The organism is Micromonospora sp. NPDC057141 (assembly GCF_042670805.1).
Lineage (GTDB): Bacteria > Actinomycetota > Actinomycetes > Mycobacteriales > Micromonosporaceae > Micromonospora.
Genome location: NZ_JBHUVA010000010.1, coordinates 55953 through 113115 on the forward strand (window position 1 = coordinate 55953; position 57163 = coordinate 113115).

The 57163-nt window shown below is 73.0% G+C and carries 49 protein-coding genes and 1 pseudogene (2 of these 50 only partly in view); 20 read left to right on the plus strand and 30 right to left on the minus strand.

What is annotated here, in order from left to right; all coding sequences use genetic code 11:
• Together ACFT41_RS09190 and ACFT41_RS09195 are read left to right on the plus strand one after the other, a co-directional pair.
• On the plus strand, positions 1-1657 hold the 3' portion of the coding sequence (locus ACFT41_RS09190) for an ABC transporter ATP-binding protein (protein WP_377585990.1). The gene continues 182 nt to the left of window position 1, outside the view; 1657 of the gene's 1839 nt are visible here — the last part of the coding sequence; the start codon falls outside the window, past its left edge; it ends in the stop codon at positions 1655-1657.
• 71 nt (positions 1658-1728) lie between these two features.
• Positions 1729-2070, plus strand: a complete 342-nt coding sequence (locus tag ACFT41_RS09195; RefSeq protein WP_377585863.1) for a YciI family protein — start codon at positions 1729-1731, stop codon at positions 2068-2070.
• 113 nt (positions 2071-2183) lie between these two features.
• On the opposite strand, the gene ACFT41_RS09200 is transcribed toward ACFT41_RS09195, so the two are convergent.
• The 5 genes from ACFT41_RS09200 to ACFT41_RS09220 all read right to left on the minus strand — a co-directional run bounded on the left by ACFT41_RS09200 (position 2184) and on the right by ACFT41_RS09220 (position 6695).
• Positions 2184-2498, minus strand: a complete 315-nt coding sequence (locus ACFT41_RS09200; RefSeq protein WP_377585860.1) for a hypothetical protein — start codon at positions 2496-2498, stop codon at positions 2184-2186.
• Positions 2499-2644: 146 nt separating this feature from the next.
• Positions 2645-3292 carry a hypothetical protein gene (locus tag ACFT41_RS09205; protein WP_377585858.1) on the minus strand — a complete coding sequence of 216 codons (648 nt, stop codon included), beginning with the start codon at positions 3290-3292 and terminating at the stop codon, positions 2645-2647.
• 127 nt (positions 3293-3419) lie between these two features.
• Positions 3420-5087 (minus strand): CotH kinase family protein, encoded by a 1668-nt coding sequence (locus ACFT41_RS09210; RefSeq protein WP_377585855.1) that lies wholly within the window; start codon positions 5085-5087, stop codon positions 3420-3422.
• On the minus strand, positions 5087-5764 hold the full coding sequence (locus tag ACFT41_RS09215; RefSeq protein WP_377585852.1) for a DUF4956 domain-containing protein: 678 nt from the start codon (positions 5762-5764) through the stop codon (positions 5087-5089). The genes ACFT41_RS09210 and ACFT41_RS09215 overlap by 1 nt, the downstream gene beginning before the upstream one ends.
• A 13-nt stretch (positions 5765-5777) precedes the next feature.
• Positions 5778-6695, minus strand: a complete 918-nt coding sequence (locus ACFT41_RS09220) for a polyphosphate polymerase domain-containing protein (protein ID WP_377585850.1) — start codon at positions 6693-6695, stop codon at positions 5778-5780.
• Positions 6696-6909: 214 nt separating this feature from the next.
• Here ACFT41_RS09220 and ACFT41_RS09225 point away from each other — a divergent pair, with 214 nt between their 5' ends.
• The 4 genes from ACFT41_RS09225 to galT all read left to right on the plus strand — a co-directional run bounded on the left by ACFT41_RS09225 (position 6910) and on the right by galT (position 11291).
• Positions 6910-7506: a DM13 domain-containing protein gene (locus ACFT41_RS09225; RefSeq protein WP_377613784.1), complete on the plus strand. Its 597-nt coding sequence runs from the start codon at positions 6910-6912 to the stop codon at positions 7504-7506.
• A gap of 98 nt (positions 7507-7604) precedes the next feature.
• A complete protein-coding gene (cysC, locus tag ACFT41_RS09230; RefSeq protein WP_377581809.1) occupies positions 7605-9134 on the plus strand; it encodes an adenylyl-sulfate kinase in 1530 nt (509 codons plus the stop codon).
• Positions 9135-9336: 202 nt separating this feature from the next.
• The gene (locus ACFT41_RS09235; RefSeq protein ID WP_377581807.1) at positions 9337-10209 is read left to right on the plus strand and encodes a DeoR/GlpR family DNA-binding transcription regulator; all 873 of its coding nucleotides are present in this window, start codon (positions 9337-9339) and stop codon (positions 10207-10209) included.
• Positions 10206-11291, plus strand: a complete 1086-nt coding sequence (gene galT / locus ACFT41_RS09240) for a galactose-1-phosphate uridylyltransferase (RefSeq protein ID WP_377581805.1) — start codon at positions 10206-10208, stop codon at positions 11289-11291. Before ACFT41_RS09235 ends, galT begins: the two co-directional genes overlap by 4 nt.
• A 361-nt stretch (positions 11292-11652) precedes the next feature.
• Here galT and ACFT41_RS09245 read toward each other — a convergent pair whose 3' ends face one another.
• On the minus strand, positions 11653-12870 hold the full coding sequence (locus ACFT41_RS09245; RefSeq protein ID WP_377581803.1) for an NADP-dependent isocitrate dehydrogenase: 1218 nt from the start codon (positions 12868-12870) through the stop codon (positions 11653-11655).
• A gap of 138 nt (positions 12871-13008) precedes the next feature.
• Between ACFT41_RS09245 and ACFT41_RS09250 the strand changes: the two genes are divergently transcribed.
• Positions 13009-13806 carry an MBL fold metallo-hydrolase gene (locus ACFT41_RS09250; RefSeq protein ID WP_377581833.1) on the plus strand — a complete coding sequence of 266 codons (798 nt, stop codon included), beginning with the start codon at positions 13009-13011 and terminating at the stop codon, positions 13804-13806.
• Between the two features lie 130 nt (positions 13807-13936).
• On the opposite strand, the gene mdh is transcribed toward ACFT41_RS09250, so the two are convergent.
• From mdh to purN, 4 genes are all read right to left on the minus strand, one after another.
• Entirely contained in the window at positions 13937-14887 is a 951-nt protein-coding gene (mdh, locus tag ACFT41_RS09255; RefSeq protein WP_377581801.1) for a malate dehydrogenase, read from the minus strand.
• A gap of 155 nt (positions 14888-15042) precedes the next feature.
• The gene (locus ACFT41_RS09260; protein WP_377581798.1) at positions 15043-15903 is read right to left on the minus strand and encodes a bifunctional methylenetetrahydrofolate dehydrogenase/methenyltetrahydrofolate cyclohydrolase; all 861 of its coding nucleotides are present in this window, start codon (positions 15901-15903) and stop codon (positions 15043-15045) included.
• 108 nt (positions 15904-16011) lie between these two features.
• Positions 16012-17583, minus strand: coding sequence for a bifunctional phosphoribosylaminoimidazolecarboxamide formyltransferase/IMP cyclohydrolase (purH, locus tag ACFT41_RS09265; protein ID WP_377581796.1), 1572 nt, complete (start codon positions 17581-17583; stop codon positions 16012-16014).
• Positions 17580-18197, minus strand: coding sequence for a phosphoribosylglycinamide formyltransferase (gene purN / locus ACFT41_RS09270; protein ID WP_377581793.1), 618 nt, complete (start codon positions 18195-18197; stop codon positions 17580-17582). Before purN ends, purH begins: the two co-directional genes overlap by 4 nt.
• Positions 18198-18466: 269 nt before the next feature.
• Here purN and ACFT41_RS09275 point away from each other — a divergent pair, with 269 nt between their 5' ends.
• Both ACFT41_RS09275 and ACFT41_RS09280 read left to right on the plus strand, forming a co-directional pair.
• On the plus strand, positions 18467-18769 hold the full coding sequence (locus ACFT41_RS09275) for a CD225/dispanin family protein (protein ID WP_377581791.1): 303 nt from the start codon (positions 18467-18469) through the stop codon (positions 18767-18769).
• Positions 18770-18798: 29 nt separating this feature from the next.
• A complete protein-coding gene (locus tag ACFT41_RS09280) occupies positions 18799-19266 on the plus strand; it encodes a DUF4190 domain-containing protein (RefSeq protein WP_377581789.1) in 468 nt (155 codons plus the stop codon).
• Between the two features lie 186 nt (positions 19267-19452).
• On the opposite strand, the gene ACFT41_RS09285 is transcribed toward ACFT41_RS09280, so the two are convergent.
• The gene (locus ACFT41_RS09285) at positions 19453-20745 is read right to left on the minus strand and encodes a DUF6350 family protein (RefSeq protein WP_377581786.1); all 1293 of its coding nucleotides are present in this window, start codon (positions 20743-20745) and stop codon (positions 19453-19455) included.
• A gap of 161 nt (positions 20746-20906) precedes the next feature.
• On the opposite strand from ACFT41_RS09285, the gene ACFT41_RS09290 reads away from it, so the two are divergent.
• Positions 20907-21170, plus strand: a complete 264-nt coding sequence (locus ACFT41_RS09290; RefSeq protein ID WP_278129351.1) for a DUF4190 domain-containing protein — start codon at positions 20907-20909, stop codon at positions 21168-21170.
• An 85-nt stretch (positions 21171-21255) separates the two neighbouring features.
• Here the strand turns inward: ACFT41_RS09290 and sucD are convergent, their stop codons facing one another.
• The 3 genes from sucD to ACFT41_RS09305 form a co-directional block, all read right to left on the minus strand.
• On the minus strand, positions 21256-22143 hold the full coding sequence (sucD, locus tag ACFT41_RS09295) for a succinate--CoA ligase subunit alpha (RefSeq protein WP_377581783.1): 888 nt from the start codon (positions 22141-22143) through the stop codon (positions 21256-21258).
• A 3-nt stretch (positions 22144-22146) separates the two neighbouring features.
• On the minus strand, positions 22147-23340 hold the full coding sequence (gene sucC / locus ACFT41_RS09300; protein ID WP_377581780.1) for an ADP-forming succinate--CoA ligase subunit beta: 1194 nt from the start codon (positions 23338-23340) through the stop codon (positions 22147-22149).
• 474 nt (positions 23341-23814) lie between these two features.
• Complete coding sequence (locus ACFT41_RS09305) at positions 23815-24219, minus strand: cobalamin B12-binding domain-containing protein (RefSeq protein WP_377581777.1); 405 nt, start codon at positions 24217-24219, stop codon at positions 23815-23817.
• A gap of 389 nt (positions 24220-24608) precedes the next feature.
• On the opposite strand from ACFT41_RS09305, the gene ACFT41_RS09310 reads away from it, so the two are divergent.
• On the plus strand, positions 24609-25322 hold the full coding sequence (locus tag ACFT41_RS09310; RefSeq protein WP_377581775.1) for a M23 family metallopeptidase: 714 nt from the start codon (positions 24609-24611) through the stop codon (positions 25320-25322).
• Positions 25323-25651: 329 nt separating this feature from the next.
• A complete protein-coding gene (locus ACFT41_RS09315; RefSeq protein WP_377581831.1) occupies positions 25652-26389 on the plus strand; it encodes a M23 family metallopeptidase in 738 nt (245 codons plus the stop codon).
• Between the two features lie 59 nt (positions 26390-26448).
• Here the strand turns inward: ACFT41_RS09315 and pcrA are convergent, their stop codons facing one another.
• Positions 26449-28848, minus strand: a complete 2400-nt coding sequence (gene pcrA / locus ACFT41_RS09320) for a DNA helicase PcrA (protein WP_377581772.1) — start codon at positions 28846-28848, stop codon at positions 26449-26451.
• A gap of 206 nt (positions 28849-29054) precedes the next feature.
• Here pcrA and ACFT41_RS09325 point away from each other — a divergent pair, with 206 nt between their 5' ends.
• Together ACFT41_RS09325 and ACFT41_RS09330 are read left to right on the plus strand one after the other, a co-directional pair.
• Entirely contained in the window at positions 29055-30905 is a 1851-nt protein-coding gene (locus ACFT41_RS09325) for a bifunctional metallophosphatase/5'-nucleotidase (protein WP_377581770.1), read from the plus strand.
• A 287-nt stretch (positions 30906-31192) separates the two neighbouring features.
• Positions 31193-31606, plus strand: coding sequence for a chorismate mutase (locus tag ACFT41_RS09330; protein WP_377581768.1), 414 nt, complete (start codon positions 31193-31195; stop codon positions 31604-31606).
• Between the two features lie 69 nt (positions 31607-31675).
• Here ACFT41_RS09330 and ACFT41_RS09335 read toward each other — a convergent pair whose 3' ends face one another.
• From ACFT41_RS09335 to ACFT41_RS09365, 7 genes are all read right to left on the minus strand, one after another.
• Positions 31676-32689, minus strand: a complete 1014-nt coding sequence (locus ACFT41_RS09335) for an ABC transporter ATP-binding protein (protein ID WP_377581765.1) — start codon at positions 32687-32689, stop codon at positions 31676-31678.
• Complete coding sequence (locus tag ACFT41_RS09340; protein WP_377581828.1) at positions 32682-33710, minus strand: ABC transporter ATP-binding protein; 1029 nt, start codon at positions 33708-33710, stop codon at positions 32682-32684. The genes ACFT41_RS09335 and ACFT41_RS09340 overlap by 8 nt, the downstream gene beginning before the upstream one ends.
• A gap of 26 nt (positions 33711-33736) precedes the next feature.
• Entirely contained in the window at positions 33737-34720 is a 984-nt protein-coding gene (locus ACFT41_RS09345; protein WP_377581762.1) for an ABC transporter permease, read from the minus strand.
• Between the two features lie 75 nt (positions 34721-34795).
• A complete protein-coding gene (locus tag ACFT41_RS09350) occupies positions 34796-35722 on the minus strand; it encodes an ABC transporter permease (RefSeq protein WP_377581759.1) in 927 nt (308 codons plus the stop codon).
• 148 nt (positions 35723-35870) lie between these two features.
• A complete protein-coding gene (locus tag ACFT41_RS09355; protein WP_377581757.1) occupies positions 35871-37511 on the minus strand; it encodes an ABC transporter substrate-binding protein in 1641 nt (546 codons plus the stop codon).
• A 640-nt stretch (positions 37512-38151) separates the two neighbouring features.
• Positions 38152-38847 carry a response regulator gene (locus tag ACFT41_RS09360; RefSeq protein ID WP_377581826.1) on the minus strand — a complete coding sequence of 232 codons (696 nt, stop codon included), beginning with the start codon at positions 38845-38847 and terminating at the stop codon, positions 38152-38154.
• Between the two features lie 2 nt (positions 38848-38849).
• On the minus strand, positions 38850-40088 hold the full coding sequence (locus tag ACFT41_RS09365; RefSeq protein WP_377581754.1) for a PspC domain-containing protein: 1239 nt from the start codon (positions 40086-40088) through the stop codon (positions 38850-38852).
• A 222-nt stretch (positions 40089-40310) separates the two neighbouring features.
• Between ACFT41_RS09365 and ACFT41_RS09370 the strand changes: the two genes are divergently transcribed.
• The 3 genes and pseudogenes from ACFT41_RS09370 to ACFT41_RS09380 all read left to right on the plus strand — a co-directional run bounded on the left by ACFT41_RS09370 (position 40311) and on the right by ACFT41_RS09380 (position 44018).
• The gene (locus ACFT41_RS09370) at positions 40311-42101 is read left to right on the plus strand and encodes a PspC domain-containing protein (RefSeq protein WP_377581751.1); all 1791 of its coding nucleotides are present in this window, start codon (positions 40311-40313) and stop codon (positions 42099-42101) included.
• Positions 42098-42322 (plus strand): annotated as a pseudogene (locus ACFT41_RS09375) (hypothetical protein); the annotation flags it as partial. The gene ACFT41_RS09370 and the pseudogene ACFT41_RS09375, both read left to right, overlap by 4 nt.
• Positions 42323-42764: 442 nt before the next feature.
• The gene (locus tag ACFT41_RS09380; protein ID WP_377581748.1) at positions 42765-44018 is read left to right on the plus strand and encodes a phosphatidylserine decarboxylase; all 1254 of its coding nucleotides are present in this window, start codon (positions 42765-42767) and stop codon (positions 44016-44018) included.
• A 58-nt stretch (positions 44019-44076) separates the two neighbouring features.
• Here ACFT41_RS09380 and ACFT41_RS09385 read toward each other — a convergent pair whose 3' ends face one another.
• The 3 genes from ACFT41_RS09385 to ACFT41_RS09395 all read right to left on the minus strand — a co-directional run bounded on the left by ACFT41_RS09385 (position 44077) and on the right by ACFT41_RS09395 (position 47318).
• Positions 44077-44997 (minus strand): CDP-alcohol phosphatidyltransferase family protein, encoded by a 921-nt coding sequence (locus ACFT41_RS09385; RefSeq protein WP_377581746.1) that lies wholly within the window; start codon positions 44995-44997, stop codon positions 44077-44079.
• 345 nt (positions 44998-45342) lie between these two features.
• On the minus strand, positions 45343-46251 hold the full coding sequence (locus tag ACFT41_RS09390; RefSeq protein WP_377581824.1) for an NUDIX hydrolase: 909 nt from the start codon (positions 46249-46251) through the stop codon (positions 45343-45345).
• A gap of 119 nt (positions 46252-46370) precedes the next feature.
• On the minus strand, positions 46371-47318 hold the full coding sequence (locus ACFT41_RS09395) for an NUDIX domain-containing protein (protein ID WP_377581744.1): 948 nt from the start codon (positions 47316-47318) through the stop codon (positions 46371-46373).
• Between the two features lie 144 nt (positions 47319-47462).
• Between ACFT41_RS09395 and ACFT41_RS09400 the strand changes: the two genes are divergently transcribed.
• Positions 47463-47729, plus strand: a complete 267-nt coding sequence (locus ACFT41_RS09400; RefSeq protein WP_377581742.1) for a PspC domain-containing protein — start codon at positions 47463-47465, stop codon at positions 47727-47729.
• A gap of 52 nt (positions 47730-47781) precedes the next feature.
• Here ACFT41_RS09400 and guaA read toward each other — a convergent pair whose 3' ends face one another.
• Together guaA and ACFT41_RS09410 are read right to left on the minus strand one after the other, a co-directional pair.
• Complete coding sequence (guaA, locus tag ACFT41_RS09405; RefSeq protein WP_377581740.1) at positions 47782-49338, minus strand: glutamine-hydrolyzing GMP synthase; 1557 nt, start codon at positions 49336-49338, stop codon at positions 47782-47784.
• A gap of 11 nt (positions 49339-49349) precedes the next feature.
• Positions 49350-51077: an FAD-dependent oxidoreductase gene (locus ACFT41_RS09410; protein ID WP_377581738.1), complete on the minus strand. Its 1728-nt coding sequence runs from the start codon at positions 51075-51077 to the stop codon at positions 49350-49352.
• 135 nt (positions 51078-51212) lie between these two features.
• Here ACFT41_RS09410 and ACFT41_RS09415 point away from each other — a divergent pair, with 135 nt between their 5' ends.
• Complete coding sequence (locus ACFT41_RS09415; RefSeq protein WP_377581736.1) at positions 51213-52334, plus strand: LCP family protein; 1122 nt, start codon at positions 51213-51215, stop codon at positions 52332-52334.
• 10 nt (positions 52335-52344) lie between these two features.
• Here the strand turns inward: ACFT41_RS09415 and ACFT41_RS09420 are convergent, their stop codons facing one another.
• Positions 52345-53805: a M1 family metallopeptidase gene (locus tag ACFT41_RS09420; protein WP_377581734.1), complete on the minus strand. Its 1461-nt coding sequence runs from the start codon at positions 53803-53805 to the stop codon at positions 52345-52347.
• Between the two features lie 165 nt (positions 53806-53970).
• Positions 53971-55386, minus strand: coding sequence for a M1 family metallopeptidase (locus tag ACFT41_RS09425; RefSeq protein WP_377581732.1), 1416 nt, complete (start codon positions 55384-55386; stop codon positions 53971-53973).
• Between the two features lie 255 nt (positions 55387-55641).
• Here ACFT41_RS09425 and ACFT41_RS09430 point away from each other — a divergent pair, with 255 nt between their 5' ends.
• On the plus strand, positions 55642-56781 hold the full coding sequence (locus ACFT41_RS09430; protein WP_377581729.1) for a sugar phosphate isomerase/epimerase family protein: 1140 nt from the start codon (positions 55642-55644) through the stop codon (positions 56779-56781).
• Positions 56782-56900: 119 nt separating this feature from the next.
• On the opposite strand, the gene ACFT41_RS09435 is transcribed toward ACFT41_RS09430, so the two are convergent.
• Positions 56901-57163, minus strand: the 3' end of a protein-coding gene (locus ACFT41_RS09435; protein ID WP_377581727.1) for a GuaB3 family IMP dehydrogenase-related protein. 856 nt of this gene lie beyond the right edge of the window; only the last 263 of its 1119 coding nucleotides appear in the window; the start codon falls outside the window, past its right edge; the stop codon is at positions 56901-56903.

Consider the following 57163-nt stretch of genomic DNA (forward strand, 5'->3'; position numbering starts at 1 on the left):
CGCCGCCGCCATGTCCGGGCCGTACCTGGTGATGCTCGGCATCGACCGGGCCATCGGGCCGCTGCGGGCCGGGGACAACGGGCCCCTGGTCGCGATCGCCGGCGCGTTCGCCGCCGCCACGCTGATCGAGTACGCGGCCCGGCGCGGCTTCCTCACCCTCTCCGCCCGGATCGGCCAGGCCGTCCTGCTGGAGCTGCGCCAGCGGGTGTACGGCCACTTCCTGCGGCTGTCCGTCGGCTTCCACGAGCGCTACACGTCGGGCCGGATGATCTCCCGGCTCACCAGCGACCTGGACTCCATCGCCGAACTGCTCGACGGGGGCGTCGACAACCTGGTCCTCGCCGCGCTGTCGATCCTGTCGGTGGCCGGCATCCTGCTCTGGCTGGACCTGCCGCTGGCCTCGGTGACGCTGCTGGCGTTCCCGTTCCTGTTCTGGCTGTCCCGCTGGTTCGCCCGCGCCTCGGCCGGCGCGTACCGGCGGACCAGGGAGGCGGTGTCGCTGGTCATCGTCCACTTCGTCGAGTCGCTGCGCGGGATCCGGGCGGTGCAGGCATACCGGCGGGAGCCGCGCAACCAGCGGATCTTCGCGGCCGTGAACGACGACTACCGGCAGGCCAGCCTGCACGCGTTCCGGCTGATCGCCACGTACTCGCCGGGGATCAAGGTGATCGGAAACGTGACCGTGGCGGTGGTGCTCGGCTACGGCGGGGCCCGGGTGCTCGGCGGCGGGACGGAGGTGGGGGTGCTCGCCGCGTTCCTGCTCTACCTGCGCCGGTTCTTCGAGCCGATGCAGGAGCTGAGCCAGTTCTACAACTCGCTCCAGTCGGCCACGGCGGCGCTGGAGAAGCTCGCCGGGGTGCTCGACGAGCAGCCGGGGGTCGCCGAGCCGGTGCACCCCGTGCCGCTGCCCGGAGGCGGCGCGCGGGGTGCGGTGGAGTTCCGGTCGGTCTCCTTCGGCTACCGGGCCGGCGCTCCGATCCTGTCCGGTCTGGACCTGACCGTGCCGGCCGGGCAGGCCGTCGCGCTGGTCGGAGCCACCGGGGCGGGCAAGTCCACCATCGCGAAGCTGCTGGCCCGGTTCCACGACCCGGACGCCGGCACGGTCGCCCTGGACGGGGTCGACCTGCGGGACCTGGCCGACGCCGAGCTGCGCCGGGCGGTGGTGCTGGTGACCCAGGAGAACCACCTGTTCAGCGGCTCGGTGGCGGAGAACATCCGGTTCGGCCGGCCGGGCGCGGACGACGCGGCGGTGCAGGCGGCGGCCCGCGCCATCGGCGCACACGACTTCATCGCCGCCCTGCCCGACGGGTACGCCACGGAGGTGCGCCGCCGCGGCGGGCGGCTCTCCGCCGGGCAGCGGCAGCTCGTGGCGTTCGCCCGCGCGTTCCTCGCCGACCCCCGGGTGCTGATCCTCGACGAGGCGACGTCGTCGCTCGACGTGCCCACGGAACGGCTGGTGCAGCGGGCGCTCGCCACCGTGCTGCGGGACCGGACGGCGCTGGTGATCGCGCACCGGCTCTCCACCGTCGAGACGGCCGACCGGGTGCTCGTCCTCGACGGCGGCCGGGTCGTGGAGGACGGCCCACCGGAGCGGCTCACCACCATCGGCGGCCGGTACGCGGCACTACGCCGCCAGTGGCACGACTCCCTGGTCTGACCGCCGGTAAGGAACCCGGCGGTCGGCGAGGATGGGGGCGATCCCTGACGGGCGAAGAAGGAGCCGACGCGATGACGAAGTACCTGATCTCGTTCCCGAGCGACGCCATGGTCCTTCCCGACGGGGATCTCCAGGCGGTCTCGGATGCGTCGCACGCGGTGGTGCAGGAGGCGAGGGATGCCGGCGTCTGGGTGTTCGGCGGCGGCATCGACGAGAGCGTCCCGCCCGTCCTGGTGGCCGGGGACGGCACCGTGACCGAGGGGACTTACCCGCAGACGCGGCAGCTCGACGGCGGCTACGCGGTGCTGGAGCTGCCGTCCCGCGAGGCGGCACTGGAGTGGGCCGCGAAGATGGCGGCCGCCTGCCGATGCGCGCAGGAACTCCGCGCGTTCCACTACGACCCGGCCAGCTGACGCCCCTGCCCACCCGGTCCCCGCCCGCTCCTTCCTCGGTGATCAAGAGGAAAGCGTCAGGATTGATCTCGGCGGTGACGCAAACTTCTTGATCACCAGGCCGGGAAGGCCTGTCAGGGCCGGGTGGAGGAGGTGGGCTCCGCGAGTAGGTCGCGGCGGAGCCGGTCGACCGCGCGGCCGGAGCCGAAGAGCAGCACCAGCAGCAGGGCGGCCAGGCCAGCGAACACCGGGACGGTCAGCGACGGGCCGTGGAAAGGGCTGTCGAACTGGGACCGCACCGCGATCGGCGCGAGCGCCTGCGCGGAGAGCACCAGCGCGGCCGGCCCCAGCACGAGCAGTGCGAGCCGCCGCCCGAGGTCCGGGCGGGCGTCCGCGGTCGGTGCCGCCGGATCCTCCGGGGCGTCCTGCGCCGCGCCGGGCGGAGCCATGCCGCGGCTTCGTCTGCGACCCGGACGTGCTGGACACCCGGGCCACGTCGTCGCTGACCCCGCAGATTGGGCGGAGGCGCTCGGCCCGGCCGACGTGCTCGACCGGCTGACGCTGGTCGCCTGCGCCGTGTGAGCTGTGTGTGGTTTCACCAGCCGCGCAGCATGCGTACGCCGAGCAGGGCGGCGACCACGGCCGGCCCGAGCAGCAGGGTGACCGCCTGGAGCCGGTACGGCATCCGGTGTCGGGCCAGCTCGGCCGCGTTCCCGCCGATGATCACGCCCGCGAGCAGCACGAAGCCGCCCCACCAGTGCGTCTCCCCCGGGTCGACCACCCGGTTGCGGATCAACATCAGGGTCGCCCCGACCCCCGTGCCGGCCAGGGCGAGCAGGGCGACCGTCCGGTGCAGCCCGCGCGCCAGCGGGTCGCCCGGCCGCCACAGGTAGGTGCCGGCGACCGCCAGGCAGGGCAGCACGACCAGCGCGGGCCAGCCCCGGCCCGTCGTGCCGGTCATCAGCAGCGCCCCGACCGTGCAGACGAGCAGGCCGACGCAGCCGACGACGTACCCGGCGAAGGCCCGGCCGCCGCCGCGGGCCAGCAGCGCCCCGCCGACCGCGCCGATCAGCGCGCCGGGGATCAGCACGAAGCCCGCCCACCAGTGGAACCGGCCGGTCGCCTGGGCGACCGAGGTGGTCGCCGCCACGGCCACGCCGGCGGCCGCCAGGCTGGTCGCCCAGTGCGGGAAGCTCTTCGGGTACGTCCGCCGGGGCGCCGCCCGGCCCGTGTCCGCCACCATGCTTCCAGCCTGCCGGCTGGCGGGGGCGGGAGCCATCCGGCAGGCCCTACCTTCTCCGTTCCGGCGGCCGGGCCCGCCCCGCACCGCGCCGGTTCCTCGACGGGCGGCGCGGGGCGGGCCCGCCAGGTCAGCTCCGGGTGATCACCTCGTTGCTCTTGAGGCTCTCGGTGCGCTGCTGGACGAGGGTGCGCAGCTGCGCGGCGTCGGAGTCCACCACCGTCGCGTCCACCCCGTCCACGGTCTTCAGCACGCCGGTGATCGCGTCGAGCGCCTCGGTCGCCCGGCCGCTGGCGTAGACCTGCTGGTAGAGCTCGCGGTACGCGTTCTCGTAGACCTCCTTGAACGCATCGCTGGCCAGGAACCGCTCCTTGAGCTTGTGGCCGGTCATCATGCCGCCGCCGACCCGGCCGCCCCGGCCGGCGTCGCCGTCCTCCTGCTCCGTGGCCCCGTCACCCGGCGGCTGCATGCCCTCGGGAAGCTCCATGCCCTCCGGTGGCTGCATGCCCTCGGGAAGCTCCATCCCCTCGGGGAGCTGCATGCCGCCCCGCATGCCGAAGCTGCCGCTCTCGTGCGGGCCCTGGGCGGCGTTGCCGCTGAAGGTCAGGTTGTGGTCCCAGCTGAGCACGCTGAACTTCTTGGTCTCCAGGTCGTACCAGAGGTAGTAGTTCTTCCCCGGCCCGGACATGTCGTCGAAGTTGAGCAGCAGGTTCTGTAGAGCGACGTAGCGGGCGAACGACTCCACGTCGACCCGGTCGGCCAGCTTCGCGTCGAACTCCTCGTCGCTGGCCGAGTTGACCCACCTGATCAGGTTGATCACGGGTTGCAGGTCCTGGCTGCCCTTCATCGTGATCTGCTTGAAGTCGTCCTGGTAGTCGGTCTGGTCGTCACCCTGGTCGGTGAAGCTGCTGCTGGCCAGGGACTTGTAGAGCACGCCGGAGCCGCCCACCTGCTCGGCGAAGTGCTCGTCGGGGTGCTCGACCAGCAGCCGGGCGGTGGTGGGCCGGTCGTTGACCGTGAACGACGAGTACGCGTACCGCTGGGCGGTCTCGCCGGTGCTGTCCAGCAGGGACAACGCGAGCGCCTCGTTGAGCACGGTGGAGCCGCCGCCCATGCCGGCGACGCGGACGGCCACCTCGCGGTGCCCCTGGTACCGGCGGCCGTCGACGAACTCGTCGAAGCTGATCAGCCAGGGCAGCGTCTCGGGCTCCTCGGCCTTCAGGCTGGTGCGGGTCATCCCGCCACCGGGAAACCCGCCACCGGCCTGCTGCCGGCCGTTCTGCTGCTGACCACCGCCCTGCTGGCCGTTCTGCCGGCCGACGCCGGCGGGGCGCTGGCCGCCGCCGGCCGGGCCGCCGCCGTTACCGCGCGGCTTGGACTCGCCCTTCCAGGTCAGGCTCTGCAGGGTGGAGTTGCCCTTGAGCCGGATGCCCACGCTGGGAATCGTGGTGCCGTCGACGGTCAGGTCCGCCTCGACGTACCCCTTCTCCCCCTCCTTCCAGTAGGCCTCCAGCATCCGCTGGTAGTCGGTGTCCCGGAAGGTCAGCGAAATGGAGTGCGCGACGGTGGCGTCGAACAGGCTCGTCGTGCCGGCGATGTCCACCGTCACCGTGTCCGCGGCGGTGTCGCCGGCGCTGGTCACGTACGGGCGGATCCGCTCGGTGCCGAGGACCAGGGTCAGCACGGCGAGGAACGCCGCGCAGGTGGTGAGCAGCTTCCAGTTCTGCCGCACCCGGGCGGGCAGCCGGCGGCGCAGCGCCCGGGGCAGCGGGGACCTGGCCCGGGCGGGCTCGGCCATCACAGGTCCGTCTGGTCGTAGCCGGTGAGCACCGTCACCCGCTGGCCGGACGTCCGCTCGCTGAGCGCCGAGATCAGGTCGCCCGGCTCGGTGCCCTTCTTGAGCCGGACGGTGTACATCAGCTCGGTGAGCGCGCCGGCCCGGATCGACTCCAGGCTGACCAGCTCGAACTCGGTGGTGTAGCGGACCAGCACGTCCTGGATGTCGGCGGTGTGGTTGCCACCGGCCGGGACCTGGACCTTGACCACCTGCCGCTGCACGTTCAGCGCGAACCAGTTGAACCGGTACATCACCACGATGATCAGACTGATCGCGACGGCGGCGACGACCGCCAGGGTGTAGAACCGGGTGCCGCAGGCCATCCCGACGCCCATCACCAGGAAGATGAACCCGACGTCCCGGGTCTCCTTGATCGCGTTGCGGAACCGGACCACCGACAGCGCCCCGACCAGGGCGAACGCCCGCGCGATGTTGGAGCCCACCACCAGCATGATCAGCGAGATCAGCATGCCGAGGATGATCAGCGTCTGCACGTACGACTGGCTGTAGGAGACGTTGCGGTGGGTGGCCCGATAGATCCACCCGATCATGGCACTCAGCAGGAACGACAGCGACAGCGCGATGGCGATGTCACCCACGCTGAACGTGCCGGACAGGTCCTGGAACGTGATGTCCATCGGTGTTCGGGCCTCACTTCTCGAAGGTGGCCGCCGCCAGCGCGGCGGCGGGGTCGTGGTCCTGGACGTGGCAGATCGAGCGCGGGGCGCGGCCGAACGCCTCGACGCTCTGGCAGTACTTGGAGACCCGCACCACCGACAGTTCGGCGCGGGCGGCGAGGTCGGTGAGCCAGTACGGCACCCGCTCGTTGGCCTTGATCTCGACGACCGCGAGCCGGGCCGGCACGATGAGCCGGTTCTCCGCGTCGGCGCCGAGGTGGAAGTCGCGGTCCCGACCCCGGACGCGGTGGTCGAGGGTGACCCGCAGCCCCAGGTCGGAGTCCTGGCCGACGTACGCCTCACGGTGGTATCCGGTCATCGCCACCGGCCGCAGGTCGAGCCCGGAGACGAGTTCGAGGACCTCCTCGACGAACCCCCGCTGGGCCGGGTCGTGCGCGACCGGTGCCCGCTCGTCGAGCAGCCGCCGAGCCGCCCGGTACGGCAGGGCGATGCGACGCTTCTGGGTGACCCGGTTGACCCGCTGCTTGATTTCGACGTAGACGGTGGTGTCGTCGTCGATCGTGGACCGGTCGCCGTAGTGGCGCACGCGCAGCTTCCGACGGAACCTGAGCCCTTCGATCTTCTCCCAGTAGAACCGCAGGTCGGCGGTGTCGTAGTAGACGCTCCACACGCCGTACCCGCTGGTGCCGGCGAAGCTGTCCGGGGCCAGCCGGCCGGCCAGCTCCCGCCGCAGGGCCGCCACCTTCGTCGCGTCCAACAGATACTTGATCTCGTACCGGTTGAACGCGTGCAGCTTGCTCGGCGCCCGCAGCGCGTGCCCAGCCTGGTCCTGGCCGGCGGCGGTCGGGTGCGCCGGGTCCGGGGTCGGATCGCCGCGACGCTCAGCAGCCAGCTCCGGGGGCCGGGCTCGGCGGTTGAACCGTAGACGCATGGACGCACTTCCTCCGGTCTGGGTGGCGCGGATCGGTCGGAAGGGCAGACAACCGGGCGGGTATGGAAACGGCGTATGAACGACCTGTGGATGGGCTATGGACGGCAGGTGACGATCGCCCGACGCGGCGGTAAGGCTCCCGACGATCGCCGGTAAGGCTTCCGTAACCGGCGCGACCGGTGCCGGCCGGCGCGGGCGACGCAAGACTGGACGCATGATCGTTCGCCTGTTGCACAAACCGCTGACCTGGGTCGCGGTCGTCGTGATCGCCGCCGGGGCCGCCTTCGGCCTAGCCTGGTTCCAGCCCTGGAAGCTGGTCACCGACACCGAGGTCGACGAGATGCTCTCGGCCGTGGAGGCGACCACCGGCCCGGCCGCCCCGGGCCCGGCCGACGCGCCCGCGACCGGCCCCGGTTCCACCACCGGCCCGGCCGCCGCGCCCACGCCGGCCGGGCCGACGCTGGTGAGCCGGGGCGACTTCGTCACCCACGAACACGACACGTCCGGCCGGGCCCGGATCGTCCGGACCGCCGACGGACGGCACCGCCTGGAACTCGTCGGGCTGGCCACCAGCAACGGACCGGACCTGCGGGTCTGGCTCACCGATCAGCCGCTACGCGAGGGCGTGGCCGGCTGGCGGGTCTTCGACGACGGCCGTTGGGTGGAGCTGGGCCGGCTGAAGGGCAACCGGGGCGACCAGGCGTACGACATCCCGGCGGACACGGACCTGACCGCCCTGACCAGCGTCTCGATCTGGTGCAAGCGGTTCTCCGTCTCGTTCGGCGCGGCCCCGCTGCGGGCCGCCACCTGACCCCGTGGCGGGGATCAACCCCTAGTGATGGGAATGGCACTCTCGACCGATCGGCGACGGGCTGAGAAACTGTGAGCCGGCCAGAAAGTGGGGGTGCGATGAGCAACGGGTGGGTGCTGCCCGACGAGGTGCTTCGGGACGCGCCGGCGTACACGCCGCGTCCCGGGGAACTGGCCGATCTCGAGTTGCTGGTGTCCGGGGCGTACGCGCCGCTGACCGGCTTCATGACCCGGGCGGACCTGGCCTCGGTGAGTCGGCGGGGTCGGCTCGCGGACGGCGCGCCGTGGCAGGTGCCGGTGGCCCTCCAGGTGCCGGCGGCGCTCGCCGGCGGCCTGGATCCGGCCGATCCGGCCCGCCGGGTGCTGGTGCTGTCCGACGGCGAGGGCGCCCCGGTGGCCTCGCTGGAGGTCACCGACGTGTGGTCGGCCCGCGAGGGCGTCGCCGGGGTCGGCGGCACCGTCCGCCGGCTCGGCGACGGCGGCCACGGCCCGTTCCAGCGGCTGCGCCGCAGCCCGGAGGAGGTCCGGGCGCTGCTGCCCCCGGGCCGGGTGCTGGGGGTGTTCGCCGACCGGCCGCTGCACCGACCGCAGCTCGCCCAGGTCGCCCACGCGGCCCGCACCCTGGGGGCGCACCTGCTGGTGATGATCCCGGTCGGCGAGGGGACGATCAACGGGCTGCCCTCCGAGGCGCTGGTGCGGGCGGTCTTCGCCGCCCGGGACCGGATGCCCCCGACGACCCTGATCGCGGTGCCGCAGGCCCGCCGCCGGGACGAGATCAGCGACGCCCTGCTCCAGGCCCGGGTGGCCGCCGCATACGGGGTGACCCACCTGCTCTCCACCGGCGAGATGCTCTCCGGCGCCGGGCTGCGGGTGCTGGTGCCCCGCGAGCTGGCCTACGACAACCGGGACGGCCAGTGGCGCTGGCGGGAGGACATCCCGCCGCGCAACCGCCGGCTGGCGCTCGGCCAGGCGGAGATCGACGATCTACTCGACCGGGGCTTCCCGCTGCCGGAGTGGCACACCCCGCCGGCCGTGGCGAAGGAACTGGTCCGGGCCCGGCCGCCCCGGCGGCACCGGGGGCTCGTGCTGTTCCTCACCGGGTTCTCCGGCTCGGGCAAGTCGACCATCGCCCGGGGCCTGGCGGACGTGCTGCGCGAGGGCGGCGACCGCACGGTGACCCTGCTCGACGGGGACGTGGTGCGCCGGGAGCTCTCCGCCGGGCTGACCTTCAGCAAGGCCGACCGGGACCTGAACGTCCGGCGGATCGGCTGGGTGGCGGCCGAGATCGCCCGACACCGGGGGGTCGGCATCTGCTGCCCGATCGCCCCGTACGCGGCGGCGCGGACCACCGCGCGGGAGATGGCGCACGCGGCCGGGGCCGGGTTCGTGCTGGTGCACGTGGCGACCCCGATCGAGGTGTGCGAGCAGCGCGACCGCAAGGGCCTGTACGCCCGGGCCCGGGCCGGCCTGCTCACGGGCATGACCGGCATCGACGACCCGTACGAGGTGCCCACGGACGCCGACATCGTGGTCGACACGACCGACATGTCGATCGACGAGGCGGTGCAGGCGGTGATGCACCACCTGACCGAGACCGGCTGGGTGGAGCCGCGCCTCCAGTCCACCTGACCTCGCCGCTTCCCGGCCCGTCGCCGCCGCCCGGTCCTCCGTCGAAGAGGGCCGGGCGGCGGCGCGTCCGCCCGGAACGTGTCGGGGCCGCCGACCCCCTGCGGCCCTCGCTTCCGCAACGGCCACCCACCGCGCTAGTGTTCAGCTTTGTTGGAACGCGTGCGACCACGTGAGAAGTGGGCGCAGGAGTCGGAGGTGGGGAATGCTCGCGCGGCAACGGCAGGCGGCGATCCTGGAGCGCGTCCGGGCCACCGGCGGCGTCCGGGTGACCGAGCTGGCCGCCGAGTTCGGCGTCTCCGACATGACGATCCGGCGCGACCTGGACACGCTGCACGAGCAGGGCCTGCTGGCCAAGGTGCACGGCGGCGCCACCACGACCGGCCCCGGCTCCACCGACGAGCCGGGCTTCCACGCGAAGTCGGTGCGCCAGCTGCCCGAGAAGGCCGCCATCGCCGCCCGCGCCGCCGAGCTGGTGCGCCCCGGCGCGGCGGTCGCCCTCTCCGCCGGCACCACCACCGCCGAGCTGGCCCGCCGGCTGGTCGACGTGCCGGGGCTGACCGTGGTGACCAACTCCCTGCCGGTCGCCGAGATCCTGCACGCCGGGGGCCGCACCGACCAGACCGTGGTGCTCACCGGCGGGGTGCGGACGCCGTCCGACGCGCTGGTCGGGCCGCTCGCGGTCGCGGCGATCCGGTCGCTGCACCTGGACCTGCTCTTCCTCGGCGTGCACGGGATCAGCGAGCGGGCCGGCTTCACCACCCCCAACCTGATGGAGGCGGAGACCGACCGGGCCCTGGTGGCCGCCGCCGACCGGCTGGTCGTGCTCGCGGACCACACCAAGTGGGGCACCGTCGGCATCTCCTCGATCGTCGAGCTGGCCGCCGCCGACGTGCTGGTCACCGACGACCGGCTCGCCCCGCAGGCCCGGCAGGTGCTCGAGGAGCGGGTCGGCGAGCTGGTCCTGGTCGAGGGAGTGGGGACGACGAACAGATCGGCGCCGGGTCGGACGTCGGCCCCACCGGATCGCGGTCCCGGCCGCGTGGCCGCGCCGACGAGGGAGGGAACGGCGGAGTGAAGCGTACGACGATCGAGCTGGCCGACGGCCGGGAGCTGATCTACTTCGACGAGCGGGACGACGCGGTCCGCGACCAGCCGGACCGGCGGGAGCTTCCGCCGCCGCCGCCCGCGTCCCAGCTGCGGTACGACCCGCTCACCGACGAGTGGGTCGCGGTCGCCGTGCACCGGCAGACCCGGATCTTCCTCCCCCCGGCCGACCAGTGCCCGCTCTGCCCGACCCGCGGCGACCGGCTCAGCGAGATACCGGCACCGGACTACGACGTGGCCGTCTTCGAGAACCGGTTCCCGTCGCTGAGCCAGCGGATCGCCGAGGAGCCGGCGGAGATCACCCCGTTCACCCCGGTCCGGCCGGGCCAGGGGCGGTGCGAGGTGGTCTGCTTCACCGACGACCACAACGCCTCGTTCGCCGGCCTGCCGCCGGGCCGGGTGCGCACGGTGCTCGACGCCCTCGCCGACCGGACGGCGGCGCTGGCCGAGCTGCCCGGGGTGGAGCAGGTGTTCTGCTTCGAGAACCGGGGGGTGGAGATCGGGGTGACCCTGCACCACCCGCACGGCCAGATCTACGCGTACCCGTTCGTCACGCCGCGCACCCGGGCGCTGCTCGGCGCGGCCCGCCGGCACGCCGGGCGCACCGGCGGCGGCAACCTCTACGCCGACGTGCTCGCCGCCGAACGCGCCGCCGGCACGCGCGTGGTGGCGGCCAACGAGCACTGGACGGCGTACGTGCCGGCGGCGGCCCGGTGGCCGTTCGAGGTGCACGTCGCCCCGCACCGGCCGGTGCCGGACATCCCCGCCCTGACCGACGCCGAGCGGGACGCGTTCGGCCCGCTCTACCTGGACCTGCTGCGCCGCTTCGACGCCCTGTTCGACATGCCGATGCCGTACATCGCGGCCTGGCACCAGGCGCCGGTGCGGATCGACCGCGAGCTGGGGCACCTGCACCTTCAGCTGTTCAGCATCCGGCGGGCGAAGGACAAGCTGAAGTATCTGGCCGGCTCGGAGTCGGGCATGGGGGTGTTCATCAACGACATCGCCCCGGAGCGCGCCGCCGCCCTGCTGCAAGCAGGGGCCCCTTGTTGACGCCTTCTGTATAGCAGGGCCCCCTGTTGACAGCGGACGGGCGGTCGCGGGCAGCGACAGCAGGCACGCGGGGCGCCGCCGAAACAGGGCGCGGGGGGCCCGGAACGGGCCCCCCGCAGGGAAGGGACGGCTGGCTGTGTGCGACAGCCGGGGAGGTGGCCCATCGGCACTCGCGCCGCGGCGACCGCGGTCGACCTCCCTGGACGCGACTGGCACCGCGTCCATCCTGCACAACGAGCCACCTCACCCTGGGTGACGGCGGGACGCCCACCAGGGGCGGGCACGACGGGCAGGCCCACCAGGGCGCGAGCACGGCGAAGCCCGCCGGCGGGCGGCGGGCTTCGACGGTGCGGCGGGTGGATCAGGCGGCGAGCCGACGCGCCAGGTTCTCGTCCAGCGCGTTCATGAACTCGTCGGTGGTCAGCCACGGGGCGTCGCGCGAGATGAGCAGCGCGAGGTCCTTGGTCATCTGGCCACCCTCGACGGTGTCGATGATGACCTGCTCCAGCGTGCTGGCGAACTCGGTGACCGCCGGGGTGCCGTCCAGCTTGCCCCGGTGGGCCAGGCCCCGGGTCCAGGCGTAGATCGACGCGATCGGGTTGGTCGAGGTCTTCTCGCCCTTCTGGTACTGCCGGTAGTGCCGGGTCACCGTGCCGTGCGCGGCCTCCGCCTCGACCGTACGGCCGTCCGGGGTCATCAGGACCGAGGTCATCAGGCCCAGCGAGCCGAAGCCCTGCGCCACGGTGTCGGACTGCACGTCACCGTCGTAGTTCTTGCAGGCCCAGACGAAGCCGCCCTCCCACTTCAGCGCGGCGGCCACCATGTCGTCGATGAGCCGGTGCTCGTAGGTGATCCCGGCGGCGGCGAACTCGGCGGCGAACTCGTTCTCGAACACCTCGGCGAAGATGTCCTTGAACCGGCCGTCGTACGCCTTGAGGATGGTGTTCTTCGTCGACAGGTAGACCGGGTAGCCGCGGTCCAGGCCGTAGCGCAGGGAGGCGCGGGCGAAGTCCCGGATCGAGTCGTCGAAGTTGTACATGCCCATCGTGACGCCGCCGCCGGGGAAGTTGGCGACCTCCATCTCGACGGGCGCGGAGCCGTCGGCCGGGGTGTAGGTGAGGGTCACCGTGCCCGGGCCGGGGACGACGAAGTCGGTCGCCTTGTACTGGTCGCCGTGGGCGTGCCGGCCGATGATGATCGGCTTGGTCCAGCCCGGGACGAGGCGCGGCACGTTGGTCATGATGATCGGCTCGCGGAAGACGACGCCGCCGAGGATGTTGCGGATGGTGCCGTTCGGCGACCGCCACATCTTCTTCAGGCCGAACTCCTCCACCCGGGCCTCGTCCGGGGTGATGGTGGCGCACTTGACGCCGACGCCGTGCTCGGAGATGGCGTTGGCGGCGTCGATGGTGACCTGGTCGTCGGTGGAGTCGCGGTACTGGATCGAGAGGTCGTAGTAGTGCAGGTCGACGTCGAGGTAGGGCAGGATCAGCTGCTCCCGGATCTGCTTCCAGATGATCCGGGTCATCTCGTCGCCGTCGAGCTCAACGACCGGGTTGTTTACCTTGATCTTCGCCATCGACCGGCGCTCCTCTCGGGGGACACGTGCTCAAGCAGTACGAGCGTACTGGAAAGTGGCTCGCAGTCCCCAGCCGGCCTCGCCCTGGCCGGGGAAAACGGGATGCACGGCACAGCCGACGGCTGGCACGATCGCCGGATGCCGCCGCGCCGCACCCTCGGGTCTATCACGGTCACCGCCCTGACCGACGGGGAGGGCCCGTTCTTCCAGCCGCGCGAGGAGGCGTTCCCGGCCGCCACGGCCGAACACTGGGCCGCCGCCGACCGGCGCGACCCGGCCACGGTCACCGGCGACGGCCACTGGTGGCTGCCGTTCCGCTGCTTCGCCCTGCGCACCGGGGACGGCCCGGTCACCCTGGTCGACGCCGGCATCGGGCCGGCCGACGCGCCGGCCGCGAGCTGGGCCCCGGTGCCCGGCCGGCTCCCGGCCGAGCTGGCCGCCGCCGGGATCGACCCGGCCGACGTCCGCACGGTCGTGCTGACCCACCTGCACACCGACCACGTCGGCTGGGCCGTCGTCGGCACCCCCTGGTTCCGCAACGCCGACTACCTGGTCCAACGCGCCGAGCTGGCCACCCTGGCCTCGTTCAACCCCGGGCTGGAGGCCGGCCTGGTCGCGCCGTTGCGCGCCGCCGGCCAGCTCCGGGTGCTCGACGGCGACACCCCGCTCACCCCGGGGGTACGCGTGCTGAGCACCCCCGGGCACACCCCCGGCCACCAGTCGGTGCTGGTGGATGCCGGCGACGAGCGGCTGCTGGTCACCGGCGACCTGCTGGTGCACGCGGTCCAGCTCGTCGACCCCGACCTGGCGTACGCCCACGAGGCGCAGCCGGAGACGGCGCGCGCCTCGCGGGCGGCGCTGCTGCGCGACCTGGCCGCGCGGGGCCCGGTGGCCCTGGCCACCCCGCACCTGGGCGAGCCGTTCGTGGCGCTCTGAGCCCCGGCAGGCCCCACGATCCCCGGCGGCCGGCACGCCGAACGCCGCCGGGGACGGCCGCCCCCGACCCGCCGCCGGAAACGGCGAAGGGGCGGGACCGGCGTCGACCGGCCCGCCCCTTCCGCGCGGCTCACATGCTGGCGACGTCGGCCTGCTTCGCGCGGACGGCCTCGGCGGCCTCCTTGAGGCTGGCCAGCTCGTCGGCGTCCAGGTCGGTCTCGACGACCCGCTTGACGCCCTCGGCGCCGAGCTGGGCCTCGACGCCCAGGTAGACGCCGGAGATGCCGTACTCGCCGTCGACCCAGGCGCAGACGGGCATGACGTCGCCGGAGTCCTCCGCGACGGCCTTGGCCATCCGGGCGGCGGCTGCCGACGGGGCGTAGTAGGCCGAGCCGGTCTTCAGCAGCGCGACCACCTCGGCGCCGCCGTTGCGGGTCTTGACGACCAGCTCCTCGATCTGCTCAGCCGGCATCGCCTCGCGCAGCGGCTTGCCGTCCACGGTGCTCTGGGACGGCACCGGCACCATCGTGTCGCCGTGCGAGCCCAGGGTCAGCGTCTTCACCGAGCGCACCGGTACGCCGAGCGCCTCGGCCACGAAGTTGGTGAACCGGGCGGTGTCGAGCATCCCGGCCTGGCCGAGCACCCGGTTCTTGGGGAACTGCGTGGCGAGCTGGGCCAGCGCGGTCATCTCGTCGAGCGGGTTCGACACGACGATGACGACGGCGTTCGGGGCGTACTTGGCGACGTTCTCGGCGACCTGACGGACGATCTTGGCGTTGGTCTCCAGCAGGTCCATCCGGCTCATGCCCGGCTTGCGCGGCAGGCCGGCGGTGATCACCACGACGTCCGAGCCCTCGATGGCCTCGTAGCCCTCGCCGTTTCTGCCGGTGGTGACGCCCACGACCTTGGTCTCGAAGCCCTCGACGGCCCGCGACTGGTTGAGGTCCAGGGCCAGGCCGGCCGGTTTGCCCTCCACGATGTCGGTGATCACGACGGTGTCGAAGACGTCGTACTCGGCCAGGCGCTGCGCGGTGGTGGAGCCGTAGAAGCCGGCCCCGACGACAGTGACCTTCTTACCCATGGTCGTCCCACTCCCTGTAACCAGTCGTGTTACCAGTCGTTTTCCGGACCGTATCAGTCATCGTGGCACCCGACAGGGCAGGGGCGGCGGCCAGCGGCGGGATGGGGCGAACGTCACCGTCGCCGGGTTCGCCCGGCGGTCGAAAGAAGCCGGGCTCAGCCGCGCTCGGCGCGCTCGACGACGTTGGTGAGCAGCATCGCGCGGGTCATCGGGCCGACGCCGCCGGGCATCGGGACCACCTTGCCGGCCACCTCGGCCACCTCGGGGTCGACGTCGCCGGTGTAGCGGCCCTTGCCGTCCGCCCCGATCACCCGGGTGATGCCGACGTCGACCACCGTCGCGCCGGGGGTGACCATGTCGGCGGTGAGCAGGCCCGGCACCCCGGCCGCGACGATCACGATCTCGGCCGCGCGGGTGTGCCCCGCGAGGTCGAGCGTGCCGGTGTGGCAGAGGGTGACCGTGGCGTTCTCGCTGCGCCGGGTCAGCAGCAGGCCCAGCGGGCGGCCGACCGTGTTGCCCCGGCCCACGACGACGACGTTCGCGCCGCGCAGCGGCACGTCGTGCCGGCGGAGCAGCTCGACGATGCCGCGCGGGGTGCAGGGCAGCGGGCCGTCGTAGCCGAGGACCAGCCGGCCGAGGTTGACCGGGTGCAGGCCGTCGGCGTCCTTGTCGGGGTCGATCATCTCCAGCGCCCGCTGGGTGTCCAGGTGCGCGGGCAGCGGAAGCTGGACGATGTAGCCATGGCAGGCCGGGTCGGCGTTCAGCTCGACGAGGACGTCGTCGACCTGCTGCTGGGTGGCGTCGGCGGGCAACTCGCGGCGGATCGAGGCGACCCCGACCTCGGCGCAGTCACGGTGCTTGCCGTTGACGTACGCCTGGGAGCCCGGATCGGCCCCGACCAGGACCGTGCCCAGCCCGGGGATGGTGCCCCGCTCCGCCAGTGCCTTCACCCGCGCCCGCAGCTCGTCCTTGATCTCCGCCGCGGTCGCCTTGCCGTCCAGGATCGTCGCCGTCACGCCCAGATCGTCTCACGTCCGCCCGTCCCGCTCCCCCGGACCCGGTGGGGTCGCAGGGAGCGGGGCCGGGCGGGCCGGGAGAAGCGGGGCCGGGCGGGGCCGGTGGGATCAGTGGAAGAAGTGGCGGGTGCCGGTGAGGTAGAGCGTGACGCCGGCCTCCTTGCAGGCGGTGGCGACCTCCTCGTCGCGGATCGAGCCGCCCGGCTGGACGATCGCCTTCACCCCGGCCGCGATGAGGGCCTTCGGGCCGTCGGCGAACGGGAAGAACGCGTCCGAGGCGCAGACCGAGCCGGCCGCCCGCTCGGCACCGGCCCGGGTGACGGCGAGCTGCGCCGAGTCGACCCGGTTGACCTGGCCCATGCCGACGCCCACGGTCGCCCCGTCCTTCGCCAGCAGGATCGCGTTGCTCTTCACCGCGCGCACGGCCCGCCAGGCGAACGCCAGGTCGCGCAGGGTGGCCTCGTCGACGGCCTCGCCGGTGGCGAGCCGCCAGTTGGCCGGGTCGTCCCCGGCGGCGTCGACCGCGTCGCGCGTCTGCACCAGCATGCCGCCGGTGACCTGCCGCCACTCCGCCGGCAGCGGGGCGTACGCCGGGGCGCGCAGCAGCCGCAGGTTCTTCTTGGCCCGGAGGAGCTCCAGCGCCTCCTCGTCGAAGCCCGGCGCCACCAGCACCTCGGTGAAGACCTCGGCGACCTGCCGGGCCAGCTCGGCGCTCACCGGCCGGTTCACGGCGATCACCCCGCCGTACGCCGACACCGGGTCGCAGGCGTGCGCCCGGCGGTGGGCCTCGGCGACGTCGACCCCGACCGCGATCCCACACGGGTTCGCGTGCTTGATGATCGCCACTGCCGGCTGCTCGGCGAAGTCGTTCGCCGCCCGCCAGGCGGCGTCCGCGTCGACGTAGTTGTTGTAGGACATCTCCTTGCCGTGCAGCTGCTCCGCCTGCGCCAGGCCGGCGGGGCTGGCCGGGTCGGCGTAGAGGGCGGCGGCCTGGTGCGGGTTCTCGCCGTAGCGCAGCACCGCCGAGCGGCGCAGCGACAGCCCGGCGAACTCCGGCCACCCGGCGGCGTCCGGGGCGAGCGTGGTCGCGCACCACTGCGCCACGGCCACGTCGTACTCGGCGATGGCGGCGAACGCGCGGGCGGCCAGCACCCGGCGCTGGGCCAGGGTGAACCCGCCCGCGCCGAGGGCGGCCACCAGCTCGTGGTACGCGGCCGGGTCGGTGACCACCGCTACGGACGCGTGATTCTTGGCGGCGGCGCGCACCATCGCCGGCCCGCCGATGTCGATCTGCTCCACGCACTCCTCGACGTCGGCGCCGGAGGCCACCGTGTCCTGGAACGGGTAGAGGTTCGACACCAGCAGGTCGATGCCGGCGATGCCGTGCTCGTCGAGCTGGGCGGCGTGCGAGGGCTTACGCAGGTCGGCCAGGAGCCCGCCGTGGATCAACGGGTGCAGGGTCTTGACCCGGCCGTCGAGGATCTCGGGGAAGCCCGTCACCGACTCCACCGGGGTCACCGGCACCCCGGCGGCGGCGACGGTCGACGCGGTGCTGCCGGTCGAGACGATCTCCACGCCGGCCGCGTGCAGAGCCTGGGCCAGCTCGACCAGGCCGCTCTTGTCGTAGACGCTGACCAGCGCCCGCCGGATCGGGCGGCGCTCGTCCTGACTGGAACTCACGGGACCGTGACCTTTCTTCCGGTGATCGTCCAACCTTCACGGACCAGCCGACCGACCTGCTCGACGAGCTGGCGCCGCTCGGCGGACTTGATGCGCTCGGTGAGCGTCTCCTCGTCGTCGTCGTCCAGCACCGGCACGGCCACCTGGGCCACGATCGGCCCGGTGTCCATCCCGGCGTCGACGAAGAAGAGGGTGGCCCCGGTGATCTTCACCCCGTAGGCGAGGGCGTCCCGGGGACCGTGGATGCCGGGGAACGCCGGCAGCAGCGTGTTGTGGGTGTTGAGGTAGCGGTCGCCGAAGGCGGCGAGGAACTCCGGGCCGACCAGCTTGAGGAAGCCGGCGGAGACCACCAGGTCGGGGCGGTGCGCGGCGACCTGCCTGGTCAGCGCGGCGTCCCAGTCGGCCCGGGTCGGGTGATCCTTCACCCGCTCGACGAAGGTCGGCACCCCGGCGGCGGCCCGGTCCAGGCCCGCGATGCCGTCCCGGTCCGCGCCCACGGCGACCACCCGGGCACCGTACGCCGGGTCGACGGCGGCGTCGAGCAGCGCCTGGAGGTTGCTCCCGGAGCCGGAGACGAGGACGACGATGCGGGCGACGGACGCGGGCTCGGTCACGCGGCCACCCTATCGGGCAGGTCGGGGCCGGCCTCGGGTGGGCGGGCAGGTCGGGGCCGGGCGTCAACCGTGCGGGGTGGGCAGGGGCGGGCAGGGAGGGCGGGCAGGTCGCGCCCGGCGTCGACCTTGCGGGGGTGGCAAATCGGTGACGCTTCCTGTCGCCCGGACCCTGTACGCTGCCGGTCGCTCGGTGCCCGGCGCAGGCCGCGCACCGCACCCGTCAGTGACGCGACACGCGCGGTGTGTCGATGGAATGAGGAGCACCCAGGATGCAGCCCGGTTACCAGTCCCCCCAACCGCAACAGATCAATAACAACATGACGATGTCCATCGTGGCCATCTTCTTCTTCTGGCCGCTGGCCATCCCCGCCATCATCAACGCGTCGAAGGTCAACCCGCTGATCCAGCAGGGCGACTATGCCGGGGCGCAGGCGGCGGCGGCCGAGTCGAAGAAGTGGTCCAAGTGGGCCCTGATCGTCGGCATCGCCTGGCTCGTGATTCTCGTCCTCGCGTGCTGCGGAATGGGCGGCCTTGCCGCGATCATGGATGGAACCAGCACCAGCAGCTACTGACAGCACCCTGAGTCAAGGAGCACCGACGCATGCAGCCCGGTCAGGACCCGTACGGCCAGCAGCCCCACGACCCGAACCAGCCACAGCACCACGACCCGTACGCCCCGCCGCCCCCGGCGCCGTACGGGCAGCAGCCGACATCGGGCCAGCCGTACGGGCAGGACCCGTACGCTCAGCAGCCGCCCTACGGGGCCGCGCCGGGCTACCCGAACGCCGGTTTCCCGCAGCCGCAGGGGCAGAACAACACCCTCGGCCTGGTGTCGATGATCCTCGGCATCGCGTCGATCCCGCTGGCCTGCTGCCTCTACCTGGGCATCCCGGTCGGCATCGCCGCCGTGGTCACCGGCTACCTCGGCCAGCAGAAGGCGGCACAGGGGCTGGCCAGCAACGGCGGCCAGGCCAAGGCCGGCCTCATCTGCGGCGCGGTGGGCGCCGGCATCGGCATCCTGGCGATCATCCTCGCCGTCGTGGGGAACGTGACCCTGCCCACCACCTGAGTGGGCCTGCTCATCGCCTGGGTCGGGCACGATCGCGAGGGGCGCTCCGGAGCCTCCGGGGCGCCCCTCGGCGCGTCCCGCCCCCGGCCCGAACCGCCCCGCCCGAACCGCCTGGCCCACCCGAACCGCACGCCGCCCTCGCGGCCGGCGCGGGTGTGAGCGGGGCACCCCTCTATACCGGAGGCGTTAAGAGGGGGCCCTTCCTTGCACGCCACCTTTCACGCGCAGCGCGCGGGTGGCGGCGGCGCCGAGCAGGGCGCCGGCCGCGACCACGGCGGCACCCACCCCGGCCACCTGCCAGGGAACCGGGCCGATCTCGGCCAGCCGGCCGCCACCGAGCGGGCCGCCGGAGGCCGCCGCGAGAGCGCCGAGCAGCAGCCCGGCGACCGGACCGGCCAGCGCCGCCGGGACGAGCAGCGCCGGCCAGGCCACCTCGGCCCGGTCCTCGGCGGCGATCCGCAGCAGCCGCCGGGCCAGCAGCCAGCCGGCGGCCATGCCGGCCAGGACGGGCACGGCGAGCAGGCCCGCGCCGTAGCCGTCGACCGGCCCGCTGGGCAGCCCCGCCAGCAGCGGCACGGCCGGCAGCGCGCCGACGGAGACCTCGCTGGTGCGCACGGCGGTGTCGACGCCGACGGCGAAGCCGGGGCCGAGCAGGTAACTGGCCGACCAGATCGTGGCGTTCGGCGCGTAGGCGAGGCTGACCAGCGTGATCCCGGCCTGCCCGGCCACCCCGGTGCGGTAGGCGCCGATCAGGTCGGCGGCGTCTCCGCCCCCGGTGGCCACCGCGAGCCCCGCTGCTCCGGCCCCCGCGCCGAGCAGCAGCAGCCCGGCGACCAGTCCGGTGCGCACCCCGTCCCGCAGCGGTGCGGGCGCCCGGGCGGCGAGCAGCCGGGCCACCGCGGTGGTCCGTAGCGCCCCGGCCAGGGCCGCGAGCGTGCCGACGAGGGCGAACGTCGCCCCGGCGCGCGCCGGGGAGGCACCGGCCGGCACCGCGGCGAGCACGCCGAGCAGTGCGTATCCGGCACCGACCGCCCCGGCGGCGGTGAGCGCCTGGCGCAGGGAGCGCCCGCCTCGCGCCCCGATGGCCCGGCTGGCGTGCACCCCGGCGCGGGTGAGCCGCCAGACGGCCAACGCGGTCAGCGCGAGCGGGGTGAGGCCGAGCGGCCCGGCGTCGGTGGCGAGCGGGACGCCGTGGCCGAGCAGCCAGCCGGTGAGACCGGCGTGCAGCGCGCCGGTGACGGAGCCGGCGTCCTCGGTGAGCTGGGCGAGCCCGAGCACCAGGGCGACCGGAAGGTAGGACGTGAGGGCGGCCCAGGCGGCGGCGACCCCGGCGGCCACCGCGAGCGGGGCCCGGCCACGGGGGGGCTCCCCGGGCCGGGGCGCGGGCCCCCGGGGGCCCGGGACGCGGCCGGCGGGCCGGTCGTCGGCGCCGACCCTGGCGGCCGGGCGGCGTGGCTGGTCAGGGGTGACGGAGGACATCGGCTCTACTCTGGCATGTCGCGCCGTCGCGGGCAGTCCGATACCGCCCCCGACCGGCCGGAAGTTCGGTGATCCACCGACCTGGCACCCCCGATCCGGTCTAGCCTCGGCCCCAGGACGCGAATTTCCTGTCGCGACCCGGAGACCGCTCGGAGGAAGCCGTGAACGCTCCGTATCCACCGCCCCCTGCCCAGGCCGGGGGCCGGGACCGCACCACGCTGTGGGGCGTGCTCGGCATCATCCTGGGCCTGCTCTGCTGCGGCATCCTGGGGATCATCTTCGGCTACCTGTCGATCCGGGACGCCAAACGGTACGGCCAGTCCCCGGTGCTGGGTTACCTCGCCATCGCGTTCGGCGTGATCAACATCATCGGCAGCGCGATCCTGCGGGCGAGCGGCAACTACCCGTTCTGGAACAACGACTGACCGGCTCTGGCACAACGACTGACCGACGTGACGACGCGAGGGGGCCGACCCGCTCGGTCGACCCCCTCGGCGCGTCTGGCGGTGGTCAGCCGGCGGACATGATCTCCCGCATCAGCTTGGCGGTCTCGGTCGGCGTCTTGCCGACCTGCACGCCGACGGCCTCCAGCGCCTCCTTCTTCGCCTCGGCGGTGCCCGCCGAGCCGGAGATGATCGCGCCGGCGTGGCCCATGGTCTTGCCGGGGGGCGCGGTGAAGCCGGCGATGTAGCCGACCACCGGCTTGGTGACGTGGGACTTGACGAACTCGGCGGCCCGCTCCTCGGCGTCGCCGCCGATCTCACCGATCATCACGATGGCGTCGGTGTCGGGGTCGGCCTCGAACGCGGCGAGGGCGTCGATGTGGGTGGTCCCGATGATCGGGTCACCGCCGATGCCGACGCAGGTCGAGAAGCCGATGTCGCGCAGCTCGTACATCATCTGGTAGGTCAGGGTGCCGCTCTTGCTGACCAGGCCGATCCGGCCGGAGCCGGTGATGTCGGCCGGGATGATGCCGGCGTTGGACGCGCCCGGCGAGGCGATGCCCGGGCAGTTCGGCCCGATGATCCGGGTGCGCTCCCCCTTGGCCACGTTGTACGCCCAGAAGGCGGCGGTGTCGTGCACCGGCACGCCCTCGGTGATGACCACGGCCAGCGGGATCCCCGCGTCGATCGCCTCGACCACGGCGGCCTTGGTGAACTGCGGCGGGACGAAGATGACCGTCACGTCGGCGCCGGTCTCGGCCATCGCGTCGGCGACGGTCGCGAAGACCGGCAGCGCGGTGCCGCCGAAGTCGACGCTCTGCCCCGCCTTGCGCGGGTTGGTGCCGCCGACGACGTTCGTGCCGGCGGCGAGCATCCGCCGGGTGTGCTTGGAACCCTCGGAGCCGGTCATCCCCTGCACGATGACCTTCGAGTCCTTGGTCAGCCAGATAGCCATTTGTCAGACCCCCGCAGCCGCCAGCTCGGCGGCCCGCTCGGCCGCGCCGTCCATGGTGTCGACCAGCTCTACGAGCTGGCTGCCCGCGCCGCCGAGCGCTGCTTGCCGAAGAACGCCCCGACCGGCCTCGGCGTTGTTGCCGTCCAGCCGGACGACGAGCGGCTTGGTGACCTTCTCGCCGCGCTGCTCCAGCAGGGCCAGCGCCTGCACGATGCCGTTGGCGACCTCGTCGCAGGCGGTGATGCCGCCGAAGACGTTGACGAAGACGCTGCGCACCGACGGGTCGGACAGGACGATCTCCAGCCCGTTGGCCATCACCGCGGCGCTCGCGCCGCCGCCGATGTCGAGGAAGTTGGCCGGCTTGACGTTGCCGTGCCGCTCGCCCGCGTAGGCCACGACGTCGAGGGTCGACATGACCAGGCCCGCGCCGTTGCCGATGATGCCGACCTCGCCGTCGAGCTTGACGTAGTTGAGGTCCTTCTCCTTGGCGGCCTGCTCCAACGGGTCCACGGCGGCCTGGTCGACGAGCGCCTCGTGGTCCGGGTGCCGGAACCCGGCGTTCTCGTCCAGGGTGACCTTCGCGTCGAGCAGCAGCAGCTTGCCGTCGCCGGTCTTGGCCAGCGGGTTCACCTCGACCAGCGTGGCGTCCTCGGCGACGAACGCCTGCCACAGGCCCACGGCGACCTCGACGACCTGGTCGGCGACGTCGGCCGGGAAGCCGGCGGCGGTGACGATCTCGCGGGCCTTCGCCTCGTCCACGCCCCTGACGGCGTCGATCGGGGCCTTGACGACCTTGTCCGGGGTCTCGGCGGCGACCTGCTCGATGTCCATGCCGCCGGCGACGCTGGCGATGCAGAGGAAGGTGCGGTTCGCCCGGTCGAGCAGGTACGAGAAGTAGTACTCCTCGGCCACGTCCGCCGTCACGGTGATCATGACCTTGTGGACCGTGTGACCCTTGATGTCCATGCCGAGGATGTCGGTGGCGCGGGCCACCGTCTCATCCGTGCCCTCGGCCAGCTTGACGCCACCGGCCTTGCCACGGCCGCCGACCTTCACCTGCGCCTTGACGACCACCCGGCCGCCGAGGCGTTCGGCGATCGCGCGGGCCTCCTCCGGGGTGTTGGCGACGCCGCCGGCCAGCACGGGCAAGCCGTGCCGCTCGAACAGGTCCCGCCCCTGGTACTCGTACAGGTCCACGATTGCGCGTCCCGTCCCGTCTCCGCGGCGCGCCGTCGCGCCGCCACCAGCGTTGTGGAATCAGTTTGACGCCTGTCATCAGTTGAAACAGGCCATTGGGCGCAGCCTAGCGAGGTCGGCACCGGCGGCAACCGAGCGGGTGCGCGGTGTGCCCTACTACACAACCAGCGGGATCAGGGCCGTCGACGGGTCGCGCAACAGCGCCCATGGGAATTCCGCGGGCGATGTTCCCAGCGCGGCGTAACCCCACCGGCAGGGCGTCGTTGAGTCAGGTGTCGGAGCGCTGAGCGCGAAGACGGGAGACGGCCGATGCCCTGTCGGTCGAGGGGTGGCGGCGGGGCATCGTGCATAGAGGGGCCGGACGTGTGAGGGGTGCGTCCGGCCCCTCCCCCTGCCCGCGACCCGAACGCTCCCCCGGCCCGAACGCTCCCCCGGCCCGACCTCCCCGCCCGGGGAGGGTGCCCGGGGCGCGGGTCAGGCGACCGGCTGGGCCACGTTGGCCCGCACCCACTCGACGATCGACTGGGTGGTCGCGCCCGGAGTGAAGATCTTCTTGACGCCGAGCTGCTCCAGCTCCGGGATGTCGGCGTCCGGGACGATGCCGCCGCCGAAGACGACGATGTCCCGCGCGTCCCGCTCGCCCAGCAGCTCGACGACCCGCCGGAACAGGGTCATGTGCGCGCCGGAGAGCACCGACAGCCCGACCGCGTCGGCGTCCTCCTGGATGGCCGTCTCGACGATCTGCTCCGGGGTCTGGTGCAGGCCGGTGTAGATGACCTCCATGCCGGCGTCGCGGAGGGCGCGGGCGACGACCTTGGCCCCCCGGTCGTGGCCGTCGAGGCCCGGCTTCGCGACGACGACCCGGATACGAGAGCTCATCAGCGGACACCTTTCGAGGGCGCTACGACTGTCACCTGAACGAACGGTAACCCGGCGGGTCGCCGGCGGGGAATCCGACCGGCGTCCCGAGCAGAGCCTAGGGGCGCAGGCGGGGGGTCGGACATTCGGGCGACAGCGGTCACGGTGCGCGACGAACGGGCAGGTGGGGGCACGTATGACCAAGTGACGAGGCGTGACAATAACGGATGTAAACGGACAGATCGACACGCCAATTACCCGGTCTGGCTTGTGACAGGCGTGGCGGTTGGCTACCGTGTCCACGGTTGTCATCAGGTCCACGGACGGGTGACGACGCGGCCAGCCGACGTTCACCACCGCTTCACGAGCGCCGGCCGACCGCATCGGAACCCCGACAACGGAGGGTGTGCGTGCGCCAGCGCCTGTCGTCTGAGCCCGATCGATATCGCGGCCGCCGCCGCGTACCCACCCCGCCGCGGAGCCGCTACGCCGCCGTCGTCACCACCGCGTTCGTCGGTGCCGGCATCGTCGCGATCGGCGCGGGAGCACTGCCGGACGCCAAGAGCGTCAGCCCGTCGGTCCTCGACGAGCTCAAGCAGGCCTCCATCACCAGCCAGGACGCTGCGGCCCGCGCGGACGCCGCCGACCGGGCCTCCCGCGACAGCCGCGTCGAGACGAAGGCGGCCGGGGAGCGGGAGGTCTGGCTCCTGCCGCTGCAGGGCTACGACTTCAACTCCCCCTACGGCATGCGCTGGGGCAAGCTGCACACCGGGATCGACCTGGTGGCCCCGGAGGGCACCCCGTACGTCGCGATCCACGAGGGCACCGTCACCAAGGCCGGCTGGTTCGGCGGCTACGGCTACGCGGTGATCGTCAAGCACGCCGACGGCAGCGAGGCCATCTACGGCCACTCCTCCGCCGTGAGCGTCAAGGAGGGGCAGCAGGTCAAGGCCGGCGACCAGCTCGGCCTGGTCGGCAACACGGGCCACTCCTACGGCTCCCACCTCCATCTGGAGATCCATGTCAACGGCGACCCGCTGGACCCGGTGCCGTGGCTCCAGGAGCGCGGAGTGGACATCAAGATGCAAATCGAGCTGTACTACAGCGACGTAGCCGCGTCCTGACGCTACGCATCGACCGTTGACCGCCCGGATCAGCCGATCCGGGCGGTTCTTCATGTCACCGCCGCAGCCGAATGTCTGCTGCGCCACACCCCCGGATGTGACCAGCGACACGCCAGCCATGATCAGTTATCGGGACGCACCGGTCGACGGCGGGATGGAGCGGACGCCCCTCCCGCCGCGCCGGCACCGGCCGCCCCGCCCCCTACCCGCAGGCCACCAGCGCGAACACCACTATTTCGAGGTCCACGTCCCCTCGAAGGTGTAGGTACGCCGTGCACGAAGAGAACATCAGCAACGCCGGCACCCCCGATGCCCCGGCCCGCCACCGGATGCGCCCCCGGCCCGGCACCCGGGCCCTGGTCGTCGGCGCGGTCGCCCTGGTCGGGCTCGGTCTCGCCGGTGCCGCCGTCGCCACCACCGCCGACGACGAGCCGGCCCCGGCCACGGTGGCGGTCGACGCCCCGGCCCGCGCCGAGGCCGCCGCCCGCGCCGACCGCGCCGCCCGCGAGTCGGCGAGCCCCGCCGCCAGCCCCAGCACCGGCCCCACCGCCGTCTCGCCGAGCCCGTCGAGCGCCAGCCCCAGCCCGACGGCGAAGAAGGCCACCACCAAGCCCAAGCCGAAACCGACCCCGAAGCCCGCGCCGAAGAAGACCAGCAAGCCCGCCCCCACCTGGGTCATTCCGATGGCGGGGGCGACGATCACCTCCTGCTACGGCCCGCGCGGGGGTGTCCTGCACGCCGGCATCGACTTCGCCATGCCCGCCGGCACCCCGATCCACGCCGCCGCCGCAGGCACGGTCGTGAAGGCTGGCGACGTCGGCGACGGCTACGGCATCTCCGTCTTCGTCGACCACGGCAACGGCTACCTGACCCACTACGCCCACCAGAGCCGCACCGCCGTCGGCGTCGGCGACAAGGTCAAGGCGGGCCAGGTCATCGGCTACGAGGGCTCCACCGGCGACTCCACCGGCCCGCACCTGCACTTCGAGGTGCACCAGGGCCAGATGTGGAACCAGATCGACCCCGCGCCGTTCCTGCGCGCCCGGGGCATCGACGTCGCCTGCTGACCGTTCCCCCGCACGGAAGCGGCCCGGCCCGGCGTGCTGCCGGACCGGGCCGGGCCGGCTCAGAGCTTGTCGATCGGGGCGTGCCGCAACACCAGCCACATCGTCTGGTCACCGAAGTCGATCTGCGCCCGCGCCCCCGGGCCGTGGCCCTCCACGGCGAGCACCCGGCCCAGGCCGTACCGCTGGTGGTTGACCCGGTCCCCGGCCGCGACCTTCGGGCCCTGGGGCAGCTCGCTGGCCGTGGCAAGCCGGCTGCCGTCCACGCCGAGCCGCTTGGCCAGCTGCGCCGCCTTCGGGGTGCCCCCGGTGAAGCCGCCGCCCCGCGGCACGCGGTCCGCGCGCCCGCCGACGCCGCCGCCACCGCCGCCCCACGAGGTGTACGTCCCCTCGGTGCGCTCCCAGCGGACCAGCTCCGGCGGCAGCTCCTCCAGGAAGCGCGACGGCGGGTTGTAGGCCGGCTGCCCCCACGCCGAGCGGGTCACCGCCCGGGACAGGTAGAGGCGCTGCCGGGCGCGGGTGATCCCCACGTACGCCAGCCGGCGCTCCTCCTCCAGCTCCCGGGTGTCGCCCAGCGAGCGCAGGTGCGGGAAGACGCCGTCCTCCAGCCCGGTCAGGAACACCACCGGGAACTCCAGCCCCTTGGCGGTGTGCAGCGTCATCAGGGTGACCACGCCTTGGTGGTCGGGGTCGTCGGAGGGGATCTGGTCGGCGTCGGCGACCAGCGCCACCTGCTCCAGGAAACCGGCCAGGGTGGCCCGTTCCCCCTCCTCGCCCAGCGCCTCGACCCGCTCCGTGTACTCCCGGGCGACGCTGACCAGCTCCTGGAGGTTGTCGACCCGACCGGCGTCCTGCGGGTCGAGGCTCTCCTCCAGCTCGGTCAGGTATCCCGAGCGGGTCAGCAGCGCCTCCAGCACCTCCTCCGGGGTGCCGGTCTCGGCCAGCTCGCGGGCCCCGTCGAGCAGCGCCACGAAGTCGCCGATGCCGTTGGCCGCCCGGGTGGAGATGCCCGGCGCGTCCCCCGCCCGGCGCAGGGCCGCCCCGAAGGAGATGCGGTCCCGGCTCGACAGGGCCTCCAGGCACGCCTCCGCGCGCTCGCCGATGCCCCGGCGGGGGGTGTTGAGGATGCGCCGCAGGCTGACCGTGTCGTCGTCGTTGACCACCGCCCGCAGGTACGCCAGCGCGTCGCGGACCTCCTTGCGCTCGTAGAAGCGCACCCCGCCGACCACCTTGTAGGGCAGGCCGACCCGGATGAACACCTCCTCGAACACCCGGGACTGGGCGTTGGTGCGGTAGAAGACCGCCACGTCGCCGGGGCGCGCCTCGTCGTCGTCGACCAGCCGGTCGACCTCCCGGCCCACCCAGTCGGCCTCGGCGTGCTCGGTGTCGGCGACGTACCCGACGATCTGCTCGCCGGCCCCGGCGTCGCTCCACAGCCGCTTGGGCTTGCGGGAGGTGTTGCGGTCGATCACCGCGTTGGCGGCGTTGAGGATGGTCTGGGTGGAGCGGTAGTTCTGCTCCAGCAGGATCGTCCGGGCGTCGGTGAAGTCCCGTTCGAACTCCAGGATGTTGCGGATCGTCGCGCCCCGGAACGCGTAGATCGACTGGTCGGCGTCGCCGACCACGCACAGCTCGGCCGGCTCGACCCCCTCGGTGCCGGAGACCAGCTCCTTGATCAGGGTGTACTGGGCGTGGTTGGTGTCCTGGTATTCGTCGACCAGCACGTGCCGGAACCGGCGGCGGTAGCCCTCCGCGACGTGCGGGTGCGACTGGAACAGGTGCACCGTCGTCATGATCAGGTCGTCGAAGTCCAGCGCGTGCGCCTCGCGCAGCCGCCGCTGGTAGAGCGTGTACGCCTCGGCGAGGGCCCGCTCGTTGGGGCCATTGGCCCGGCCGGCGAACTCCTCCGGGTCGACCAGTTCGTTCTTCAGGTTGGACACCTGGGCGGCCAGCCCACGCGCCGGGTAGCGCTTCGGGTCCAGGTCCAGCTCACGGGCGACGAGCTGCATCAGGCGGCGGGAGTCGTCGGCGTCGTAGATCGAGAAGCTCGACTTCAGCCCGGCGTGCTCGTGCTCGGCCCGCAGGATGCGCACGCACGCCGAGTGGAACGTCGACACCCACATCAGCCGGGCGCGCGGGCCGACGAGCTGCGTCACCCGCTCCTTCATCTCGCCGGCGGCCTTGTTGGTGAAGGTGATCGCGATGATCTCGCCGGGGTGGACGTCCCGGGCGGCCAACAGGTAGGCGATCCGGTGGGTGAGCACCCGGGTCTTGCCCGAGCCGGCACCGGCCACGATCAGCAGCGGCGAGCCGGCGTGCACGACGGCGTCGCGCTGGGGCCCGTTGAGGCCCTCCACCAGGGCCTGCGGGTCGAGGCGGACGGCCGGGCCGGACCGGCGCGGCGGGGCCGGCGCGGGCTCGGGCTCGGGCAGGGGCGCGGGGATGTCGAAGAGAGGCTGCATCGCACGGCGAGTCTATGCCGCCGGCCGGACACTTCCCGACAGCGCGGCCCCGACCCGACCGGTCAGGGCGAGGGGGAGGAGACCGGGGGACACCAGGAAGAGACCAACCCGTCACCCGTCCGGCTCTGGCGCGGCCGTCCCCGATCCACAACGATGGCTGGTGAACCCCCAATTCCTCCCCCGTACACGATTTTGGGAGAACAACCATGAGTCAACCGCGCTCGCGCGGTCGGGCGGTGCTGCGTCACCTCGCCGCGCCGGCCCTCGCACTGGCTGTCGTCGCCACGTTGCCGGCCGCCACGCGGCCCGCGCCGGCCCCGGCCGCCGACCCCTGGGCGGCCCTCGCCCCGGTCTCCGTCTCCTACGCCAAGCCCACCGGCGGCGAGGTCAAGGGCAACTTCCTCAGCTACAACGACTTCCACGGCGCGATCGACCCGCCGGGCGGCAGCGGCGCCGTGGTCAACGGCACCCCGGCCGGCGGCGTGGAATACCTCGCCACCTGGCTCAAGAAGCTGCGCGCCGAGGCCAAGGCCGAGAGGCGGGTCACCACCACCGTCGGCGCCGGCGACCTGATCGGCGCGACGCCGCTGGTCAGCGCCGCGTTCCACGACGAGCCGACCATCGAGCTGATGGACGAGATCGGCCTGGAGATCAGCTCCGTCGGCAACCACGAGTTCGACGAGGGCGTCGACGAGCTGATCCGGCTCAACAAGGGCGGCTGCCACCCGGTCGACGGTTGCCAGGACGGCGACGGCTTCAAGGGGGCGAAGTTCACCTACCTCGCCGCCAACACGATCAGCAAGAAGACCAAGCTGCCGATCCTGCCCCCGGTCGACGTCAAGTTCGTCGGCGGCGTGCCGGTCGGCTTCGTCGGGGTCACCCTGGAGGGCACCCCCGGCATCGTCAACCCGGCCGGCATCACCAAGGTGACGTTCGCCGACGAGGTGGAGACCGCCAACAAGTGGGGCGGTCTGCTCAAGCTGTTCGGCGTCAAGGCGATGGTGCTGCTGGTGCACGAGGGCGGCGCGCAGTCCCCGCCGCCGAGCACCCCCGGCGTCTCCGACTGCGCCAACTTCTCCGGCCCGATCGTCGACATCGTCAAGGGCCTGCGGCCCGAGTTCGGCCTGGTCGTCTCCGGCCACACCCACCGGTTCTACTCCTGCTCGCTGCCGAACTCCTCCGGCCAGCCCAGCGTCGTCACCAGCGCCGGCAACAACGGCCAGCTGATCACCGACGTCGACTACTCCCTCAACCGGCGCACCGGCCGGTTCACCGGGATCTCGGCCCGCAACGTCATCGTCGAGAACGGCGTCCGCAACGCCGACGGCACCTGGCAGCAGACCAGCCCCGGCGTGTACGCCCGCAACCCCGACCTGGTGGACGCGGGCGCGAAGGCGCTGGCCGACAAGTACCGCAACGCGGTCGCCCCGATCGCCAACAAGGTGGTCGGAAAGATCAGCGCGGACATCGTCCGCGACGCCCTGCCCAACGGCGAGAGCCCGCTCGGCGACGTGATCGCCGACGCGCAGCTCGCGTACACGAAGAGCAACGGGGCGCAGATCGCGCTGATGAACCCGGGCGGCGTGCGGGCCTCCCTGTCGTACGGCGCGTCGGCCGGCGGCGAGGCACCGGGCGAGGTGACCTACGGCGAGGCGTTCAGCGTGCAGCCGTTCAACAACCTCGTGGTCACCCAGACCTTCACCGGGGCGCAGCTCAAGAACGTGCTGGAGCAGCAGTTCGTGGGCTTCAACGGGCAGACCGCCCAGCGGATCCTCCAGGTCTCCGCCGGGCTGACCTACTCGTACGACAGCACCGCCCCGGCGGGCTCCCGGGTGAGCGCCCTGGCGCTGAACGGGACCCCGGTCGACCCGGCGGCCAGCTTCAAGGTCACCACGAACGACTTCCTGGCCAACGGCGGCGACGGCTTCACGGAGCTGAAGGGCGGCACCGGCCGCACCACCGCCCCCGGCTTCGACGTCGACGCGCTGGTGGCGTACGTGGGCGCGGGCGACCCGGTCGGTCCGGGCCCGGCGAACCGCATCACCCGCCTCGGCTGAGCTGGGTAAGGAGGGGCCCCTTGTCAACGCATACGGTAGAGAAGGGGCCCCTTCTCACACCTCCCACGCGGAGAGTCGGCGCGAATGCTTGCGGAGCAGGCCGGCGGGTCGGCATACTCGACGACGTGTTCGGTCAGCGCTTCTACTTTTACTACGGCACCGGGAGTCCGGCAGCCGTGGGTCGCGCCTGATCAGATCAGACCTACGAAAGCCCCGGGCTCTGGAGAGCCCGGGGCTTTTTCGTCCCGGGATCCGGGCACCGGGCCCGACGTCCGAGGGGTACGGCGATGATGGCAGACGTGGTGGAGCAGAACGGCGGCTTGGCGCGGTCCCGTCCGCAGGGCGACCAGGACGGTGGCACCCAGGCGAAGGCCGGCAACAGCAGCGCGGGCGGCGGGCGGACCGAGGCGGCACCGGCGCCCGCCGGATCGCCCCGGACCGGCACCGACGACTCGGCCGCTGCGGCGCGGATCGTCGCCATCCGGGAACGGATCGACGAGATCGACAGCACCCTGATCGCGCTGTGGCAGGAGCGGGCCGCGCTGTCGCAGGAGGTCGGCGCGACCCGGATGGCCTCCGGGGGCACCCGCCTGGTGCTGTCGCGGGAGCGGGAGATCCTGGAGCGGTTCCGGCAGGTCCTGGGCGCCGACGGCACCCAGTTGGCGCTGCTGCTGCTCCGCGCCGGCCGCGGCCCGCTGTAGGCGAAAACGCCTGCCGGCGTCGCGGGGACGCCGGCAGGCGGTCGGGTGTCGCTGGTCAGCCGGGGAGGCTCACGCCTCGTGGCTGGCGACGATCTCGCGCGTCTCCGCGAAGTGGCAGGCGCTCGGGTGGTCCGAGCCGGAGCGGATCTCCAGCAGCGGGACCTGCTCGGCGCAGACGTCCTGCGCCTTCCAGCACCGGGTGCGGAACCGGCAGCCCGAGGGCGGGCTGATCGGCGACGGCACGTCGCCGGTGAGCCGGATGATCGCCTTCTGGTCGCGCAGCGTCGGGTCCGGCACCGGCACCGCCGACAGCAGCGCCTGGGTGTACGGGTGGGTGGGGCGCTCGTAGATCTCGTCCTCGGTGCCGATCTCGACGATCTTGCCGAGATACATCACCGCGACCCGGTCCGACAGGTGCCGGACCACCGACAGGTCGTGGGCGATGAAGACGTACGACAGGCCGAGCTCGGCCTGGAGCTTCTCCAGCAGGTTCATCACCTGGGCCTGGATGGACACGTCCAGGGCCGACACCGGCTCGTCGCAGATGATGATCTCCGGCCGCAGGGCCAGCGCCCGGGCGATGCCGATGCGCTGCCGCTGGCCGCCGGAGAACTGGTGCGGGTACCGGTTGATGTGCTCCGGGTTCAACCCGACCAGGTCGAGCAGCTCCTTGACCTTGTCCCGCCGGCTGCCCTTCGGGGCCACCTCGGGGTGGATCTCGAACGGCTCGCCGATCAGGTCGCCCACCGTCATCCGCGGGTTCAGCGAGGTGTACGGGTCCTGCATGACCAGCTGGATCTGCCGGCGCAGCCGGCGCAGCGCGCCGCCGGAGAGCTTGGAGATGTCCTGGCCCTTGTAGTACACGCCGCCTGCGGTCGGCCGCTCCAGGTTCATCAGCACCCGGGCCAGCGTCGACTTGCCGCAGCCGGACTCGCCGACCACGCCGAGCGTCTCGCCGGCCTTCAGCTCCAGCGAGACCCCGTCGACGGCCTTCACGTGCCCGGTGGTCTTCTTGAACACCACGCCGCGGGTGACGGGGTAGTGCTTGACCAGGTCACGGACCTCGAGGATGTGCTCAGTCACGGTTCACCAGATCCTCAGCGAAGTGGCAGGCGCTGGCGCGGTCGGCGCCGATCTGCAGCAGCGGCGGCAGCTTCTCCCGGCAGACCGGCTGCGCCATGGGGCAGCGCGGGTTGAACGGGCAGCCCGGCGGGATGTTCATCAGGTTCGGCGGCAGGCCCTTGATCGTGCGGAGCTGCTGCCCCCGCTCGTCCATCCGCGGGATCGAGTCGATCAGGCCGATCGTGTACGGGTGCGCCGGCTTGGCGTACAGGTCGTAGACGTTGGCTTCCTCGACGATCCGGCCGGCGTACATGACCGCGATCCGGTCCGCGACGTCGGCGACCACGCCGAGGTCGTGGGTGATCAGGATCAGGCCCATCTGCCGCTCGCGCTGGAGCTCGGCGAGCAGGTCCATGATCTGGGCCTGCACGGTCACGTCGAGCGCGGTGGTCGGCTCGTCGGCGATCAGCACCTCCGGGTCGAGCGCCAGCGACATCGCGATCATCGCGCGCTGCCGCATGCCGCCGGAGAACTGGTGCGGGTAGTTGCTGAACCGCCCCTTGGCGTTCGGGATCTTGACCTGGTCGAGCATCTCGATCGCACGCTTCTTGGCGTCGGCGCGGCTGAGGCCGCGCCGGATCCGGAACTGCTCGGCGATCTGGAACCCGACGGTGAAGACGGGGTTCAGGGCGGAGAGCGCGTCCTGGAAGATCATCGCGATGCCCTCGCCGCGGATGCGGCGGCGCTCCTCGGCGGACATGGTGAGCATGTCCTTGCCGTGGAAGCGCACCTGGCCGCCGGTGACGAAGCCGGGCGGCGTGTCGAGGATGCCCATGACGGTCTGCGCGGTGACGCTCTTGCCGGAACCGGACTCGCCGAGCACGGCGAGGGTCTCCCCCGCGTCGACGTGATAGGTGACGCCGTTGATGACCTTGGCAACGCCGTCGCGGGTGCGGAACTCCACCCGCAGGTCCTCGACCTCCAGGAGACGACCCGAGGGGCGGCCGGATCCGTCGGCGCCCGGCTTGGACTGCTCGGTCACGAGAATGTCGGACAACTCAATCTCCCCTAGCGCAGTTTCGGATCGAGGGCCTCGCGGACCGCCTCGCCGAGCATCACGAAGCTCAGGACGGCGGTGACGAGGAACGCGGAGGGGAAGAAGAGCAGGAAGGGCGAGACCCGGATGTAGTTCTGCGCCTCACTGATCATGATGCCCCAGGAGACCACCGGGGTCTTCAGGCCGATGCCCAGGAACGACAGCGTGGCCTCCGCGCCGATGAACGAGCCGACCATGATCGTGCCGTAGACCAGCAGCGGGGCGAGGCAGTTCGGCAGCAGGTGCTTGAGGATGATCCGGCCGGTGCCGGCCCCCAGCGCCCGGGCCGCGACGATGTAGTCGGCCTCCTTGGTGGCCAGCACCGAGGAGCGCATCAGCCGCATCACGACCGGCCAGCTCAGCACCACCAGGGACATGATGACCAGGCCCATGATCTGCCACTCGTTGTTGCTGGCCCCGGCCCCGTTGAAGGTGGTCAGGATGACGATCGCGCCGAGCACGAACGGCAGGCCGAAGAAGATGTCGGCGAAGCGGGAGAGCAGGGCGTCGACCCAGCCGCCGGCGTAGCCGGCGATCATGCCGATGGTGCCGCCGATCAGCAGCGTGCCGATGGTGGAGATCAGGGCCACCACGATCGAGGCGCGGGCGCCGTAGATCGTCCGGGCGAAGACGTCGCGGCCCTGCACGTCGTAGCCGAACCAGGCGTCGGCCGACGGCTCGACCCGGCTGTTCGCCAGCGCGCCGTTGACCGCGTCGCCGGAGGTGAACAGCGACGGGAAGGCCGCCATCGTCACGAAGACCAGGATGAGAACCGCGGAGATCCAGAACAGCGGCTTGCGGCGCAGGTCGCGCCAGGCGTCGCCGAGCAGGCCGCGCGGCTTCTCCCTGCGGGCGTTCTCGGGCAGGCCGGCGTCGACGGGCGCGCCGGAGCCCGCCTCGGTGGACATGGTGGCCGGCGGGGTCGAGACGATCGATGCGGTGCTGGGGTCACTCATGCCGCCACCTCGCTGCGCTCGGTGCCGGGGCGGTGGCCCCGACACGCTGCGTTCTTGACTCGTTCGCGACGCTGCTCACTCATAGCGGATCCTCGGGTCGAGAGCGGCGTAGAGCAGGTCCACCAGGAGGTTCATCAGGAGGTAGACGAGCACCAGGACCACCACGATGGAGACAACGGTAGCGCTCTCCTTGGTGACGATCGCCCGGAGCACGGCGCGGCCGATGCCGTTGATGCCGAAGATGCCCTCGGTGACGATCGCGCCGCCCATGAGCGCGCCGAGGTCGGTGCCGAGCAGGGTGACGACCGGGATCAGCGAGTTGCGCAGCAGGTGGACGCCGACGACGCGCCGCATCGGCAGGCCCTTGGCGATGGCGGTGCGGACGTAGTCGGCGCGGCGGTTCTCGGCGATGCTGGTGCGCGCCACCCGGGCGACGTACGCCGTGGACGCGCTGCCGAGGACGAAGCCGGGCAGGAGCAGCTCGGTCAGCCGCATCTCGCTGGAGACCGTCGGGTTGACGATGCCCCACTTCACGCCGAGCAGCCACTGAAGGACGAAGCCGACGACGAAGACCGGCAGCGCGATCAGGAAGAGCGTGGAGACGAGGACCAGGTTGTCGAGGAAGCCGTTGCGCCGCAGGCCGGTCAGGACACCGGCGGTCAGGCCGATGACCGCCTCGATCGCCAGGGCCACCACGGCGAGCTTCAGGGTGTTCGGGTACGCGGTGGCGATGATGTCGCCGACCGCGCGGTTGTTGAACGTGATGCCGAAGTCCCCCTGGAACAGGTTCTTCATGTAGGTGGCGTACTGCACCCAGATCGACTCGTCGAGCTGGTACTTCTCGGTCATGAAGTTGATGTACGAGTCCGGGCACCGGCGGTCGCCGCACTTGCCGGCGAACGGGTCGCCCGGCACGGACCAGACGAGCCAGTAGATCAGGAACGTCGTACCGATGAAGACCGGGACGAGTTGCAGCAGCCGTCTCAACAGATAACGGCCCATGAGGGGGTCCTCCTGACAGGGGGCGCGTCGGACGACCGCCGACACGGGGTGACGTCAACGTGGCGGGGAGTGTGGTGCACCCCTCGCGGAACGGCCCCGGGCCGGACCCACCGGTAGGTGAGCCCGACCCGGGGTCAGACCGTACGGATCAGAGCTCGACCGAGGTGATGTCGAGTTCGCCGACGTTGCTCAGCTCCATCTTCTTGATCTTCTCCGAGTGGCCGGACTGCTGGCCACCGAAGTAGATCGGCATCGACGGAACGTCCTGGTCGATGAGCTTGACGGCCTCGGCGAACTTGGCGTGCGAGGCGTCGAGGCTCGGCGCCGAGCTGGCCTCCTTGGCCAGGGCGTCGACCTGCTTGTTGCTGTACAGACCGTCGTTGGAGGAGCCGCCGGTCACGTAGAGCGGGTTGATCCAGTTCTCCACGTCCGGGTAGTCCTGCTGCCAGCCGGCGCGGTAGGCGCCCTTCATCTTGTGGGCGTTGATGTTCTGGCGGAACACCGCGAAGGTCGGCACGCCCTCGGCGCGGGCGTTGATGCCGAGGTTGGTCTTGACCTGCTGCGCGACGGCCTCCATCCACTCCTTGTGGCTGGCGTCGGCGTTGTAGTACATGACCAGCTCGCCCGTGAAGCCGCCGGCCTCGGCGAGCAGCTTCTTGGCCTCGTCCACGTTGAACTGGCACGCGGTGCAGTTGCCCGGCGCCGCGCCCGGGGTCAGCGGGTTGGCCCAGCTGTCGGCCGGCTTCCGGTTGCCGAAGAAGATCTTGTCGGTGATCTCCTGCCGGTTGATCGACAGCGAGATGGCACGACGCAGCTTCGGGTTCTGGAAGCGCTTGTCGTAGATCGGGAAGGCGATGATGCCGGTCACCGGGGTGGTCGACGAGATGGCCCGCTCACCCAGATCCGACTTCCACTTGTCGCCCGCGAGCGCGGCGACCGGAACCTGCTGCATGAAGTCGAGGTTCCCGGAGACCAGGTCGCTGTACGCGGCCGTGTCCTCCTGGTAAATCTTGATGTTGACGTCCTTGATCTTCATCTTGTCGCGCAGCTGGTAGTCGTCGAACCGCGTCAGCTTGATCGCGACGTTGTTCTCCCAGGACACGAACTTGACCGGCCCGTTGCCGATCGGCTTCTTGCCGAACTCCTCGGCGCTGCCCGCGAAGAACGCGTCCGGCAGCGGCATGAAGGTGCTGTAGCCGAGCTTGGTCGGGAACACGGCGGTCGGCGCGGCGAGCGTGACCTCGAAATTCCAGTCGTCGACGACCTTGAGGCCGGACATCTCCTTGGCCTTCGGCTCCGGGGCCTTCTGCGGGCCCTCGGGGCCGTCCGGGTCCGCCGTGTTGACGTCCTCGAAGCCCGCGATGTCGGCGAAGAAGCTGGAGTTCTGCGCGCCGTTCGGCGAGTAGGCGCCCCAGTTCCAGGCGTCCACGAAGTTCTTGGCCTTGACGACGGTGCCGTCGTGGAACTTCGTGTCCTGCTTGATCTTGATCTTGTAGACCTTGGAGTCGGCCGTCTCGATCGACTCGGCCAGGGCGTTCTGCGGGGCACCACCGTTGTTGGGGTACTCGACCAGGCCCGTCCACATCCAGTCGATGATCTTGCCGCCACCGGTCTCGGTGGTGTTCGACGGAACCAGCGGGTTCTCCGGCTCGGTGCCGTCGACCGTGATCGCGCCGTCCGCGCTGGTGGCGTCGCCACCCTCTCCGTCGCTGCTGGAGCAGCCGGACGCGACGAGCGCGAAAGCCGCGCCCAGCGCGATCGCGCCACTCGCCCGCTTCGAGACTCTCATTCCGAGGGGCCTCCTCTTTCTAACCTGTTCCGTCGTGGGTTTCACGCACGCATGGGGGTGACACCGCCGGCGGTCGCAACCACCGACCGCCGGCTACCGCAGAAAATCGGGACACCCCTGATGTACCGATCCGCCGGGCCGCCCGCACCGTACCGGATTCGGCTCCCGCGCAGGACTCGACGACCACGAACCGTGACTTCTCGACACATCCGTGGCTGCGCGACCGTGCATGGGCGCCTCACACCGGGGGTGAGGTGCTGCAACTGTGACACCCGCCGGCCCGTTACGTGAAGGTGCCGTTATCAAGCCGTTAGTTGCCCGCAGTGCGGCCGATACTTGAGAAACGATCTTGAAACAAGTCGCCCGCACCCCGCCGAGCAGCCAAGATACAACCGTCCTTCGCGTTCTGCCCAACGCCCACGCCCCGCCTGTGAGCTTCCCCGCCCCACCCTGCGGACACGGCGGGGCAGGACGGGCGCCCGACACGTCCGCCCATCCGGTGGAGGTGGCCGTCGACCACCCGGGGAACAGCACCGACCGAGCGGGGGATGCGGGTGGAATGACCAGACTCACAGTTACGCTGCGTCACACCCGCCGGCGCCCAGGACCGTCGCCCGGGCCCGGCCGGACAAGGAGTCGATCACACCAGGCGGCGGTCCGCAGCCCAGCGCGACAATTCGTACCGATTGGACATCTGGAGCTTGCGCAGGACGTTCGACACGTGCGTCTCGACCGTCTTGATCGAGATGTAGAGCTCCTTGGCGATCTCCTTGTACGCGTACCCCCGGGCGAGCAGGCGGAGCACCTCGCGCTCCCGGTTGGTGAGCTGGTCCAGCTCCGGATCGGCCACCGGGGCGTCCGGCCGGGCGGCGAAGGCATCCAACACGAACCCGGCCAGCCGGGGGCTGAACACGGCGTCCCCGTCGGCCACCCGGCGGATCGCGGCGGCCAACTCGTCCGGGGAGATCGTCTTGGTGACGTAGCCCCGGGCGCCGGCCCGGATCAGGCCGATCACGTCCTCGGCGGCGTCGGAGACGCTCAGCGCCAGGAAACGCACCTGCGGGTGGGTACGCCGCATCGCCTCCAGCACCGCCCGGCCCCCGCCGTCGGGCATGTGCACGTCCAGCAGCACCACGTCGGGGGTGGTGGCGGCGATCCGGGCGACCGCCTCGGCCACCGTGCTGGCCTCGCCCACCACCTCGACGTGGACGCCCAGCTCGGCGCGGACCCCCGCGCGGAACATGGCGTGGTCGTCCACGAGAAAGACGCGCAGGCGCGCAGGCACGCCCGCCTCGCCCGCCGCACCCTCGACCGGTCCGGTCGGCTGCTCGGCCATGGTCATCGCGTTCCTTCCGCCGTGGACTGGTCGCGGGAGATCGGCAGGATCAACCGGACCTCCGTCCCCTCACCCGGCTCGGAGCGGATCTCCGCCCGGCCGCCGTGCCGCTTCATCCGCCCGACGATCGACCCCCGGACCCCGTGCCGGTGGTCCTCCACCGTATCCGGATCGAAGCCCTTGCCCCGGTCCCGGACGAAGACGCTCACCTGCTCCGGTTCCACCTCGGCATACAGCGAGACCGTCCGTACCCCGGCGTGCCGGGCCGCGTTCACCAACGCCTCCCGGGCCGCCGCGACCAGCGCGCCGACCCGCTCGTCGGTGGCCCGGTCGCCCACCACCACCGCCTCCACGGTGATGGCGAAGGTGTCCTCGACCTCGGCCGCCGCCTGTTCAAGGGCTGCGGCGAACCGCTCCGTCGGGGAGGCGGTCGGCTTGTAGAGCCAGTTGCGCAGCGACCGCTCCTGCCCGCGCGCGAGCCGCTGCACGGTCGTGGTGTCGGCGGCGTTGCGCTGGATCAGCGCGAGGGTGTGCAGCACCTGGTCGTGCACCATGGCGGCCAGCTCCGCCCGCTCCTGCTCGCGGATGCGGCCCTCCCGCTCCGAGCGGAGCTGGTTGTACGTCCGCCAGAGCACCGGGGCCGCCACCACCCCCACCCCGGCCAGCCCCACCAGCGCGAAGATGACGCCGTTGACCACCGAGTCGAAGTTCTGCGCCGGTGAGTAGACCGCCGCGACGCCGATGATGCCGACCGCGACCAGCACCCCGCCGCCGATGAACCGCAGCACGAACGCGCGCCGGTCGTTCTCCTCGATCACCACGCCGAGCCAGGGCACCGGCATCCTCTCGTCCCACTGCCGGCGACGTTCCGGCGCGGACTGGTGCCAGATCACTCCGGCCCCCACCGCGATGATCGCGACCAGCCAGCCGGCGGTGCCCGCCGCGCCGACGGAGTCGAAGAGCACCGTCTGGAGCACGAGCACCACCAGCCCGATCGCCACGAACGGCAGGAGCTGGCCGAGATCCCGGCGGGCCGGGACGGCGGTGTCACCGGGCCGCAGCGGGACCACCGCCCAGAAGGCGGCGTACAGCAGTAGCCCGAGCCCGCTGAGGCCGAGCAGCACCATGAACGCGACCCGCACCCGGACCACCGAGATGCCGAGGTGGTCGGCGATGCCGGCGGCGACGCCGGCGGCCATCCGGCGCTCGGGCGCCCGGTAGAGGCGGGGTGGTTGGGTCACGGCGCTGATCGGAGGCTCCCTGCTCGGGCGGGGCGCACGCCGGCCGATGTGCGGCGCGGGCGCGGGCGCACGCCGAGGGCCGGCGACGCCGATCCGATCGTCACACGCCACGGCCGCCGGGGACCACGGGGAACGCCCGGACATCCCGGACGGCCGGATCTCAGGGTGCGGTCAGGGTCGGTTCCGGAGGTCTCTCGCCGCCCGCAGCAGCAGGATCGAGGCATGACCGAGGAAGCTGCCCCGCCGCCCCGCCCCGGGACGGCGCCCCCGGGCGGGCCGCCACCGCCCACACCGCCGACCCCGGCGGCCACCACGCCCCCCGCCTGGACCACGCCGACCACCTTCGGCCCGACGACGCCAGCGCCGGGCGGCACGGACGCGACCGCCGCGCCGGGCACGGAAGGCACGACCGCGCCACCGCCACCGCCCGGGAGCGACGGTCCGGGGGCTGGCAGCCCACCACCCGGGGGATACGCGGCCCCGCCGCCCCCGCCGCCCGAGGGTGCCGGCTTCACCTCCCGGTACGGGCTGGTCCGGCCCCGCGAGGGGCGCTACCTGGCCGGCGTCTGCGCGGCGATCGGCCGGGCCACCAACACCGACCCGGTGCTCTGGCGGGTGCTGCTGGCCGTGCTGGGCTTCTTCGGCGGCATCGGCATCCTGGTGTACGTCACGGCCTGGCTGATCATCCCCGGCGAGGGCGACACCGCCTCCCCGGTCGAGTCGATGCTCGGCCGGGGCCGGTCCAGCATGTCCCCGGTCACGGTGATCGCGCTGAGCATCCTGGTCGCGGTGAGCTTCGGGTACATCGTCACCGACGCGTTCCGGGCGGTGCTGCTCGGCGCGGCCATCCTGGTCGGCGGCGCGCTGCTGCTCAAACGCGATCACGCCGCGGCGGGCCGGGGCACGGCGGGCCAGGGCCCGGGCCCCGGCGCGCCCGCCGCCGCCCCGCCGGGGTCGGTGCCGCCGGTCGCCTGGCCCGCGCGGGGCCCGATCATCCCGCCCGCGCCCGGCCTGTTCACCCCGCCCACCGGCCACGGGGCCGCGCCCCGGACGCCGCCGGCCGGCCCCGGCGTCCCCGGTCAGCCGTCCGGGGCGCCGCTCGCGGGGCAGCCCGCCGGGGTCCCTGCGGGGCAGCCGTTCGGGACGCCGTTCCCCGGGCAGCCCGCCGCCGGGTGGGCCGCCCCGACCCGTTCCCCGGGCGGGGCGACCGCCGGGCTGCCGGGCTGGCCGCCCACGCCGGCCCCGCAGGCAGGCTCCCCTGCCCCGTTCGGTTACCCGCCGGTCGCCGCGCCCGCGCCGCCCGGCTACCGGCCGCCCTTCGCCCCGCACGGCCCGTACGCCCAGGGGCCGCAACCGGTCCCACCGACGCCGCACCCGCCGGCCAGGCCGCCGAAGCGGCCCAGGGAACGGTCCCCGCTGGGTGCCGTGACCTTCTCGCTGATCTTCCTGGCGCTCGGCGTGGTGGCCGTGCTCGACCTGCTGGACGTGGTCGAGGTGGGGGCGGCGGCATACTTCGCGGCGGCCCTGGCGACCATCGGGCTCGGCCTGCTCGTCGGCGCCTGGTTCGGCCGGGCGCGGTGGCTGATCGCGCTCGGGCTGGTCACCGCGGCGGCCCTCGGCGTCGCCACTGTCGCCGAGTCCTACGACCGGGTCCGGGGCGTGGACGGGGACGTCACCTGGGCCCCCACGGACCGCCGCGACCTGGCCGACCGGTACGAGAACAACTTCGGCGACGCCGTGCTGGACCTGCGCGCCGTCGACTTCGACAAACAGGAGACCCAGATCACCGTCGCGATCAACTTCGGCAAGGCGACCGTGGTGGTGCCGCCGAACGTCGACGTCACCACGATCGCCGACGTCAACGCCGGGGACGCGACCATCTTCGGCAACCGCTCCGGGGGCCTGGACGGCCGGCTCCGCGAGACCACCGACCTCGGCGCGGACGGTCCCGGCGGCGGGAAGCTGCGCCTCTACGTCCACGTCAACGCCGGAGACCTGGAGGTGACCCGGTGAAGGCGCACCGCACAGATGTCGTGTCGCTCGGCTTCGGCCTGTTCTTCGTCGCACTGGCCGCCTGGTGGCTGCTCGCCCAACTGCTCGGCCTGGCCCTCCCCCCGGTCGGCTGGTTCCTGGCCGGCGGGCTGCTCCTGATCGGCGCGCTGGGTCTGGTCGGCGCGCTGCGCTCCGGCCGGGGCAACCAGGCGGCCGGCCCGCAGGGGGCCACTCCCGAGGCGGCACCGGCCGCCGAACCCGAGGCCGATGCCGATGCGGGGGCCAGGGCCGAACCCGAGGCCGAGGTCCCGGGTGCCGAGCGGGCCGACGAGTGGCCGACCGCCGCCGTCTCCGGCAGCCTGCCGGAGGCGGTCGAGGACCAGCCGGTCAGCGGCGGCGGGGCGCCCCGTGGGGACGGGCGGGCAGGCGGTTGACCGCTGCGGTGCCGGCCCCGGCGGAGGGCGCATATGCTGGCCGTGGAGATCTCGCCTCCGCCGGCCGGCCCACGCCGCGGGCCTCACCCGCGACCGAGCCGCCGGGCCGCCGACGACCGGGCCGTGTCGCGGGGCCTCGCCCGAGCCCCGGCCGCCCGGTCGGCGGGCCCGTCCGCGGTCGACCCCGACCGGTTGGCCGTGGCGATCCCGCCGCGATTCCCGTCTCTACCCCGTCAGGAGCCCGTCCGACATGACCCAGTCCCCCGCCGTGCGCACCTCTGGCCGGCCCGGTCCGGTCCGCATCGGCGAGCGTGCCGCCCGTACCCTCGTCACCGAGCTCGCCCGGCGCAACGACCCGAAGGCCGCCCTGCTGGTCGGCGCGACCCCGGACTCCGCGGTCCTGGCCGCGGCGATCGACGCCCTGCTGCCCGGCGACGCCCTCACCGTCGTGCCGGCCGCGTCGGCGACGCCGGCCGCGCTACGCGAGCACGTGACGGCCCAGGGCCGCTGGGTCGCCGACCGGGTACGCGTGGTGGACTCCCTCGCCGAGGCCGACGCCGTCGAGGTGGTGATCGCCGCCGAGCCGCTCACCGGCACCGCCGACGAGGCCCGGACGACCGTCGACGGCCTGGCGAAATATCTGGCCGACGGGGCGGTGCTCAGCGTGGCGGTGCCGGCGACCCCGGCCCGGACGGCCGGCGCGGCGGCCGAGCTGGAGCGGCAGGGCGCCCTGCACGGCGTCGGGAGCGACCTGGTCCTGCGCAACTCCCCGCCGGTGCGGGTGCACCGGCTCCGGTTCACCCCGGCCGACGCGGCGATCGCCGCGCGCCTCGCCCCGGCCCACCGGCCGTCGAGCGTACCGCTCACGCGGGGCATGCACATCGACTCCAACGGGGTCGCGGCGGCCGGCATCACCCTCGGCCTGGCCGCGCTGACCCGCCTCGCCCGCCCCAAGTCGAAGCTCTGGCTGCTGCCGGCCCTGGCCGCCGCCCCGGTGGCCGCGTTCTTCCGGGACCCGCAGCGGGACGTCCCCGAGGACCCGTCGGCCGTCGTGGCCGCCGCCGACGGGCAGGTGCTGTCGGTGCAGCGGCTGCACGACGAGCGGTTCGGCGACGGCGAGTGGCTGCGGGTCGCGGTGTTCCTGTCGGTGCTGGACGTGCACGTCAACCGCTCCCCGGTGGCCGGCAAGGTGGTCGACTACTTCGTCGCCGACGGCGGTTTCGTCAACGCCATGAAGCCGGACGCCGAGCACAACGTGGCGGCGTACACGGTGCTGGACACCGCGCACGGGACGGTCGTCGTGGCGCAGCGCACCGGGCTGATCGCCCGGCGGATCGTGCAGCGGGCCCCGATCGGGGCGCTGCTGGCCCGGGGCGAACGGTTCGGGCTGATCCGGTTCGGCTCGCGCACCGACGTCTACCTGCCGGCCGACGCGGCCGACCCGCTGGTCGGGCCGGGCGACCGGGTGGTCGGCGGGTCCACGGTCGTCGCCCGCTGGCGCTGACCCGGGCACGACGAAGGGGCACCGCGGTCGCGGCGCCCCTTCGTCGTCGAGCGTCGGCTCAGGCGGCGCGGCGCTGGTGCAGCCAGAGCACCGGGCCGCTGACCAGGTATCCCACCACGATCAGCGCGAAGGTGAGCCGGATGTCGACCAGCGCGCCGACCACCGGGGCCAGCCAGAGCCACGGCGGCAGCTTCACCAGCCGGGCCAGCTTCGCGTACGGGAAGCTGGAAACCATCGCGAACGCGAGCAGCGCCACCCCGGCGATCTGCACGAGGCCGGGCAGCGGCAGACCGAGGGCGACGGTCAGGGCCAGCACGGCCGCGGCCATCGTGGTCGGCACTCCGCAGAAGAAGCGGCCGTCCTTCGGCGAGACGTTGAACCGGGCGAGCCGGATCGCCGCGCAGGCGGCGACGAGCGCGGCGGCGACCGCGGCGGCGCCGCGCGGGGCCTCGCCAGCGAGCGAGGCGTAGACGACCACGGGGGCGGCCAGGCCGAAGGAGCACATGTCGGCCAGCGAGTCCATCTGGGCGCCGAACGGGCTGGCCACCCCGAACCGGCGGGCCAGCGCGCCGTCGAGCCCGTCGAACGCCACGCAGGCGATCAGCAGGAGCGCGGCGAGGCGCACCTCGCCCTGCATGGCCACGAAGATGGCGTTGATGCCGAGCACGAGGCTGGCCAGGGTGCAGGCGTTGACCAGCGCGAACTTGGCCCGGCGGGCCGTCGTCCGCGCACCGGGCAGCAGCGGGATCGACATCGACTCCGCGTCGTCGACCGGGGCGCTGGGGCCCACGGCCGGGCTCACCGGCACGACCGCCTCGACCTCGGTGCGCTGGTAGCGGTCGAGGCCGTACCGGCGGCGCTGCCGGTCGAGGTAGCGGTGCTCGGGCGAGGCCAGGTCGGCCCCCGTCGCGGCGACGCCGTCGCGGCGCCCCACCCGGACGAGCAGCACCTGGCGGGCGAACGTGCTGCTGCGGCGCAACGGGCTCGCCCAGCGACGCCCTGCGGGGCGCGGACTGTCAGTCGTACGACGCCGGCGCCATGGGGCTCTCGGCACGTTTCCTCCATCACCGGATCGGGCTGACCGCCACGAGGGCGGGTGTCCGGCTGTCTCGTGCCGGACCGCTTCTGGCCCGGCAGCCGTCAAAGCGGAGTACACCATTGCACAGGGGTAGGGGGCTTGGCGATAGCTGCCGGCGGACCTTATATCTCCGTTAACCGCGCTAATCGCCTCTTTTGTTCCCATCTCGGGCCCGATCGCCCGATCCTCCATCAACCCCGCCTTCAGCCTACCGGAGGTCGTCGATACCGGCTCGGCGGGCGGGCGCTATGCGAGCCGATGTCCGGTTACCAGGGCCGCCACCTCGGTCAACGGCAGGCCGCCGAGCGAGTCCGACGGAAACCACGCGGCGGCGGCCGTCGACCCCCCGGCCAGCTCGGTGACCCGGGCCTCGGTGGGATCGTCGACCACCACCCGGTAGACCACCCGTACCCCGTGCCAGTCCAGCGGCCGGCCCTCCGGCCCCAGCGCGCCGGGGTCATACCGGTGGTGGACCGTGAGCAGCTCGACCACCCGGCCGAGCTGGCCGGCCTCCTCGACCAGCTCGCGGAGCAGGCCGGCGGCCGGCTGCTCGCCGTGGTCGGTGCCGCCACCGGGCAGGTGCCACAGCCCGGCCCCCGGGTAGCCGTCCGCGATCAGGGTGAGCAGCACCCGCCCGGCCGGGTCGGTGACCAGCCCGTACGCCGCGAAACGCTGCCGTCGGTCGGCCGGGACCGGCGGGTACGGCGCACCGGGGGCCGCCCCGGGCGCAGGCCGCCGCAGCGGGGTGACCGGCAGGCCGAGCGCCTCGGCGGTGAACGGCATCAGCGGCAGCCCGGCGGCCTCGTCGAGGGTCGACCAGCGCACCAGGTCGGTCGTGCCGTCGGGCTCGTCGCGCAGCGTGCCGCCGGTCGCCTCGACGGTGCAGACGATCCGGTCGGTGTGCAGCGCCACGCCCGGCAGCGGGGTCACGTCCGAGACGGCGGCGAGCAGGCCGGTCACCTCCACGGCGAGGCCGGTCTCCTCGGCGAACTCCCGGACCACGCCGGCCTCGGGATGCTCCCCGTGCTCCAGCCCGCCCCCGGGCACCTGCCACACCCCGGGATAGTCGGCCGTCGCGGAGCCGCGCACGAGCAACACCCGCCCGTCGCGGCCCCGACACACCCCGTAGACCCCCACCCGCCGTCGCTGCTCCAGCACGCCGCGCCTCCCGCTCCCCCCGGGCCAGGCACCCGGTCGATCAAGAAGCTATCGCGGGCGGCGACGACGTGGGGCCTCCGGGCCGCGACCGGTCGGGGCCGGGGCTCGGCAGCGGCTCAGGCGAGGCGGGCGGCCTGGACGGCCTCGGCCGTGACCTCGGTGAGGCGGTCGGTGGGCAGCGCGCCCAGTTCCTCGCGGGCGAACCAGCGGGCCTCGCAGGTGGAGCCGCCGACGTCGGTCACCGTCGGCGGGGCGGGCTGGTCGACCATCACCCGGTAGAAGGCGCGCACGCCGTGCCAGTCGATCGGATAGCCCTCCGGGCCGAGGGAGGCGGCGTCCCGGTGGCTGGCCACCCCGAGCAGCTCGACGAGGCGGCCCTGCTGGCCGGTCTCCTCGACCAGCTCCCGGATCAGCGCCGCGCCCGGCTGCTCGCCGTAGTCGGTGCCGCCGCCGGGCAGGTGCCAGCAGCCGGCCCCCGGGTAGCCGTCGGAGACCCGGGTGAGCAGCACCCGGCCCTCCGGGTCGGTGGCCACCGCGTACGCGGCGAAGCGCTGGGCGCGGTGCAGCCCGTCGGGGCCGGGGACCGCGTAGAAGGAGGGGAACTCCGGGGGCTCGTCGGGCACCACGTCCGCCGAGGAGGCGGGCAGCCCGAGGGCCCACGCGGTGAACGCGCGCAGCGGCAGCTCGCGCGCCTCGGCGGGGGTGACCCAGCGGGCCAGGTCGGTGGGGCGGTCGATCCGGTCGGTGAGCGTGCCGCCGCGCACGGAGACCCGGTAGATGAGCCGGTCGGTGTGGATGGTGATGCCCCGCTCGGGCAGGGCCCGCATGTCGGCCAGCACGTCGTGCAACCCGGAGACGGCGACCGAGAGCCCGGTCTCGGTGGCGGTCTCCCGCACGACGGTGTGGTTCGGGTCCTCGCCGTGGTCGACCGCCCCGCCGGGGAGGGACCAGGTGCCGGGGGTGCCGGAGCGCTCCGATGCGCGGACCAGCAACACTCGGCCGACTGAATCAGCACAAACTGCGTATGCCGCGATCCTGCGGAGCGGCTCCAGCATGGTGGTCACGGGGCCAAATTCTCCCCGCCCCTCGTTACCTGCATCGAAAAGAGTCAGATTCCTGACTGAATTCTTGATCATCAGGGATCGGTCAGGGTAAGGATCCGGGCCGTCACCGAGGTCGGCGGGCCGCCCGGCGCGGAACGTGGAGGCATGACCTCGACACCGCACCAGGCCCCGTACAAGCAGCTCCGCCGCCCCACCACGGACCGGATGGTCGCCGGGGTGGCCAGCGGCCTCGGCCGCTACTTCGCCGTCGACCCCACCCTCGTCCGGGTGGTCTTCGCCGTCGCGACGCTCGCCACCGCCGGGGTGGCCGCGCTCGCGTACCCGATCATGTGGTTCCTGATGCCGGAGGAGCCCGCCGACGCCCCGGCCTGGCCGCACCCGGCGGACCCCGCGCCACCGACCGGCGGCTGAGGCCGCTGGGCAGGCTGGGGCGGTTGGGGCGGTTGGGACGGCTCGGCCGGCGTCACTCCCACTCGATGGTGCCCGGCGGCTTGCTGGTGACGTCCAGGACCACCCGGTTCACCTCGGCCACCTCGTTGGTGATCCGGGTGGAGATCCTGGCCACCACCTCGTAGGGCAGCCGGGACCAGTCGGCGGTCATCGCGTCCTCGCTGGAGACCGGGCGCAGCACCACGGGATGCCCGTAGCTGCGCCCGTCGCCCTGCACGCCGACGCTGCGCACGTCGGCCAGGAGCACCACGGGGAACTGCCAGACGCCCCGGTCCAGGCCGGCGGCGGTCAGCTCCTCGCGGGCGATCAGGTCGGCCTGGCGCAGCAGGTCCAGCCGCCCCCGGTCGACCGCCCCGATGATCCGGATGGCCAGGCCCGGCCCCGGGAACGGGTGTCGCCAGACCATCGCCTCGGGCAGGCCCAGCTGGAGGCCCAGCGTGCGCACCTCGTCCTTGAACAGCGTGCGCAGCGGCTCGACCAGGGCGAACTTCAGATCCTCCGGCAGGCCGCCGACGTTGTGGTGGCTCTTGATGTTGGCGGTGCCGGTGCCGCCGCCGGACTCCACCACGTCCGGGTAGAGGGTGCCCTGCACCAGGAACTCGACGTCGCCGTGCGCGGCGACCTCCCGGGCGGCAGCCTCGAACACCCGGATGAACTCCCGGCCGATGATCTTGCGCTTCTGCTCCGGGTCGGTCACCCCGGCCAGCGCGCCGAGGAAGCGGTCGGCCGCATCGACCACCTTCAGCTTGATCCCGGTGGCGGCGACGTAGTCCTTCTCCACCTGCTCGGCCTCGCCCGCCCGCAGCAGGCCATGGTCGACGAATACGCAGGTCAGCTGGTCGCCGACGGCCCGGTGCACCAGCGCGGCGGCGACCGCCGAGTCCACCCCGCCGGACAGGCCGCAGATGACCTCCTTGTCGCCGACCTGCGCGCGGATGCGGGCCACCTGCTCGTCGATGATGTTCTCGGGCGTCCAGGTCGGCTCGATGCCGGCGATGTCGTAGAGGAAGCGGGTGAGCATCTCCTGGCCGTGCGCGGTGTGCCCCACCTCCGGGTGGAACTGCACGCCGGCGCGGCGACCGGCCAGGTCCTCGAACGCGGCGACCGGGGCGCCAGCCGACTCGGCCGTCACCGCGAAGCCCGCCGGGGCCTCGGTCACGCAGTCGCCGTGGCTCATCCAGACCGGCAGGTCGGCGGGCAGGTCACGCAGCAGCACCCCTGGCTCGGTGAGGCGGGGGCGCAGCGGGGTGCCACCGAACTCGCGGTTGCCGGTGCGCGCCACCGTGCCGCCGAGGGCCTGGGCCATCGCCTGGAAGCCGTAGCAGATGCCGAAGACCGGGACACCCGCGTCGAACATCCCCGCGTCGACCTGCGGGGCGTCGGGCGCGTAGACGCTGGCCGGGCCACCGGACAGGATGATCGCGGCCGGGTTCTTCGCCAGCATCTCCGCCACCGGCATCGAGTGCGGCACGATCTCCGAGTAGACCCTCGCCTCGCGCACCCGGCGCGCGATGAGCTGGGCGTACTGGGCTCCGAAGTCCACCACGAGGACGGGACGAGGCGTGCTCATGGGCAGGAAGCCTACCGACAGTCACCCCCGTCTCTGCGTGGACCCCGGCGCAGCGCGCCAGGGGCGTGCGCCGGCACGGCCGGCCGCACCGGCGGCACCGCCGCCACCCGCCGGTACGCCTCCCCCAGCGGCGGCCGGGGGTCCGCCCCGCCCCGGTTGGGCCAGAACGACATCGCCCGTTCCGCCTGGGCGGTGATGGTCAACGACGGGTTCACCCCGAGGTTCGCCGACACGGCCGCCCCGTCCACCACGTGCAGCCCGGGGTGCCCGTAGACCCGGTGGTACGGGTCGATCACCCCGTCTGCCGGGGTGGCCCCGATCACCGCCCCGCCGAGGATGTGCGCGGTCATCGGGATGTCGAACGGCTCGGTCAGCGACCCGCCCGGCGTGCCGCCGATCTCCTCGGCGAGCAGCCGCGCGGCGGCGTTGCCGGCGGGGATCCACGTCGGGTTGGGCGTGCCGTGGCCGGGGCCGGAGACCAACCGCCGGCCGAGCGGGCCGCGCCGCCAACGGGTGGTCAGCGAGTTGTCGGCGGACTGCATGACCAGCGCGATGACGGTGCGCTGCGACCAGTCGCGGACGGTGAGCATCCGCGCGGCGAGGCGGGGCTGGGTGAGCAGGCCGACCAGCCAGCGGCGGGCCCGGTGCGGGCCGCCGTCGACCAGCAGCGACTGGAGCAGCCCCATCGCGTTGGAGCCCCGCCCGTAGCGGACCGGCTCGATGTGGGTCTGCGGGTCGGGATGGAACGAGCTGGTGATCGCCACCCCCTCGGTGAAGTCCAGCCCCTGCGCGCGGGCCCGCCCGGGGGGCACGGACGCGCCGAGGATCGCCTCGGAGTTCGTCCGGGTCAGCTCGCCGAGGCGGTCCGACAGGTGGGGCAGCGCGCCGGTGGCCCTCATCTCGTGCAGCAGCCGCTGGGTGCCGAGCGCCCCGGCGGCGAAGACCACCTGGTCGGCGTGGAACACCCGGCGGCGCCTGCGCAGCCAGGCCCCGGTGCGGACGGTCTCGACCCGGTACCCGCCCCCGGCTGCGGGGCGCACGGCGGTGACGGTGGCCAGCGGGTGCACCTCGACGCCGAGCCGCTCGGCCAGCCACAGGTAGTTCTTGACCAGGGTGTTCTTCGCCCCCTGCCGGCAGCCCGTCATGCACGCCCCGCAGTGGGTGCAGCCGGTGCGCTCCGGGCCGGCGCCGCCGAAGTACGGGTCGGCGGCGCGCTCCCCCGGCCGGCCGATGTGCACCCCGACGGGGGTGGGGTGGAAGGTGTGCCCGGCCCCCATCCGGTCGGCGACCGCCCGCATCGCGGAGTCCGCGCGGGTGTGCAGCGGGTACGTGGTGACGCCGAGCATCCGCTTCGCCTGGTCGAAGTGCCGGGCCAGTTCGTCCCGCCAGTCGGTGACGTCCCGCCACTGCGGGTCCGCGTAGAACGCGTCGAGGGGCTCGTAGAGGGTGTTCGCGTAGACCAGCGAGCCGCCGCCCACTCCCGCCCCGGAGAGCACCAGCACCCCGCCGCCGGTCTTCCGGTCGGCGGAGCGGAGCAGGGTGATCCGTTGCAGGCCGTAGCAGCCGAGCCGCGGGGCCCACAGGAAGCGCCGCAGCCGCCACGAGGTCTCGGGGAACTCGTCGTCGGCGAAGCGTCGCCCGGCCTCCAGGACGCCGACCGAGTAGCCCTTCTCGGCCAGCCGCAGCGCGGTGACGCTGCCGCCGAAGCCGGACCCGATGACGAGCACGTCGTACCGCATGAACGCATCATTACCGACGAGTAGCTCTCGCGCCATAGCCGGTTTCGCGGGACCCTGCATCCGCCGCCGGTGATCGCGGCTCAGCGGCCGCAACCCGGCGTGGCCCTCGGAGCGTTGTAGGGGCGGGGGTGCGACATGACCGAGCAGTCGGGGACCGGGCGGCGGCGGTGGCGGGTGGGGCTGGCCGTCGTCGCGGCAGCCGTCGCGGTGGCGGTCGGGGCGACGGTGGCCGCCCGGCTGGTCGCCGACCGGCAGACCGAACGCGGGGCGGGGCGGGTCACCGCCGCGCCCACCCCCACGCCGTCGCCGACGCCGAGCCCGACCCCGCCGCCGGGTGCCGACGTCACCGGGCCGCTGAACCTGCTGCTCGTCGGCGTCGACACCCGGGTCAGCGTGCCCGGCTGGGAGCCGCACGGCGACACCGTGCTGGTGGCGCACGTGCCGAAGGAGCTGGACCGGGCGTACCTCTTCTCGCTGCCCCGGGACCTGCTGGTCGACATCCCGGCCTACCCGAAGGCCGGATACTCCGGCGGGAAGACCAAGCTCACCCACGCGATGAGCTACGGCAGCCGGGTGCCGGGCAAGCCGAAGCAGCCGAGCACCGCCCAGGGGTACGAGCTGCTGCGCAGCACCGTCAGCGGCTACACGGGGCTGCGCATCGACGCCGGCGCCGTGGTCACCTTCACCGGTTTCGAGAAGCTGGTGGACGCCGTCGGCGGGATCGACCTCTACGTCGACCAGCGGACCGTCTCGCTGCACCGGCGGCCTGACGGCCGGCACCGCGACCCGGCCCCGAGCGGCGGCGGCTACGTCGGCCCGCAGATGGTCTACGAGAAGGGCGAGCGGCACCTCAACGGCTGGCAGGCGCTGGACTACGCGCGGCAGCGCTACGGCCTGAAGAACGGGGACTATGACCGGCAGCGCCACCAGCAGCAGCTCATCCGGGCCCTCGTCACCAAGATGCAGTCCGAGAACCTGCCCCGGCAGCCCGACCGGGTCGAGCAGGTCGTCGGGGCGCTCGGCGACACCCTCGTCTACGCCGGCGGCCCACGGATCGTGGACCTCGCGTACGCCCTCGGCGGGCTGCCCGCCGACCGGCTCGTTCTCGTCGGCCTGCCCGGCGAGGGGGTGGGCAAGGGCAGCGCCTACCGCGGCGAGCAGCTCAAGCCGGTCGGCCGGCAGTTCCTCACCGCGCTGGAGGAGGGCCGGGCCGAGCAGTATCTGGCCGACCATCCGGAGCTGGTGGTGAAGAACTAGACAGCCGGGCTCAGCGGGGCGGCTCGGGGCGCTCCGGTCGCTGGGTGCCGTAGAGCCAGGCGTCGAAGAGCCCGTCGAGCTGCTTGCCGGAGACCTGCTCGGCGTGGGCGACGAAGTCCGCCGTGGTGACGTTGCCGTCGCGCCGGTCGGCGGCCCAGCCCCGGACGATCTGGAAGAACGCCCGGTCGCCGACGGTGGTACGCAGCGCGTGCACGGTCATCGCGCCCCGCTGGTAGACGGAGTCGCCGAACAGGTTCGCCACCCCCGGCCTGCCGGGCGGCGTCCGCCACAGCGACGCCGACGCGCCGAGGTACTCCCCGTCGAAGGACTGCTGCGCCGTCCGCCCGCCCCGGTGCTCCTCCCAGAGCCACTCCGCGTACGTGGCGAGCCCCTCGTTGAGCCAGATGTCCTGCCACCGGCTCAGCGCCACGCTGTCGCCGAACCACTGGTGGGCCAGCTCGTGGGCGACCACGCCGGTGTTCTCGCCCCGGCGGAAGAAGGTGGCCGAGTAGACCGGGCGGCTCTGCGTCTCCAACGCGAACCTGATGCCCGGCTCGTCGACGACCACCCCGCCGTACGCCTCGAACGGGTACGGCCCGAACACGCCCTCCAGGTAGTCGGCCACCTCGACGGTGCGGGCGATCGAGGCGTCCGCCGCGCCCTCGGGCAGCTTCGTGGTGACCGCGCTGAACACCGGCCGTCCCTTGTGCTCGGCGCGGGTCACCCGGAACTCGCCGATCGCCACCATGCTCAGGTAGCTGGCCATCGGGGACCGCTCGGCCCAGCGCCAGGTGGTCCAGCCGGCGCGGGTGCTCCTGCCCACCGGCACCCCGTTGCTGACGGCGGTCAGCCCTTCGGGGACGGTGATCTCGAAGTCGTAGGTGGCCTTGTCGGAGGGGTGGTCGTTGACCGGGAACCAGGTGCTCGCCGACTCGGGCTGGCCGAGGGCCACCGCGCCGTCGGAGGTGTGCCGGAAGCCGCCCTCGCCGAGGGCCGCGTTGTTCAGCGGCTTCGGTTCGCCCTCGTACCCGATCTCGGCGGTGAAGCCGTTGCCCGAGGTCAGGCCGGCGGCCGGGGTGACGACCAGTTCGTCGCCGTCGCGGGCGTGCCGGGCGGGGACGCCGTCCACCGTCACCTCGCGCACGGTGAGCCCGGTCAGGTCCAGGTTGAACGCGGACAGGTTCGCGGTGGCCGTGGCCTGCACGGTGGTGGTGCCGGTGAGGCGGTCCGTCGCCGGGTCGTAGCGGACCTTCACCCCGTACCGGGTCACGTCGTACCCGCCGTTGCCGTACCGGGGGAAGTAGTCGTCGCCCACCCCGGCCCCGCCGGGCTTGAACTGCCGCGACACCGTCGGCGACGGGGTGGCCTCTCTGGCGGCCGGCTCGGGCGTCGAGGTGCAGGCGGCCAGCCCGAGCACGCCGGCCAGCAGCAGCCCGGTGCGCAGGTGCAGGCCCCGCAGGCCCAGCGTCATCGCGTCGTCCCTCCCGGCGGAGGCCCTCGGCCCGGCGGCGGCCCTCGGCCCACCCGGCCGGCCCGGCTCGCCCGGGCCGCTCCATCCCGCGGCAGCCTACCGAGCGCGAGCGCGGGCGCGGATCAGGGCAGCGCGGGCGCGGCGGCCCGGCCGGCGGGGGCGGGGTCAGGGCAGCGCGGGCGCGGTGCCGCCGACGAGCCAGGCGTCGAGCAGCGGGCCCAGCCGCCGCCCCGAGACCCGCTCGGCGAGGGCGACCAAGTCCGCCGTGGTGGCGTTGCCGCCGCGCCGCTCGGTCGTCCAGGCGCGCAGGATCCGGAAGAAGGCGTCGTCGCCGACGGTCCGCCGCAGCGCGTGCACCGCGAGCGCGCCGCGCTGGTAGACCGCGTCGCCGAACATGTTCGCCCGGCCCGGGTCGACCGACGGCCGCGACCAGTCGGTCGCGGCGTAGCGGGCCGCGACGGTCTGCTCGACGGTCCGGCCGCCGTCGTGCTCCAGCCAGAGCCATTCGGCGTACGTGGCGAAGCCCTCGTTGAGCCAGATGTCGCTCCACCGGGCCAGCGAGACGCTGTCGCCGAACCACTGGTGGGCCAGCTCGTGGGCGACCACCCCCGTGTCGGGGCGGCCGGAGCGGAAGAAGCCCGGCCCGTAGACCGGGCGGGACTGGGTCTCCAGGGCGTACGAGACGCGGCCATCGGCGAGCGCGACCCCGCCGTACGAGTCGAACGGGTACGGCCCGAGGCGGTCGGCGAGGAAGTCGACGATCTCGCCGGTGCGGGCCAGCGAGGTGGCGGCCGGCCCGTCGGCGGGCAGGCCCGCCGCGACGGCCGTGACCATCGGCCTGCCGTGGTGGGTGCCGGTGGCGACCCGGTAGTCGCCGATCACCAGCATGCTCAGGTAGCTGGCCATCGGGGACTGCTCGGCCCAGCGCCAGGTGGTCCAGCCACCGGCGCTGGTGCGCCCCGCCGGCACGCCGTTGCTGAGCGCGGCCAGCCCGTCGGGGACGGTCACCTCGACGTCGTAGGTGGCCTTGTCGGACGGGTGGTCGTTGACCGGGTACCAGGTGGTCGCCGAGTCGGGCTGGCCGAGCGCCACCGCGCCGTCGGCGGTGGCGAGGAAGCCGCCGAGGCCCAACGTCGTGCTCTCGACCGGCTGGGGCACCCCGGCGTACTCGACGTCGACGCCGAACCGGGCGCCCCGGGCCAGGCTCCGCGCCGGGGTGACCACCAGCTCGTCGCCGTCGCGGGCGTGCCGGGCCGGCGCGCCGTCGACGCGGACCGCGCCGACGGTCAGGCCGGACAGGTCCAGGTTGAACCGGGACAGCCCGGTCGTCGCCGTGGCGGTGATCGTGGCGTGTCCGGTGAGCCGGTCGTCGGCGGGGTCGTAGCGGACCCGCAGCCGGTAGGCGGCCACGTCGTAGCCGCCGTTACCGCGCCCGGGGACGTACGGGTCGCCGGCGTCGGCCGCCCCGCGGCGGGGGCGGTCGGGGTCCGGTGGCGGCCCGGTGCAGGCGACGAGGGCGACCGCGACGAGGCAGGCGGTCAGGCCGGCCCGGCCGGCCCCTCTTTCTCCTGTTCGGACCATCGCTCTCCCTCGCCCGCCCCGGGGGCGAGCCTAGCCGACACCGACCCCCAAAAGGCCAGATAACCGACAATACGCCCCACAATCGACCCCACTTTTGTTCTACCTGCACAAAAGTTTGGTTCGATCGAACCTTTCTCTGCCCCGGGTTCGGGGTTAGTGTCTGACCTCAAGTCGTAACGCATCCGCAACATGCGACGCATTCGCCCCACCTACCCCAGCGATCCCCGTTCGCTCCCTCGGAAGGTGTTGAGCATCGTGTCCAACCGAACATCACCCGATCCCCACTCCGACTCCCAGCCTGGACGGCTCAACCGCCGCTCCCTGCTCGCCGCCTCGGCCGGCGCGGCGGCGGCCATCGGCGCGGCCGGCCTGCCCGTCCTCGCCACCGGCACGCCGGCCCTCGCCGGCGACAAGGGCAAAGGCAAGGGCAGGGGTCCCAAGTTCCGGGTCGAGCCCCTGATCCCGGGCAAGAACCGGGGCATCATCCTCTACAGCGTGCGCGACCGGATCTCGGCCGCCCCGGACGACAGCGGCGTGCCGTACGGCTTCGAGCGCGTGCTGGCCCGGCTCGCCGAGATCGGCTATCAGGAGATCGAGTTCGCCGGCTACAACCAGAGCACCGAGATCCTCGGCCGGCAGATCACCCCCACCGAGATCCGCAAGATCCTCGACGACAACGGTCTGGTGGCCAACGGCACCCACACCCAGATCCGGGCGGACACTTTCCAGCAGCAGCTCGACATCGCCGAGGAACTCGGCATGAAGAACATCGGCACCGGCAGCGACCCGACCAACAGCGCGTACAAGGCCGACTGGGACGCCGCCGCCGACACCTGGAACGAGCTGGGCCGCCAGGCCCGCGCCCGGGGGATGCGGCTGTACACGCACAACCACGACGTCGCGTACAGCTTCCTGCTCGACTCCGGCCCGACGGACGAGCTGGGCCACCCCACCCGCTCTTCCGGGCTCCGCCGGCTGGAGTACTTCTTCGGCCGCACCGACCCCCGGTACGTCTTCTTCGAGCTCGACATCTACTGGGCCTACGTGGCCCGCTACAAGCACCAGAAGTACGTCGACCCGGCCGGCCAGGAGAAGACCGACCTGTTCGACCCGATCCTCAACGTGGCCGAGCGCACCACCCGGTTCCCGCTGTTCCACGCGAAGGACGGCAACAAGAACACCGCCGTGCCCAACGGCTACGAGATGACCCCGCTGGGCACGGGCGACATCAACTTCCAGCAGTTCTTCCAGACCATCGGAGAACGGGACTTCCACCACGCCAACTGGGAGCAGGACACCGCGCCCGGCGGCCTCGCGAACGCGGCCCAGTCGCTCGACTTCGCGGCCGTGAGCTACCAGAACATGTCCGAGCTGACCATCTACACCAAGTGCTGACCAGCCACATCAGGCGCTGACCCCGGCCGGACCGGCCCGACGACGCCGGCCCCGCCGCTTCCGCAGCGGCGGGGCCGTGCCACGTGCTCTCCCGGGCCGCACGTCGCGACCCGTGGGCGTCAACGGTCGAGGACCAGGCTGACCTTCTGGAACTCCTTGAGGTCGCGGTAGCCGCACTTGGCCATCGCCCGGCGCAGCCCGCCGAACAGGTTGAGCTGGCCGTCCGGCTCGTCGGCCGGGCCGAACAGCAGCCGCTCCATCTCACCCAGCGGCTCGCCGGCCACCTCGAACGCGCCGCGCGGCAGCGACGGGTGGCTGGCCGCCGAGTGCCACCACGCGCCGCCGGCCGGGGCCTCCGCGCACAGCGACAGCGGCTCGCCGA

Excerpts from the sequence above, each read along its gene's own strand:
- ACFT41_RS09275 (WP_377581791.1), top strand. The coding sequence starts at position 18,467 with ATGCAGCCCGGTTACCAGTCCCCCCAACCGCAACAGATCAATAACAAC.
- ACFT41_RS09315 (WP_377581831.1), top strand. The coding sequence starts at position 25,652 with ATGCGCCCCCGGCCCGGCACCCGGGCCCTGGTCGTCGGCGCGGTCGCC.
- ACFT41_RS09410 (WP_377581738.1), bottom strand. The coding sequence starts at position 51,077 with ATGCGGTACGACGTGCTCGTCATCGGGTCCGGCTTCGGCGGCAGCGTC.
- ACFT41_RS09420 (WP_377581734.1), bottom strand. The coding sequence starts at position 53,805 with ATGACGCTGGGCCTGCGGGGCCTGCACCTGCGCACCGGGCTGCTGCTG.
- ACFT41_RS09220 (WP_377585850.1), bottom strand. The coding sequence starts at position 6,695 with ATGCGTCTACGGTTCAACCGCCGAGCCCGGCCCCCGGAGCTGGCTGCT.
- ACFT41_RS09250 (WP_377581833.1), top strand. The coding sequence starts at position 13,009 with ATGCCGCCGCGCCGCACCCTCGGGTCTATCACGGTCACCGCCCTGACC.
- ACFT41_RS09370 (WP_377581751.1), top strand. The coding sequence starts at position 40,311 with ATGACCGAGGAAGCTGCCCCGCCGCCCCGCCCCGGGACGGCGCCCCCG.
- ACFT41_RS09425 (WP_377581732.1), bottom strand. The coding sequence starts at position 55,386 with ATGGTCCGAACAGGAGAAAGAGGGGCCGGCCGGGCCGGCCTGACCGCC.
- ACFT41_RS09380 (WP_377581748.1), top strand. The coding sequence starts at position 42,765 with ATGACCCAGTCCCCCGCCGTGCGCACCTCTGGCCGGCCCGGTCCGGTC.
- ACFT41_RS09200 (WP_377585860.1), bottom strand. The coding sequence starts at position 2,498 with ATGGCTCCGCCCGGCGCGGCGCAGGACGCCCCGGAGGATCCGGCGGCA.
- ACFT41_RS09400 (WP_377581742.1), top strand. The coding sequence starts at position 47,463 with ATGACCTCGACACCGCACCAGGCCCCGTACAAGCAGCTCCGCCGCCCC.
- ACFT41_RS09235 (WP_377581807.1), top strand. The coding sequence starts at position 9,337 with ATGCTCGCGCGGCAACGGCAGGCGGCGATCCTGGAGCGCGTCCGGGCC.
- ACFT41_RS09325 (WP_377581770.1), top strand. The coding sequence starts at position 29,055 with ATGAGTCAACCGCGCTCGCGCGGTCGGGCGGTGCTGCGTCACCTCGCC.
- pcrA (WP_377581772.1), bottom strand. The coding sequence starts at position 28,848 with ATGCAGCCTCTCTTCGACATCCCCGCGCCCCTGCCCGAGCCCGAGCCC.
- ACFT41_RS09245 (WP_377581803.1), bottom strand. The coding sequence starts at position 12,870 with ATGGCGAAGATCAAGGTAAACAACCCGGTCGTTGAGCTCGACGGCGAC.
- sucD (WP_377581783.1), bottom strand. The coding sequence starts at position 22,143 with ATGGCTATCTGGCTGACCAAGGACTCGAAGGTCATCGTGCAGGGGATG.
- ACFT41_RS09210 (WP_377585855.1), bottom strand. The coding sequence starts at position 5,087 with ATGGCCGAGCCCGCCCGGGCCAGGTCCCCGCTGCCCCGGGCGCTGCGC.
- ACFT41_RS09225 (WP_377613784.1), top strand. The coding sequence starts at position 6,910 with ATGATCGTTCGCCTGTTGCACAAACCGCTGACCTGGGTCGCGGTCGTC.
- ACFT41_RS09285 (WP_377581786.1), bottom strand. The coding sequence starts at position 20,745 with ATGTCCTCCGTCACCCCTGACCAGCCACGCCGCCCGGCCGCCAGGGTC.
- guaA (WP_377581740.1), bottom strand. The coding sequence starts at position 49,338 with ATGAGCACGCCTCGTCCCGTCCTCGTGGTGGACTTCGGAGCCCAGTAC.
- mdh (WP_377581801.1), bottom strand. The coding sequence starts at position 14,887 with ATGGGTAAGAAGGTCACTGTCGTCGGGGCCGGCTTCTACGGCTCCACC.
- ACFT41_RS09195 (WP_377585863.1), top strand. The coding sequence starts at position 1,729 with ATGACGAAGTACCTGATCTCGTTCCCGAGCGACGCCATGGTCCTTCCC.
- ACFT41_RS09280 (WP_377581789.1), top strand. The coding sequence starts at position 18,799 with ATGCAGCCCGGTCAGGACCCGTACGGCCAGCAGCCCCACGACCCGAAC.
- ACFT41_RS09215 (WP_377585852.1), bottom strand. The coding sequence starts at position 5,764 with ATGGACATCACGTTCCAGGACCTGTCCGGCACGTTCAGCGTGGGTGAC.
- ACFT41_RS09360 (WP_377581826.1), bottom strand. The coding sequence starts at position 38,847 with ATGGCCGAGCAGCCGACCGGACCGGTCGAGGGTGCGGCGGGCGAGGCG.
- ACFT41_RS09415 (WP_377581736.1), top strand. The coding sequence starts at position 51,213 with ATGACCGAGCAGTCGGGGACCGGGCGGCGGCGGTGGCGGGTGGGGCTG.
- ACFT41_RS09355 (WP_377581757.1), bottom strand. The coding sequence starts at position 37,511 with ATGAGAGTCTCGAAGCGGGCGAGTGGCGCGATCGCGCTGGGCGCGGCT.
- ACFT41_RS09350 (WP_377581759.1), bottom strand. The coding sequence starts at position 35,722 with ATGGGCCGTTATCTGTTGAGACGGCTGCTGCAACTCGTCCCGGTCTTC.
- cysC (WP_377581809.1), top strand. The coding sequence starts at position 7,605 with ATGAGCAACGGGTGGGTGCTGCCCGACGAGGTGCTTCGGGACGCGCCG.
- ACFT41_RS09205 (WP_377585858.1), bottom strand. The coding sequence starts at position 3,292 with ATGGTGGCGGACACGGGCCGGGCGGCGCCCCGGCGGACGTACCCGAAG.
- ACFT41_RS09345 (WP_377581762.1), bottom strand. The coding sequence starts at position 34,720 with ATGAGTGACCCCAGCACCGCATCGATCGTCTCGACCCCGCCGGCCACC.
- ACFT41_RS09330 (WP_377581768.1), top strand. The coding sequence starts at position 31,193 with ATGATGGCAGACGTGGTGGAGCAGAACGGCGGCTTGGCGCGGTCCCGT.
- ACFT41_RS09305 (WP_377581777.1), bottom strand. The coding sequence starts at position 24,219 with ATGAGCTCTCGTATCCGGGTCGTCGTCGCGAAGCCGGGCCTCGACGGC.